The following is a 57,671-nucleotide window of genomic DNA, read 5'->3' as shown; positions in this document are numbered from 1 at the left end:
CTTCAAGCGATTATTACCGTGTTGCAGCATCATGTCGACCAGTTTCTCCACCGGCATATCAGCAATTTCATCAGGGGTGAGGTTGCCAACGACAGCCCGGGAGGCCTGCCCGAACAAATCGGAGAAGGGGCACTCCTTCTGGTATGTAGAGAACTTAAGGAATATCAGATTGAGGGCCCTGTTCTTCTCGCGGGTAAGGTTAGTGACCATATGATAGCGAAACCGGGTTAGCCGTTGCAACGGAGCATAGGTCATATCAGGAGGGGGGTGTTGGACGTACCCGTCCAAACCGCAAGCAATCAGCAATAACCCGGGCATCCAAGGCGTCGGTCTTAGCCATATCCGGGTAGATACGCTAAAAACATCGATTACCTTAGGGTTAATCACCGCTATTTCAGCATCAAAAGCCGAGAGTTCAGGAGCCTCATGCAGGGCCTGGGAAAGGTGCCACCAATACAGGTTAGTAGCTTCCATGCCAATCTTAACCTTATCAACATCAATAAGCTCAGCTTCAGCAATAACATTCCACAAGCCTTTCAGCCCCGGGGAGGTCGTTGGAGACGCTAAAACCGCAGACATCTTCGCCGGTATCATCAAGGATGCGCACCACATTGGTGTCAGAGCCTATATCGATACCGACAAAAAGGGTTTTACCCATAGCGAAAACACCTCCTTTCCCGGGAAAATAGCGAAGTAAAAATTGGGGTATCCCTGGGAACCCGGCGTAACAGCAACCTTGCTGATGAGCACCGACCCTTAAGAGACTGGTGCGCAGCTCCTTGCTGAAGGGAGAACCTCTAAAGGGCGTGCGACCCGCGTGTAAGCGGTTGCCGTCAGGCCCGGGGAGCAGTCTAAGTAAGCACTCAGTAGTAGTGCAGGAGAGAGTGAACTGCCCCGCCATCGGTTCTACCGTGATTGCCATAAAGTAAAGGATACCTCAAAGGTCAAACATTTTGCCCCCTCCTACCGGAGAAAAGCATTGCAGAAGAAACCGATGCCAACTGAAGGCGCTGCTCCCAAGGGCAGCGCCTGGTCGCCCATGTTACCCGCTTACTCGCCTTTTGCTGGAAGCTCCTGCATCGGCCGCGACATCTCTTCATAGCCCCGGTGAAAAGCTTCTTTAACCCTCTCCTCGCGGGCGAGGGGAGCAAACAAGGGTTTCAGGCGAAGAGGGTCGTGAGCAGGGGCTTTAAGCACCACCCCGCCGGATCCAAATTAGCCAAATTACTCCTTGACAAGAACTTGCTCTCCCTGTTATGCTAAAGGTGACAAGTGAAAAATGAGTTGAGTTGAGTACCTAGCTTAGATGAGGAGAGACGAGACTGGCCGGAGTGAAGGCAATAACAGCCTGGCGGTTTTCGTCAGGCTGTTTTTATTTATCCAGCCGTTCCGGGGCCGCAGCCCCGCCGGCAGTAATAATTCATTATCAAGGGGGACTTATCAATGGAAGAGGTCAAAGTAACCCGGGTGGAAAAGCAGGGGCTGCAGGCCATGGACGTGGTCGTGGTGGCCGTCCTGCTGGCAGCAGGCGCGGTACTCAGGATGATCACCCCGCCCTTCTTTGGCATCACACCCAACGTAGTCATCGGTATGTATGTCCTGGCCATCATGCTTTTGCGGCCCCGCCTGTCCCAGGTGCTGGGGATCGGCCTGGTGGCAGCCGCCGTCTGCCAGCTGACCACCAAATCTCTGCTGCCCTACCTGAATTTTGCCAGCGAACCGGTAGGAGCTATTGTTACCGCCCTTTTACTCTACCTGCCCTTTGATAAAAACAGCTTCTTCAGGGTAGTAAAACCCCTGGTAGTTACCTTCCTGGGTACCTTCGCCAGCGGTTTTACGTACATTACTATCTTTAAAGCCATAACTCTCTTTGCTACTTTACCCAAAAATCCCGCTTACACTTATCTTCTCATGGTAGTTATAGTTACCGGCATCTTTAACGCCGTCCTGGCCCAGGTACTCTATTTCCCCTTGAAGCAACTGCTGAAAAATGTTTAACCTGATAGAGCGCAGCAGCCCGGAGGCCGGTTCATGGAACCCATTATTAAAGTAGAGAATTTTACTTTTTACTATCCCGACAGCCAGGTGCCAGCCCTGGACGGAATAAACTTGACCGTCCAAGAGGGAGAATTTTTAGGCCTGACTGGCCCCGCCGGCGCCGGCAAGACCACCCTGGCCCTGGCCCTGAACGGCATCATCCCCAATTTTCAGGGAGGCCGTATGGGTGGCAGGGTAATGGTTGCCGGTTTAGACACGGCAAAAACCCCCTGCGCCCGGCTGGCCGGGGTTATCGGCAGCGTCTTCCAGGACCCGGAAGCCCAGCTGGTAGCGGAAGTAGTCGAGGATGAGCTGGCCTTCGGCCTGGAAAACCTGGCCGTCCCCCGGGAAGAAATGCGGCAGCGCATTGGCACCGCCCTGGAAATGGTGGGCATAGCCAGCCTGCGCCACCGTAGTTTACGGGAATTATCCGGCGGCCAGAAGCAAAAGGTGGCCATTGCCGCTGCCGTGGCTTTAAGGCCCAGGGTGCTGGTGCTGGATGAACCGACTTCCGAACTCGACCCCCGGGGGACTGTGGAAATCGTGGCCCTCCTGCAGCGGCTCAACCGGGACTATGGCATAACCATCCTCTTGATTGAACAAAAAATAAGTGTTCTCGCCCCCCGGGTCCCCCGTCTGATCTGTCTTAGCAAGGGCCGCATCGTGGCCGATGCCAGCCCGCGCCAGATCCTGGCCCAGGAGAAATTGACGACCGAACTGGGCCTGGAGGTACCCCCGGTGACAGCCCTGTTCCGGATGCTACGCCGGGCCGGCGTCTATCACGGCGACCTGCCCCTGGAGGTAGACGAAGGCCGGCGGGAACTGGGGCGCCTGCTTGGGAGCCGGGCGTCCAGGGCATAGCGGTACGCAGGTAAGTTATAAGATAGATGGTCCTGTTTCTTATGGAGACTCCACAGGGGTGAGCAGCTTCCCGGCCGCATTTATTTACAGCCAGGGATCTGGTACGGGCAGGGCAATACCATAGTGCAATCAGTAAATGCCTCATCTTATAACCGGCTAACCTTTGCGGGCGAGTTGAGGGCAACTGCTGTGCAGGGATCATGGGGAGAGAAAAACGCTGCCAGCCGGCGGTAAAAGATACCTGAAAGCTGTCGCCATCAGTACGGGGCGGCAACCTATATTTGGAGGCGCATAAAAATGATCCGGGCTGAAAATGTAGAGTTTACTTACCCCAACGGTTTCCAAGCCCTCAGGGACCTATCCTTTCATATTCGGTCCGGGGAATTCGTGGCCCTCATCGGCCAGAACGGCGCCGGGAAAACCACCCTCCTCAAGCTCCTGAACGGGCTTCTTAAACCCACAGTGGGCAGGATCCTGATCGGCGGCCTGGATACGGCCCGGGCACGGGTGGCTGAACTGGCCCGCAAGGTAGGCTTCCTTTTTCAAAACCCGGATCACCAGATCTTCCTGTCCACCGTCAGGGAAGAACTGGCCTTCGGTCCTAAGAATTTAGGTCTCAAAGGGGCGGCCCTGGAAGATAGGGTGGCGGAAGCGGCTGCTGCCGTAGGCCTCACCCCTTATCTGGATTTTAACCCCCGGCAGCTCAGCAAAGGCCAGCGCCAGCGGGTGGCCCTAGCCTCCGTCCTGGCCATGCAGCCGGAAGTCCTGGTCTTGGACGAACCCACCACCGGCCAGGATTACCGCGAAGCCCTGGAAATAATGAGGCTTGTCAAGAAGCTGCACCAGCAAGGCCACACAGTACTCCTCGTCAGCCACGATATGGAAATGGTGGCCCGCTTCGCCGGCCGGGCCCTGGTCCTGGGGGAAGGGCGGTTGCTCCTGGATGGGCCCGTGGCGACAGTTTTTGCCCGGGAAGATATCCTGAACGCCGCCGGCCTCGTACCTCCCCAGGCCATCCAGCTCGCCCGGCCTTACCAGGAACAGGGACTCCTGCGCCCCGTCCTGACGGTAGAAGAATTGTATGCCGAAATTATCGCCGCTTTAAGGGGTGAGGTAGATGCCCGGCAAGTCCTTCCTGCATAAACTCAACCCCCTTACCAAAGTCGTCTGGTCCCTGGCCGTTATTACCCTGGCCTTTGTCTACCAGCAACCCCTGCCGCTCCTTGGCCTCTGGGCCTCGGTCCTGGCCGTCGCCCTGATTGGTAAGGTGTTGCGGGAAATCTTGCCCGCCATCCGCGGGCTGATCATCTTTGCCGCCATCTTTTTCCTCTTTCAGGTCTTTTTAATCGACGAGGGCCAGGTTGTTTTTACCCTGGTACCAGGCACCGGCTTTGGCCGGATCACCGACGTGGGGCTCAAGGCCTGCACCATGCTCGCTTTAAGGATGCTGGCCATGACTTCCACCATTCCCGTTCTCCTGGCCACCACCCCGCCCAAGGATATGATTGTCGCCTTTGTGGAAAAACTCAAGGTACCCTATGTCTATGCCCTGATGCTGGTAACCTCTTTAAGGTTTATCCCTACCCTGCAGGAAGAATTGAGCCTGGTCATCCAGGCCCAGCGGGCCCGGGCCTACGACCTGGAAGGCCGCAATATTATCAAGCGCTTTCTGGCCCTCATCCCCCTGGCCCTCCCTCTCCTCCTCATGTCCGTCCAGCGGGCCCGGACCATGGCCATCTCCATGGAAACCCGCGCTTTTGGCACCGGCCCCCGTACCAGCCTGCACACCTCGACCTTCCAGTTACTGGACATAGGGGTAATCTCTTCGTGCCTGCTCCTGACGGCCGTCCTGGCGATTGTATCGCTGCGTTAAGATTATCCAGTCAGCCCACCGGCCCGCAACCGGCCAGAGGGAGGTGCTAAACTGGAGGTATAGTTACCTCTGGCCGGGGGCCAATCGGCCTGAAATCCGGTAATGCATTAGCCCCGGTATTGTAACCGGGGCTAATGTGTTTTTTTGCAACAGGTATCGGGCGAGTTTTAAAGTAAGGATATTGAGGATTCCTTGACTGGAGTTATTTTCAAGTATATACTTAAGGTAAACTTAAGTTTTAACTAATGCCTTCTTGGGGGGAAACGCATTGGAATTTGCCACCAGCAAGGAGCTACGTATTTATACTGGAAAGATATTAGAGAAGGTTAGGGCCGGGGAACGTTTTGCCATTACGCATCGGGGTAAGCCTGTGGCATGGCTAATACCCTTTGAAAATGACACTCCCGAATTTTCCCCTCTTCCCTATCATGAGGCGTGGGCAGATATTGAACGGGCCCTGGAAGCCAGCGAGCCATATTACCCTGACTGGCACGAAGCTCTCAAGGAAAGCAGGCGGCAAAAGTGATATTCGTAGATTCTGATGTATTACTAATCGACCTGCGCTATCGCCGTGACACTATGTATAAAGAAAACGCTGCTTTTTTAGCCGGGCTCAAGCATGGCAAGCAACAAGGTATTACATCGATCTTCAATGTTTTAGAGGTATGTGGTATCCTTTCCTATAACTTAAACGAGCAGCAGCTATTAAACCTTTATTATCATTTGCCGACCCATTATAACCTGCAAATTTACCCGCCCTCAAAGGAGTACCTGCCGCGCCTAACAATAAAAAGTATCCTGGCGATCATAAGTAAAAAGGCCAGCTTTGGCGATGCGCTGATTATCTATACGGTACGAAACATGGGTCCACTGGTATCGCACTATGTTAGCTGGAACGCCAGGCATTTCCTCCAGCAGTTGTCCATACCAGCTTTGACGCCAGCAGATGCCCTGAAAACTGGAATTTTAGGGGTATGATTCAAGCACCCTGAAAAAGCTTATATAGTTTAAAAAGCCATATACTCCCTGGTTCTGAGTACTTTTTTATGGGGGAGGGTTAACCACTTGGGTAGAGGTAAACGAACTAGCCTTGTGCTACTGGCAATTTTAACACTCACCCTGGCGTTGATAACCGGGTGCCAGCCCCGGGAGAAAGAAAAACTCCTTACAGCCAGCGGCACCATCGAAGCTACTGAGGTCAAGGTAATTGCCGAAGTTGGCGGGACGCTGCAGGAGCTGGCCGTCAAGGAGGGTGACACAGTCCCGGCCGGCAAGCTCATCGGCCGCCTGGACCAGGCGGCCTACCAGATCCAGGTGGCCCAGGCCGGGGCCGGTATAGCCGCAGCCCGGGCCGCTTTAGCCGAAGCCCGGGCAGGCGCCAGGTCCGAGGAAATTGCCGCCGCCGAACAGGAAGTAGCCCGCCTGGACGCCCAGGCAGCCATCGTGCAGGAGCAGGTAGCACTTCTGGAAGATAATCTGCGCCGGGCCCGGGAACTTTATCAGGCCGGGGCCCTGCCGGAACAGGAACTGCTAAACCGGGAAACCCAGTATAACCAGGCCCGGCACCAGTTAGAAGCAGCCCGGGCCCAGCTGGAAGAAGCCAAATCCCGGCTGTCCTTGCTCCGGGCCGGCAGCACACCGTACACCCTGGAGCGCCTGGAAGCCGGGGTGAAGCAGGGTGAAGCTAACCTGGCCTTAGCACAGTTAAATTTAAATAAAACTGCCCTGCGCTCCCCGGCTGCCGGCCTGGTAGCCAGCGTTAACTTTGAAAGGGGAGAACTGGTCCCCCCCGGGGCGGAAGTTGTGACCCTCCTGGACCTCAACAACCTGTGGCTCAATGTCTACATCCCAGAAAACAGGCTCGGGGAAGTGCAAATAGGCCAGCCGGTCCAGATCCAGGTGGACACCTATCCGGACCAGTCCTTCCCCGGCCAGGTAGAGTATATCGCTCCCCAGGCTGAATTTACCCCCCGCCAGGTCCAGACCAGGGAAGACCGGGTCAACCTGGTCTTCCGGGTAAAAATCCGGGTAACCGGGGGGCAGGATAAGTTGCGGCCGGGACTGCCTGCTGACGTTACCTTTATGCCCATCACCCCCTGAAAAGGAGACCAACCTATGAACCTTCGCTATCAGGTCGCCGGGCCAGGGACCGGAGACCAGCCCGGCACAGCCACGCCAGGTCACCAGGCTCTCCCGGCCATTGAGGTCACCAACTTAAGCAAAAATTTTGGTCCCATCCAGGCCGTGCGCCAGGTGAGCTTCCAGGTCCCCGCAGGTAGCATCTTTGGCCTCCTGGGTCCCAACGGTTCAGGCAAAAGCACCACCATCCGCATGCTGTGCGGCCTGATGCGGCCCAGCAGCGGCAGCGGCCAGGTCTTAGGCCTGGACATTATCACTCAGGCTGAAGCCATCAAGGCCAGCATCGGCTATATGTCGCAAAAATTCAACCTCTACGAGGACCTCACCGTCGCCGAAAACCTGCATTTTTTTGGCAGCATTTATGGCCTCTGTAGTACGGCCCTTACCCGGCGCTGCCGGGAACTCTACGAACACATGCGCCTGGGCGGACGCGAGAAACAAAGGGTAGGTACTTTGTCCGGTGGCTGGAAGCAGCGGGTGGCCCTGGCCTGCGCCTTTATCCACCGGCCGCGTTTGCTGGTCCTGGACGAACCTACCGCCGGCGTCGACCCCGTTTCCCGCCGCCTTTTCTGGGACCTCCTGGAGGGGCTGGCTGCCGAGGGCATTACCATCCTGGTTACTACCCACTATATGGACGAGGCGGAACGATGCCACCTTATAGCCCTCATGGACCGCGGCCGTCTCCATGCCTTTGGCCCCCCGGCGCGGCTCATGGCAGCGGCCGGCCTGCCGACCCTGGAAGACGTCTTTATCAACATGGCCGGTACAGAGGGTGATTAGGACAAACAGGCAGCCCTCCCGGCCACCTGCCGGCTTATTTTATACCATCGCAGGGAGTGATTACCACGAACAGGCAGCGGTTACGGGCCATTATCCGGAAAGAATTTATCCACATCCGTCGGGATCCCCCCAGCCTGGTAATGGTCTTTATTATGCCGGTGCTGATGCTGCTCCTTTTTGGCTATGCCGTGAACACCGATGTCAATCACATCCCCCTGGCCGTCTTTGACCAGGACTGGAGCCAGGACAGCCGCCTGCTTGTTGCCAGCTTGGTCAACACCGGCTACTTCGACCTGGCCTTCCAGGCAGGCAGCGAAGCGGAGTTGAAATCCCTCCTGGACAGCGGCCGCGTCCAGGCCGGCCTGGTCATCCCCGCCGGCTATACCCGGAGCTTAAAGCGGCAGGAAACGGCCACCGCCCAGCTTCTCATTGACGGTTCCGACCCTTTGGTGGCCCGTACCGCCCTTTCCATGGCGGAAATAGTTGCTCAGGCCAGAACCCAGGAATTACAGCTAACTGTTATGGAAAGGGAGGGCCTGGTCCTGCCTCCCGGCCCGGCCATTGACCTACGGGTGCGGGCCTGGTACAACCCCGGCCTGGAGAGCTTGAAATTCAACATTCCGGGGCTCATCGGGTTAATCATGCAAAATATAACCATGATGCTGACGGCCTTTGCCCTGGTGCGGGAACGAGAACGGGGCACCCTGGAGCAATTGATGGTAACCCCCATCCGCGGCCCGGAATTAATGCTCGGCAAGCTCATCCCCTACATTGTCGTTGCCTTTATCGACATGGGCCTCGCACTGGGGACAGCTACTCTGTGGTTTAAGGTGCCCATCGCCGGGAGCACTCTCCTGCTCCTGGGACTGACCGTCCTTTTTCTCGTCTTCGCCCTGGGATTGGGCATGTTTATCTCCACCGTTGCCCGTACCCAACTCCAAGCCATGCAGATGACCATGCTCTTCATCCTGCCCAGTGTCCTGTTGAGCGGTTTCATTTTTCCCCGCGCTTCCATGCCCCGGCCCATCCAGTACCTGGGCAACCTGCTACCCCTCACCTATTTTCTGGAAATCCTCCGGGGCATTATGCTTAAAGGTATAGGAATTAACTATCTATGGAAGGACGTCTGGGCCCTGACCGGCTTTGGTACCGGCATTATCACCCTGGCCGCCTTTCGTTTTCGCAAGCAGGTAGAGTAACGCTGAAAGTGGGAGTGATCGCCAAGTGGAAATCAGGGACAAAATTCTGGCCAACATGAAAAGGCTGGCCAGAGATAGAGGGTTCCACGCTGTTACCACCGATGAACTAGCTGCCGCCTGCGGGATAAGCAAGCGCACCCTGAATGAAAGAAGTTTGCCCCGGCCGTATAACTATACCCTTTCCGGTAAAGGTTAATTAAGGGGTGCCCTTGCTTGGAAGAAAAGGACCTTATCCGTAGCCTCAACTGGTTCTACAGCCTGGAAATCGAGCAGGTAGACCTCTATAAGAGCCAGGCCCGGGCAGCAACGGACATTTACCTGCGGCAGGCGCTGACCAGGGTAGCGGCTATGGAACAGGAACACGTAATCAACCTGGAAGCGGAAATCAGCCGCCGCGGCGCCACCCCGACCCGCCTGGGAGCCATCATTGCTCCCCTCCTGGGGGTGGCAACCGGGACCATCCTCAACTGGACCAATACCCGCACCCTCCTCTGGGCCAACATTACTTTAGAAGAAAAGGCCATGGCTGACTACAAACGGCTGATTCTTAAAGTTGCCGAAAAACCCCTTTTTAACCTCCTCTGGAGCCACCTCATTGATGAAGACCTGCATGCTGCCTGGTTCAGCAATAAGCTGAAAGAGCTGGACCGCCTGGCCCTGCATTAACAGGATGGTAATAGAAAAACTTGACAGGAAAAATAGGATGAGTTATTATTACTATAAACTATACCAAATGAATATACTTTAGACTGGATGTAGTTTTACATGCGCTTAAACCAGGCCACCGATTATGCCTTCCGCGCCGTCCTGTACCTGGCGAAACTGGAACCGGGCACCATCGCCGAAGCCCAGACGATTGCTTCCCGCGAAGATATCCCCATGCGCTTCTTGCTTAAAATCATGCGTTCCCTGGTGCAGGCCGGAATAGTGCAATCCTACCGCGGCGTCAGCGGCGGTTTTGCCCTGGCCCGGCCGGCGCGGGAAATTACCCTGCTGGATGTCGTCGAAGCAGTAGAAGGACCGGTTAGCGTTAACCGCTGCCTCCTGGACCCGGAGTACTGTAATAAACACGGCACCCCGTACTGCCCGGTACACCGGGCGCTGGAATCAGTCCAGGACGCCCTGCGCCGGGAACTGAAGCGTTACAACTTCGCCGAGCTGGCCGGGGAAAATTGAGTAAAGACTTGAAAGGAGGGATTATTTTCAAATAAACTATACTATCTTGGTATACTTTATATATTTTGAGGGGAGGAGAAAAGTTATGGATGCACTCTTGCTGGCCAGGTGGCAGTTCGGGATTACCTCGGTTTACCACTTCCTCTTCGTCCCCCTGACCCTGGGACTATCAGTCCTGGTGGCCATCATGGAAACTATCTACGTCCGCACTGGTGATGAAACTTACAAGAACATGGCCCGCTTCTGGGGCAGGCTCTTCCTCATCAACTTTGCCATGGGCGTTGTGACCGGTATCGTCCAGGAGTTTCATTTCGGCATGAACTGGTCCGAATACTCCCGTTTCGTCGGGGATATCTTCGGCGCCCCCCTGGCCGTAGAAGCCCTGGCCGCCTTTTTCCTGGAATCCACCTTTCTGGGCCTGTGGCTCTTTGGCTGGGATAAGCTGCCTAAAGCTCTCCACGCCGCCTGCATCTGGCTGGTGGCCATCGGCACCAATCTTTCCGCCTTCTGGATCCTGGTGGCCAACTCCTTTATGCAGGAGCCGGTGGGCTATGTCTTGCGTAACGGCCGGGCCGAGATGACGGATTTCTTTGCCCTGCTGACCAACCCCCATGTCCTCTATCAATTCCCCCACACCGTCCTGGCCGGCTTTGTGACGGCGGCCTTTTTCGTCATGGGGATCAGCGCCTACCACCTCCTGCGGCAAAGCCAATTAGAGCCTTTCCGCCGTTCCTTCCGGCTGGCTTTGATCACGGGCGTCATCAGCAGCCTGCTGGTGGCGGCCGTCGGCCACTTCCAGGGCCAGTACCTGGTCAATGCCCAGCCCATGAAGATGGCAGCCGCCGAAGCCTTGTGGGAGAGTGCCGATCCGGCCCCCCTGGCCCTGGTGACCCTGGTTGATGCAAAAGACCAGACCAATACCTTCGAGATTAAGATTCCCGCCCTGGCCAGTTTTCTTGCCTATAACAGCTTTCAGGGCGAGGTTAAAGGCCTGAAGGATCTTCAGGCCGCGGCAGAGGCCAGCTACGGCCCCGGCAATTATATCCCGCCGGTCGCCCCGGTCTTCTGGAGCTTCCGCCTGATGGTCGTCGCCGGGCTGTGGTTAATTTTACTGTCCCTTTACAGCCTGTACCTGTGGCGGCGGAGACGCCTGGAAGAAAAACCCCTGGTCCTCAAAGCCCTCCTCTGGAGCATTCCCGTGCCCTATCTCGCCAACACCGCTGGCTGGTTGATGGCTGAGATCGGTCGCTATCCCTGGATTGTCTACGGACTGCAGCGGGTCGAGGCGGCCGTCTCGCCCGGAGTATCCGCCGCCGCTATTTTTACGACCCTGGTGGCTTTTACCCTGCTGTACGGGGTCCTGGCGGTAGCCGACGTCTACCTCCTGGCTAAATACGCCCGGCAAGGTGTTGAGACAACTCCTGCCACCAGGATGTTAGATAATTCCGGGGAGGTATCCTTATGGATCTAACTGTCCTCTGGTTTATCCTGGTAGCCGTCCTTTTTGCCGGCTTCTTTTTCCTGGAAGGCTTTGACTACGGCGTCGGTATTCTCCTGCCCTTCCTTGGGAAAAGCGATGGAGAGCGCCGCGCCATCATCAACAGCATCGGCCCCTTCTGGGACGGCAACGAGGTGTGGATGCTCACCGCCGGCGGGGCCATGTTTGCCGCCTTCCCCCACTGGTACGCCACCCTTTTCAGCGGCTTTTACCTGGCGTTATTCCTTATCCTCGTCGCCCTGATCGTGCGCGGGGTAGCCTTTGAATTCCGCAGCAAGGATGACCGCCCGGCCTGGCGTAACTTCTGGGACTGGATGCTTTTCCTGGGGAGCCTCTTGCCGGCCCTCCTCTGGGGCGTGGCCATGGCCAACCTGATCCGGGGCGTACCCATTGACGCCCGGATGCAGTATGCCGGTACCTTTTTCGATCTCCTTTCCCCCTACACCCTGCTGGGGGGCTTGACCTCTCTGCTCCTTTTCACCCTGCAGGGGGCACTTTTCCTGGCCCTCAAAACCGGGGATGAACTGCCGGAGCGCGCCCGGCAGGCGGGGCTAAAGATAGGTACCGGCGCTGTGGCGGCCCTCCTCCTGCTGCTAATTATGAGTTACCGGGAAACCGACATCTTTACCCGGATGGTACCCGGAATCGCCGCCTGGGGCGCCCTGGTGGCTCTTCTCCTGGCCTGGTGGTCGCTCAGCTCCCGGAGCTACGGCGGGGCTTTTATCTTGAACGGTCTGACCATCCTCCTGGGCACTGCGGCTCTCTTTGGCGGCCTCTTTCCCCGGGTGATGGTTTCCAGCCTGAATCCCCGGTGGAGCCTGACCATTTACCAGGCCTCCTCCAGCCCCTATACCCTTAAAGTTATGACCATCGTCGCCCTCACCCTGGTACCCGTGGTCCTCCTTTACCAGGGCTGGACCTACTGGGTATTCCGCCAGCGGGTTAAGGCCAGGGACTTGGAATATTAGAGGTGAGAAGTGGGAGGCCTGCTGGAACTGGCTGCGGCAAGTACTTATAAGGGATATCCAGGACTCTCCAGCTGGGGGCAAAAGATATGATGCTCCATAAAGATTTAATGCGCGAGGCCGGGAGGGTACGCTTCCACCTGGCCCTTACGGTGGGGCTGGGAGTGGGAGCCGGTCTCCTGGCCATTTTACAGGCCAGCTACCTGGCCCGGGTGGTGAACGGGGTCTTCCTGGAAGGGCAGGACCTTCGGGGTATCTGGCACTGGCTCATGGCCCTCCTGGGCATCATTTTCCTCCGGGCGGGCCTGGCCTGGGGTGTGGAGGTGGCGGCCCACCGGGCCGCGGCCCGAATCAAATATGACCTGCGCCAGCGCCTGGTGGGCCACTTCCTGGCCGTAGGTCCATTACCTTTGAAGGATGAGCATACCGGGGAGCTGGTCAATGTCCTGGTGGAAGGAGTTGAGGACCTGGAGGCTTATTTTGCCCGCTATTTGCCCCAACTGGCCCTGGCGGCCCTGGTGCCCCTGATGGTCCTGGGTTTCGTCTTCCCCCTGGACCTGTTTTCCGGCCTGCTCCTCCTTTTCACTGCCCCCCTGATCCCCCTATTCATGCTCCTCATCGGCAGGCGGGCAGAAACCCTCAGCCAGCAGCAGTGGCAAACTTTAAGCGGCCTGAGCGCCCATTTCCTGGATGTCTTGCAGGGCCTCACCACCTTGAAAATTTTCGGCCGCAGCAAGGCCCAGGCCGAGGTCCTGACCCGTCTCAGTGACCGTTTCCGGTCCACCACCCTGGGAGTACTGCGGGTTGCCTTTCTCTCGGCCCTGGTGCTGGAACTCGTAGCTACCATCAGTACCGCCCTGGTGGCCGTCACCGTGGGGCTGCGCCTGGTTTATGCCCGGATACCCTTTAATGAAGCCCTCTTCCTTTTGCTGGTAGCCCCGGAATTCTACCTGCCCCTGCGGCTCCTGGGCAGCCAGTTCCATGCCGGCCTGGCCGGCGTCAGTGCCGCCCGGCGAATCTTCGCCGTTCTGGATATGGCAGGCCCTTGCACTACCCCGGCCCCGGCAGTAGCGGGCGTGATGGTCAAATCCCTGCCTCGAGGCGCGGGAACAGGAAATTTCCCGCCGGGCAGGGAAAGCCGCGTACAGCCGCCGGGTCTGCATATTGTCCTGGCAGGGGTTCATTACACTTACCCGGATAGGGAACGGCCGGCCCTGGAAGAGGTCTCCCTGGAACTCCGGCCGGGGGAAAAGGTGGCCCTGGTTGGTCCCAGCGGCGGGGGGAAAAGCACCATCGCCCACCTGCTCCTGCGTTTCCTGGAGCCCGACCGGGGGCTGATTACCGTCAACGGCCTTCCTTTAAACCAGATCCCCCTGGAGGAATGGCGCCGGCAGGTGGCTCTGGTTCCCCAGCATCCCTACCTTTTCAGCGGTACTATAGCTGACAATATCCTCCTGGGACGTCCGGATGCCTCGCGGGAGGAAATGGTGGCAGCGGCCCGCCTCGCCGGGGCCCACGAGTTCATTGCCGCCCTGCCCCGGGGCTATGATACGCCCATTGGTGAACGGGGGCTGCGCTTGAGCGGCGGCCAGGCCCGGCGCCTGGCCATTGCCAGGGCTTTCCTTAAAGATGCCCCCCTATTAATCCTGGACGAAGTTACCGCCGGCCTGGACCCTGGCGGTGACCAGGTAATCCAGGAAGCCCTGGAACGCCTGATGGAGGGCCGTACGGTGCTGATTATCGCCCACCGCCTCAGCACTGTCTACCGGGCGGACCGCATCGTGGTCCTGGCCTCCGGCCGGGTGGTGGAAACGGGGCGGCACGAGGACCTCATGGCGCAGCAGGGTGCCTATTACCGCTTAGTCACGGCCTTTCATTGCGCGTCCGGAAGGTCTGTTGCCCGGGATGAAGGGCCCGGAAGTACGCCTGCCCCTGACCCACAAAGCTGCGCCACCCTCTACCGGCGGATAAGCCCTACCTTTCTTAAGCGGAGAACTACCACCGCCGGTACCTTCATCCGCCTCCTGGGGTTAATTACGCCCTCCTGGCCTGCCGTCCTGGGGGCCACCCTGCTGGGCTTTTTCACCGTGGCAAGCAACGTCGGCCTCATGGCTACCGCTGCCTTTCTCATTGCCAGCGCCGCCCTCCACCCGCCGGTTTTAGACCTCATGCTCCCCATCGTCGGGGTGCGCTTTTTTGGTATCTCCCGTGCCGCCAGTCGCTACCTGGAACGTTATGTCAACCATAGCGTAACCTTGCACATCCTCAGCCGGCTGCGGGTTTCCTTTTACCAGGCCCTTGAACCCCTGGCCCCGGCCCGGTTACCGGACCACCACAGTGGCGACTTACTGAGCCGGGTCGTGGCCGATGTGGCGACCCTGGAAAACTTTTATCTCCGCGTCCTGGCCCCGCCCCTGGTGGCCCTGCTGGTAATGGTGGCGGTTTTCGTTTTCCTGGCCCATTTTGCTGTCAAGCCGGCCCTGGCCTGGCTGTTATTTTTCCTTGGGGCCGGCATCATTGCGCCCCTGGGCCTGAAGGCTGCTGGCCGGAGTGCAGGCCGTCAGCAGGGTGAGGTGCGGGCGGCCCTTAACGCCCTCCTGGTGGATACCGTTCAGGGCATGCCTGAAATCCTGGCCTTCGGCCGCGCCAGGCTGCAGCAGGAACGCATCGCCGCCTTGAGCCGGGAACTGCTGGTTCTCCAGGGCCACGAGGCCTGGAGAACCGGGCTGGCAGCCGCCCTGACAGGCCTGGCCATGAACCTGGCCCTGTGGTTCGTCCTGGTGCTGGCCATCCCCCTGGTGGACCGCGGCCAGCTGGACGGTATCTACCTGGCCATGCTGGCCCTGGGGGCGGCCGCTAGCTTTGAGGCCGTCCTGCCCCTGCCTATGATCTTTGAGCACCTGGAGGCAAGCCTGGCCGCAGCCCGGCGGCTCTTCGCCCTTACCGATACCCGGCCTGCCGTCCAGGACCCGCCCGGCCCCGCACCACAGCCAGCGGGATACCACCTGCAGATAAAAGGACTGCGCTTTCGCTACGCCCCGGGAGAACCCTGGGTCCTGGACGGCATCGACTTTACCCTGCCCGAGGGCGGCCGGCTGGCCATTGTCGGTCCCAGCGGGGCCGGAAAAAGCACATTAGTAAATCTGCTCCTGCGCTTTTGGGATTACGAGGAAGGGTCCATCTGCCTGGGGGGACACGAACTCAAGGCCTATCCCCAGGAAGAGCTACGGCGCCTGGTCGTTGTAGTTTCCCAACGCACCCATCTCTTCCATGCTACTATTGGCGAAAACCTCCTGCTGGCCAGGCCCGGCGCGAGCCAGGAGGAGATCCAGCAGGCCGCGCGGCAAGCCCGGCTGCACGAATTTATCCAGAGCCTGCCCCGGGGATACGGCACCTGTATCGGTGAAGAGGGACTAAAACTCTCCGGGGGCCAGCGCCAGCGCCTGGCCATTGCCCGCGCCCTTTTGAAAAACGCCCCCATCCTGGTGCTGGATGAGGCCACCACCGGCCTGGACCCGGTGACTGAGGAGGAAGTAATGCAGGCTATCTACCGTTTAATGGCCGGCCGGACCACCCTGGTCATAACCCACCGCCTGGCGGGCCTGGAGGCCATGGATGAGATCCTGGTCCTGGATAAGGGACGGGTAGTCCAGCGGGGACGGCATGAGGAACTTCTCCGGCAAGAGGGGCTTTACCGCCAGATGTGGGAGCTGCAGCACGAAGTATTACCTTAGAAAAAGCCCGGGGACTGCCTTGATATGTCGCTCCCCGGGTGAAAATAATCGGCCAGCTTAAGCTCTGGGCTGATTTTTTCAGCCTCTGCCGAGGCTGGACAGTTAGCCCTTACTTTTTAGTACCACTTTGGGAATATTGCTCTAAAATCCGGACCAGCTCTTTCCCGGCCCGCTCCAGGTCGTCGTTAACGATCACGTGCCGGTACCTATCGACATAGCCCATTTCCATGTCCACCCGTTCCATCCTTCTGGCTATCACCCCGGCGTCCTTTTCCCTCCCGGCCAGCCGCTGGCGCAATTCTTCCATACTTGGCGGGGCAATAAAAATCGGGACGACATTTTCAGGGAAGCGCTCCATGACCTCAACGCATCCCAGGACATCCATGTCGGTAATAATATCATAGCCGTTCTCCAGGGCATAAACAATTGTCGGTAAATGGGTACCGTAGTAGTCCCCGGAATGAATCTGCTTCCATTCCAGGAAGGCTCCCTGAGCGATCATTGCTTCAAAATAAGCTTTACTGATAAAAAAATACGGGAAGCCCTGGGCTTCCCCCGGTCGCATGGGGCGGGTGGTTATTGAGGGCAGGTAGTAAATACCCCGGACCCGCTCCAGGGCATAGTTCAACAGGGTATTCTTCCCCACCCCGGAAGGCCCGGAAACGACGAAAAAGAAACCCTTCCTGTTCCTTTTATCCTCAACTTGGAAGTTGACTACCAGATCCTTTATAAGTTCCCTTACCATGATGCCACCAGTCAAAGATATTTAACGCCTTCATTTTAACATACTGTCCTGGGGGAAGCAATGTCAGCTTTTCCGGTGGCAGCGGCTTAAATCGCGGACTGCCTGGACTATGGCCCGCAGGTTCTGGTTGGGTGTACGGAGAGGGACAGCGCACTCCGCCGTGACCAGCTTAATGCCCGCCTGCAACAGCCGCTCTGCTTCTTTCTTTACCTCAGCTACTTTACCATTGAGCAAGGTCTGGGGATTATTGATACCACCAATTAGTGTTAGCCGACCATTGGCCAGGGATAATAATTGTTCTGGCGGATTGCGAGAATCAAAATGAAAAGCAGTAAAACCAGCCCCGGCAAAATAGGTTATGCGGTCAGTAACCCGTCCACAGGTATGCAATATTACCGGGCAGTCCGTGGGTAGCTGCTTCATGGCTTGTTGGTGCAATGGTAAAAGAAAATCGCGATACGCCGCCGCACTCACCAGGTCATTGGTAGTATGGTCAGCCCAGGTGAGGACATCGGCCCCGGACTCTATTTCCGCTGTGGCCAGTTTTAAAGGGACGGTCAGGAGCCTCCCCAGGAGTTCCCGGACCGTCTCCGGTTCCAGGACCAGTCCCAGGAGGAAATTCTGCACCCCAAACAGGTGGTAGGCCAGGGTCCAGGGACCGATTACTTTGCCCACCACGGCCACCCGTTTACCGTAGCGCTTTTTCAGGAGGCCAATGGCCGCCAGGAGGGCCTTAACCGGTTGCCGGTCCAGGAAGTTGGCCGGCAGGCGCCAGTCATCCCATTTTTGCAGGGGGTTCTTTTTTATTACCGGCATAGCATCTACCTGGTTCCAGTCCACTTCGCAGCCCAGGGCCGCTGCCTCCAGCAGGATACTGAAGTAGGGAGCCACGGTATCAAAGCCCAGGAGTTCATGGCCGGTCGCCGCCAAGGCAGCCATTTTATAGGCGTCGGTATGGGCTTCCGGGAAATAAGTTCCGATGGCGGTCATGCTTTCCACAGTAGCTACCGAAGTAGGCGTGATCAGTGGTAAGCGATCAACTTCTTCTCCCCGTAGAGCCGCTATTACCCTCTCGCTGCCTGCCATTAGTTCTTTACCAGGCATTGGTAATCACCTTTTCCCCTGCATCAGCATTAACCGCCGGTATACCGCCAGCATCTTCAACCAGAAAAGGGCGCGAAAGCCCGTTCCCGGGTCCAGACCCGTTATTTGCTTGATTCTCTCCACCCGGTTGGTTACGGTATTGCGATGCAGATATAACTGCTCGGCTGTTTTCTTGATGTTCATATTGTTATTAATACAGGCTTCTACGGTTTCCAGTAACTGCACCCCTTCTTCGCCAGCTGCTTCTATCTTCTGGGACAATGGTTCTAGATACCTGCTGGTCAAGCGGCCCGGCAGGGCGCACACCATGGCTTCAAAAAGGATGGCCTCGGCGTCGATGAAGCCGCTGTTTTCGCCGCATAAACGCGCCAGGGTAATTAATTCCACTGCCTCCTGGTAGGACTGCCTTAAACCGGCAATTTCAGTTACAATACTACCATAGGCTACCTGAACGGCAAAAAGATGGTTGCCCTTGATAAGCTCATAAAGATGGTTGCCAATAACATCCAGGGCCTGGTAAAGGCGAGACAAATTCTCAATGTCTAAAAAGGCCTTACAAATGACCAGATAATCTTCGCCGTAAAAGGCTACCAGGTCCTGGGCGGTAAGATAAAGATCGCCTTTTATTTGCTCCAGGATTTCTCCCTTTAACTGTTCCCGCGTGACATCGTAACCAAGGTGTAAATTGATGTTAAAGTAACGGTTCTCTTTCGGCTCCAGCCGCAACACAATAACGGCCCGGGGCAGGTTGAAATCATAACCTGAATTCAGCCCCCGCAACTTTAATTCTTCTACCTGGGAAGCCGCCTCCCGGTCCAGGAGGGCGCTGAGGAGGGCTTCCTCTTCCCGGGCAGTATAGTAATGCTCGTCCCGCCGCCTGGCTGCCGCCATCACTCCTTGCAGGGCTGCTTGCAATAAACTTAAGGTTTCTTTGGGGGCTGGACCGTCCCAGCACAGCCAGGCGATCACCTGATCATTTATCATCAAAGGAAGGAAGTTATTCTTTCCGCCAGCCCCGTTTCCCATCTTGCCCGCCGCCAACAACCGTACTTCCGGCCGCTCTGAATTAACCCTGGCTGGCTCCGAGCTGGCCACCACAACCCCTTCAGGATTAACGATTTCAACTGTCGCCTGCCAGAGGGTCGCGGCCCGATCAAGCAGGGGCTGGATTAATTCCTGGTGGAACATAAATAAATCCTACCTCCCAGGGTTAAATGTCTCGTTTAAAACAATCCGCTTGATGGGGCCATTGTATACCAGCAATAAAACTGCTATCATAAAGAAAATTCGCGATAGTAACCTGTTCTCCTGCCGCTACAGAAAAAGCAAAACCCCCCGGTTCCATTCCGGGGGTCCTGCCAGTTCCTTACTCTAGCTCTAACTTCAATGGGCGCGGCAGTATTCTTCCACCGCAGCTACGATGGCCTTCAGGTTGGCATTGGGGGTCCGTAAGGGTATAGCGCACTCCGGGGAAATAATTTCGATGCCGGCCTCGCAGTTGGCAAATACTTCCTGGCGAACATCCTCCGGCGTGCCATTAAAAAGGGTAACCGGGTTGTTGATACTTCCCGTCAAGGAAATTCGGCCGTTGACAATTTCATGGGCCTTGCGTGGATTGACCTTGGAATCAAAGTGAAAACAATTAAACCCGGCCTGGGCAATATAGTCAAGACGGTCGGTAGTATTGCCGCAAATATGCAGGATGGTAGGACCGTTTATCTGTCTGGTCATTTCCTGATGGACCGGCAGGAGAAAATCGCGGTAGCAGGTACCGCTTACTAGATCACCGGTAGCGTGGTCGGCCACCGTCACTACATCGGCCCCGGCAGCAAATTGGGCGTTGGCAAACATTACCGAGAGGCTTTTGAGCTTATCCAGGAAGCGCCTCACTTTATCCGGCTCCAGGATGGTTTTAATCAGGAAGTTCTGGACGCCGTGGAGATGATAAGATAATGTCCAGGGACCCATAACTTTGCCTACCAGGCAAACGTGATCCCCGTATTCTTTTTTTAAGATACGCAGGGCATCTAGGACGGTACGGATAGAAGGCCGTTCTAAAAAGTCGGCCGGGATAACGATATCCTCGGGATCTTCAAAGGGGTTTTCCAGGACATCGGGCATAGAGTCGATGGTTCCCCAGTTCATTTTCAGGCCAAAGGCCGCGGCCTCCTGCTGGACGCTGAAATACGGGGCAATAGTATCAAACCCCAGTATCTCGTAGCCGGTGGCCGCCAGGGTGGCCATTTTCTCCGCATCCAGGTGGACGTCGGGGAAATAAGCGCCGCATGCCTCCATAGATTCAACGGTAGCCACCGAGGTGGGGTTACCGACAGGAATACGGTCCACCCACTGGCGGTTTAAGGCCCGCAACACCCTTTCCCTCGGGCTCATGGTAGCCATGATTAAAAATCCTCCTTAGTAACTCCAAATACTGGATAAAGCCTGCCCTCGCTAGTAAAAACCAGGGGCCGCGGTTTTTCCAGTACATGTAATTTTTTATTGCTATAAACTTCCGGCAGTAAGGCTTCAGAAACCTCCATTACCTTCAATTCCTGCACCATTTTTCCCCCTTGAGCTTCTGGTGGCGTTGATGGCGCTGTAGGAACTTGACTCATAGCAATCCCCCTCATTAAAATATTACCCTTACCTCAGCTTCTTTTTTGTTTTTTCCTCCTTCCTTAATTATTTTCTGGCTAAGTATTTTAAAAATTTATTTCTATTTTTTATTGAAAAGGCCTTTAGGGTTTATGCATATTTTTCATGCTAATAAGCCCTCTTCAATAGGCAAAAGTAATAGGTATACACTTTAATCCCGTTTTTTAAGAAAAATATAATATGGAGCCACACATTACATTTGAGCAGGCAAGTGCCAGCCGTCACGTCGACAAAACTGATCTCCAGGTGGGCGACCTGGTATTTTTCAATACCTACGGCCAGAGCATCAGCCATGTCGGCATTTACCTGGGCAACGGTAAATTTATCAGCGCCTCCAGTTCCCGGAGGGGTAGCTATCGATAATATTGATGATCCTTACTACTGGGGCCGCCGCTACCGCGGTGCCCGGCGGGTGATAAACGCAAGGTGAAAATAAAATGACGGCTTTTCGCCGCCTTAACTTGACAACTATTACTAGAGGTATGTATACTTGAAATAGGGATACGCAAAACTTAAGGCTGTGGGTGCCTCACGCAACCGAGGCTCAAAATTGACCTCTTACTTGTGCAGAAGTAAGAGGTCAATCTATTTCCTCAGGTTGACGATAGAGACAACCAGGGATATAAAGAGCACAACGGCAATTACCAGTTGAATCGCTTCTGCAATCCCGATCATCCCGCCTCACCCCCCTTCAGGAACAGAGTCCCCGGTTGGTGAGGCCAGCTCAGTCTTGCGTATCCTGTCCTATTTTAGCATATCTTGCCGCTTCCTGGCTAGTACCTTTTCTATTTTTCCCCAGGTCTAGTAAACACCACCTGAAGGAATTTACTTATTTTGCTGGCGGTAGGCCAGAATCATCTCCTGCAGGGCATCCTTAAGCATCTCTCTACATTCTTCCAGGGTTTCCCCTTCAGTTATTACCTCAGGCCACTCGACCAGTTGTCCCAGGTAACCTGAACTGATCTTTGTATAACGTGCCTATAGTTGCTGAGCATGAATAACCCCCCTTACCAGACCCTCATTATAAAGTATAACTCGCTGCTCCAGGCCTTAGCAATATTTCTACCTACTCCCACTCTATCGTCGCCGGCGGCTTGGAGGTGATGTCGTAAACCACCCGGTTGACGTGGCGCACCTCGTTGACGATGCGGGAAGAGATGCGCTCCAGCAAATCGTAGGGCAGCCGCGCCCAGTCGGCTGTCATGGCATCGTCGCTGGTGACGGCCCGGACGACAATGGGGTAGGCATAGGTGCGCTCGTCGCCCATAACACCCACGCTTTTCATGGAGGGCAACACGGCAAAGGACTGCCAGATTTCCCGGTAGAGCCCGGCCCGCCGGATTTCTTCGGTTACAATGGCATCCGCCTGGCGTAAGATCCCCAGCTTTTCTGGGGTAACCTCCCCCAGGATACGGATGGCCAGGCCAGGCCCGGGGAAGGGCTGGCGCCAGACTATTTCCTCGGGCAGGCCCAGTTCCTCCCCCACCCGGCGCACCTCGTCTTTGAATAAAAGCCGCAGCGGTTCGATTAGTTCCAGCTCCATGTCTTCCGGCAGGCCACCGACGTTATGGTGGCTTTTGATAACGGCTGCCGTCGCAGTGCCGCTTTCGATCACATCGGGGTACAGGGTGCCTTGGACCAGGAAATCCACTTTCCCCAGTTTCCTGGCCTCCTCTTCAAAGACGCGGATAAACTCGTGGCCGATAATCTTGCGCTTCTCTTCCGGGTCGGTCACTCCTGCCAGTTTAGTCAGGAAACGTTCGCTGGCGTCTACATAAACCAGGTTCACCTGCAGGGCCTGGCCAAAGGTCTTTTGCACCTGTTCCGCCTCGCCCTGGCGCAGTAGGCCATGATTGACAAAGACGCAGGTTAAACGGTCGCCCACGGCCCGGTGCACCAGGGCCGCGGCCACGGAAGAATCGACGCCGCCGCTCAGGGCGCAGAGGACGCGGCCGTCGCCCACCCGCTCCCGGATAGCCGCTACCTGCTCTTCAATGAAAGAGCTTACCGACCAGTCACCGCGGCAGCCGCACACCTGGAAGAGGAAGCGGCGGAGCATTTCCTGGCCCAGGGGCGTGTGCTTGACTTCCGGGTGAAACTGGACGCCATAAAGCCGGCGCCCCGGGTCGCTCATGGCCGCCACCGGTGTGTAAGCCGAACGGGCCGTTACCTGGAAGCCCGGCGGCGGGGCGCTGATATAGTCGCCGTGGCTCATCCAGCACTGCATGGTTCGGGGTAACCCGGTAAAAAGGATGTCGTCAGTCGTTACTTCAAGCTCGGTTTTGCCGTATTCCCTTCCCGCGGCTGCCTCCACCCGGCCCCCCAGGTCGTGGGCCATGAGCTGCATGCCATAGCATATGCCTAAAATGGGGATGCCGCTCTCATATAGGGCCCGGTCAATGCGGGGCGCCCCCGGGCTGTAAACGCTGGCCGGCCCGCCGGAAAAGACAATCCCTTTAGGCTGCCGGGCCAGGATTTCCTTCAGAGGTGTATTAAAGGGAATCATTTCCGAATAAACCCCGGCTTCGCGGATGCGCCGGGCAATCAACTGGTTGTACTGGCCGCCGAAGTCCAGCACCAGGACTATTTCCGCAGGTTGCTTGTTATTACTACTCATTTCACACCTAACCTCGCTAAAACACTGCAATTTTTTGAGGTCGTTCTCCCATCTCATCTCTACCGGGCGTAAACCTCCGGTTTTAAGACGCAGATGTCCGGCAAATGGCGGTATTTCTGGGCATAATCAAGGCCGTAACCAACGACAAAATGATCCGGGATGGAAAAACCGATGTAATCGACATGGACATCCACCAGCCGCCGCTCGGGCTTGTCCAAGATGGTGCAGGAACGCACACTTAAAGGTTTGCGGGCCTTTAAATTTTCCAGCAGGTATTTTAATGTTAGGCCGGTATCAACGATATCCTCCACAATCAGGAGGTGCTTATCTTCCACCGGCACTTCCAGGTCCTTCAAGATCCGCACTGCTCCCGAGGTGTTGGTCCCGGCGCCGTAACTGGAAACGGCCATAAAATCGAGCTGGAGGGGAATGGTAATCTCCCGCACCAGGTCAGCGAGGAAAATAATCGCCCCTTTGAGGATACCAACCACCAGCAGGTCCTTGCCGGCATAATCGCGGCTAATGGCCGCGCCCATTTCCTTTACCCGTTTTTTTATCTCAGCAGCGCCGACCAGAACTTCAGCAATATCATCCTGCAAAAAGAATTCCTCCCCCGAAATAGAAATACGATGTTTACAGAAGCTAACTATGCTTTTCCCCCTTAACCCTTCACTCCGGCAAATTTCCTCCCACCGGCCTCTATTAATATACCTCTTGACAGTTTACCATAACCTTGTTATCTTCGCTGTATAACGGCAAAATCCTTCTGGCCGGCCAAATTTGGCGGCCAAAGGGAGTGACCCACCAATGTCCCTTAGTACCAGTACATTAGAAAAAAGGGCGCGGCAGGTCCTGGGAGTTAGTCCTGAGGCCGGCGCCCCGGCAATAAAAAAGGCCTACCGCCGCCTGGCCAGGCAGTATCACCCCGATTGCCACCCGGATGATAAGCTAACTATTGAAAAATTTATGCTGATCACTGAGGCTTATGAATACCTCCTGCGCCATAAACTGCCCGGACGCAACTCCCTGTTAGCAGCCGGCCTTACCCTGGAAAGTGAGGACCCGGATGAACGGTACGCTCGCTGGTGGATGGAGCATTTCCGGGAGTTTTTTTAGCGCAACAGGCGCACCCTGAGTTATCCAACTTAAGTGGCAGGGTTAGCACTCGGTACTTGTCCTGGTGCCTTGTATATGCTATAAATTAAGGCATAAGGCAGAAGTTAATATGAGCTGAGCAGAGATGAGCAATATGAGTTAGAGGTTCCAGGCGAGACGAATCGGAGCTTTTGGGGTGAGGACCAGCTTGGTTAGAGCTGGTTTTTTTATTTATAGAGGAGGCCAGACCTGGATATGACTACCTCATTGCCCATTGTAACCGAAGTTAAGGCGCCCCCCGACCCGGAGGCCCTTTATGCAGCCCTCGCCGGCGGCCGGGAAAACAGTTTCCTGCTGGAAAGCGCCCAGTTTCACCCCCGCTGGGGCCGCTATTCCTTTTTAGGCAGCGAACCCTACCTGGTAGTCAAGACCCGGGGCTACCAGGCCCGGCTCTTCTGGCACGGCCAACCGGTGCAAACAGTTACCGGTAATCCCTGGGAAATCATCCGCTCCCTCCTGGCCCGCTACAATCTGCCCCGGCAAGAACACCCCATTCCTTTCACCGGTGGCATGGTCGGCTACCTGGCCTATGACCTGGGCCGTTACATCGAGAAACTGCCGTCCCGGGCTACCGCTGACCTGCCCTTCCCGGAAGGTTACTTGGCTTTCTATAGTACCATCGTGGCCATCGATCACCATGAAGAAAGGGTCTACGTGGCTGCCAGCGGTTTTCCGGCTACCGGTTATGCCGCCGTAAAGGAAGCCCTGGCCCAGGTAAAGGAAATAACCGCGTGCCTGCAAAAGGTAAGACCCCTGCCGCCCCCGGCGGGGGCCAACGGCACCAGAACACCCGTTAATTCCCTTTTTACTCCAGAATCTTATTGCCGGGCCGTTACCAGGGCAAGGGAATATATTGCCGCCGGGGATATTTTTGAAGTAAACTTATCCCAGCGCCTGCAAGCACAGCTTACTATAGAACCCTGGGAGCTTTACCGGCGCCTGCGGCAGGTCAACCCGGCTCCCTTTGCGGCCTACCTGCCCTTAAAAGAAGGCACCATCGCCAGCGCCTCGCCGGAAAGGTTCTTGCGGGTCAGCCAGGGCCAGGTGGAGACGCGGCCCATTAAAGGTACCCGGCCCCGGGGCCGGACCCCGGCGGAAGATGCCGCCTTACGCCAGGAGTTATGGAACAGTGCCAAGGACCGGGCCGAACTGGTGATGATCATCGACCTGGAAAGGAACGACCTGGGCCGGGTCTGCCAGGTAGGGTCTGTGCGGGTGCCGGAGCTTTTTGCCCTGGAAGAATACGCCACCGTTTTCCACCTGGTAAGTACCGTCACCGGCACCCTGCAGCCCGGTACGGATATGGTTGACCTATGGCGGGCCACCTTTCCCGGAGGTTCCATTACCGGGGCACCAAAAGTACGTTCCATGGAAATCATCGAAGAACTGGAGCCGGTAAGGCGCAGCGTCTATACCGGCGCCATCGGCTACCTGGGTTTTGACGGCGAAGCCGACTGGAATATCGTCATCCGCACCTTTCTCCTCACCGGCGACCGGGCCTATTTCCAGGTCGGCGGCGCCGTCACGGCCGACTCGGAGCCAGAGAGGGAGTACCAGGAAACCCTGGACAAAGCCCGGGGACTGATCCTGGCCCTGGGATTATGAAAGAGGGGAAACGGCGCCCGGAAGGAAACTGCCCCCGTTCTTTCCGTCCTACGGCCCGAGCATGTGGCCGCTCCGGCGAGGACCAGGGGGCGAGCGAAAAAAAGCTGGCCAGCGAATGCGTTGTTATCGGAGGAATACAACCATGCCTGAAGCAATCGTCTACCTTAACGGCTCCCTCCAGCCCCTGACAGAAACGGCAATTAACCCCGCCGATCCCGGTTTCCTGTACGGGGCGGGGTTATTTGAAACAATCCGTATCGAAAAGGGCAGGGCCCTTTTTCTCGCCGAACACCTTCAACGTCTTATCAGCAGTGCCCGGCGCCTGGGTTGGCCTGTACCCGAAACCTCCGGCCTCCCAGCAGCTATCCAGGCTACCATCGCCGCCAACCAGGTGACCACCGGCCGCGGCCGCCTGAACTTTTTCCAGGGCTGCCAGGGCTACAACCTGATGTTTACGGCCGAAAACGGCCTGCCCTATACACCGGAAGATTACCGCAAGGGCTGCCGGGCTGCCATAGTCACCATTCGCCGCAACCAGCACTCTCCCCTGGCCGGCCTCAAGACCATGAACTACCTGGAAAACCTCCTGGCCCTGGCCGAAGCCCGGAAGAAGGGTGCCCGGGAGGCCCTGCTTTTGAACCTTGACGGTAACCTGGCCGAAGGCAGCCGCAGCAACCTCTTTCTTATCCAGCAGGATACCCTTTATACTCCCGACCTGGCCAGCGGCCCCCTGCCCGGTCTGGCCCGGACCCGGGTGCTGAAGCTCGCCGCCGGCCTGGGCCTGGCGGTGAAGGAAGAACCCTTAAAGCCCGAGGCTCTCCTGGCTGCCGGGGAGGCCTTTCTCACCAACAGCCTGATGGAGATCCTTCCCCTGACATGGGTGGACGGCCGGCCCGTCGGCAACGGCCGGCCCGGCCCGGTAACAGCATTGCTCCAGGCCAGGTACAGGGAAGAAAAATTTAGAAAGCATTGTTAGCAGCAACCTGGCGCGAAAACTGTAAAAGCTTTATTTCAACGGCTCCTGGTTATGTGTATTGGTCTACCGGCAGCAACAAGGGCGGCTTCGCGCAGAGTTTCAGCTATGGTAGGATGGGCGTGAATGGTAGATATTAATTCTTCAATTGTTAGTTCGTTGTGGATGGCTAAAGTCGCCTCGGCAATAAGCTCGGTGGCATGGCTGCCCAGGATACTTATTCTCAGGATTTCACCATAGGTTTTTTCCTGGATAACTTTGACCAGCCCTAGCTTTTCGCCTTCGATTAGCGCCTTGCCATTGGCCATTAAAGGAAATTCGCCGATACTGATAGCCGCGTTTTCTTTTTCCGCTTCATCCTGGCTGACACCAACCTGGGCCAGTTCCGGGTAAGTATAGACACACATGGGCACACCGCGGTAATCTATCTCGCAATTTTCCCCGCAGGCATTACGTGCGGCTACTTCCCCTTCGGCAAAAGCGACATGGGCCAGCTGGTAACCGCCAATTACGTCCCCGGCTGCATAGATGCCAGGGATATTTGTTTCCATACGCGAATTTACTTTAATATTTTTCCCTTCCATTGCTATGCCTATCTTCTCCAGGCCCAGGCCATCAGTACAGGCTACCCGGCCGGCAGCCACCAGAACCTTTTCGGCCTTTAAGACATGCTGTTGGGTTCCCTGCTGGCAAAAAACAGTTACTTCATTATCCCGGGACTCAATGCTGGCTACCCTGGTTTCAAGGAAAAATTTTATCCCCTGGCGTTGCATATCTTTTTGCAATAGAGTTACCAGTGAGGCATCCATGCCATTCAACAAGCGGGGTAGAACTTCGATAACTGTCACCCGGGTCCCTAGAGACTGGAATATACTGGCAAACTCCATTCCTATTACGCCGCCGCCAATAATAATCAAGCTGGCGGGCAGCTTTTCTAAACCCAGTATGCCGGTGCTGCTCAAAATATTTTTCTCGTCTACTGCCCAACCCGGTACCCGCGCTGCAACTGAACCAGTGGCAATAATAATCTTATTAGCGTTAATTTCATTTATTTCTCCGCCAGGGTGCTTCACTTGAACAGTTGTTGGGGAAACCAAGGTGGCTTCCCCTTGAACAACCTTGACGCCATTGCTTTTTAAAAGTTCGGTGACACCCTGCCGGAGGGACTTGATTATACTCTCTTTCCGTTGTTGTACTTTGCTCCACTCAATTGCAGGCGTACCGACACTGATTCCAAATTCGTTTAACCTTTGCGCCGTGGTATAGAGGGCCGCCGTCTTGGCCATAGTTTTGGTGGGTATGCAACCTACATTGAGGCAGGTTCCTCCCAAAGCACCCTTTTCAACCAACACAACCTCATGCTGGTGCTGGGCAGCAACAATAGCCGCCACATAACCCGCCGGCCCGCCACCAATGACAACTATCTTCCCTCTAGCAACAACCATCTTCTCTTCCCTTCAATCCTCTAGAGTAAAAGCCCGTAGGGATCTTCCAAACGTTCTTTGATTAGCTGAAGAAATCTAGCTGCTGTCGCCCCATCAACCGCCCGGTGGTCAACCGTAAGACCCATGGTAAAACACTGGCTAACCTGCACCGTGCCCCCAGCTAAGTAAAGCTTATCCCTTAACCTGCCAACGGCCAGAATGGCTGCTTCCGGGGGGTTGATAATAGCGATAAATTCTTCCACCTCATACATGCCCAAATTGGATATGGTAAATGTACCCCCACTAATTTCCGCCAGGCTCAGTTCACCTTGCCTGGCCTTCCTGATAAGGGCTACTCGTTCCTTGGCTATCTGGTATAAAGATTTGCCATCAGCGTTTTTAATTACTGGTACGACAAGGCCGGCCTCGATTGCGGTTGCTATGCCAACATTTATATCCTGGTGATAGATAATTCCTTCGTTGCTATAAGAAACATTCAATTCCGGGTAATCCCTTAAAGCCAGGGAACTCGCTTTGACAAGAAAGTCTGTCAGGGTAATCTTTACATCCGTTCCCTTCTTGCTCAATCTCTCATTAAGTTCCTGGCGCCACAGATTTAACCGGGCGGCCTCGACTTCCATTTTCAGGTAGAAAGGTGGTATCTCCCGGTGGCTCTGGAGCATGCGCTGGGCTATAATTCTACGCATATTGGATAAAGGTACTATCTTCCTCTGTTCTTCCGGAACGGTTTCCTTACTTATAAAGGTCGTGCCAACTTCCCCTGGCGGAATTACCTTTTGATCTGCCGGAGCTCCCTGGCATGCTCTCTGTCCCAGATAGGCTTCGATATCCCTTTTAATAATACTTTTATCCGGCCCGCTCCCTTTGATGCTTTGTAACTCAGCATCACTTATACCGTGGGCAGCGGCGATTTTACGTGCCAGGGGTGAGATCTTTATTCTTTTACCTTTCTGGTTGAGCCATTTTTGCTCCTCGTGTTTTTCATGTTTGATCTCTTCCCCATTGCCGACAGCTGTAATAGTTGTTATTTCGGCCGCACCCAAAAAAGGTCCTATATCTTCATCAGGGTCACCGATAATCGCCACCGTAGAAGTTACCGGAGCCATTTTTCCTGCCGGAACAATAATCTTACGTACAATCCCGTCGGCGGTTGCTTCGACATCAGTGGTAACTTTATCTGTTTCGATGCTGAAGAGCGGCTCACCTTTTTTAACATATTCCCCTTCCTGTTTATACCATTCACCGATTAGTCCTTCGGTAGTTGTAATCCCTACCTGGGGCATTACCACTCTCGTGGCCATAGTCTACTGTTCCCCCCTAACCAGGCGCCGGACCGCAGCTGCAATAGCATTGACATTGGGTACGACGGCATCTTCGAGAATGGGGCTAAAGGGTATCGGGGCCTCTAAACCGGCTACCCTGGCAATAGGCGCATCCAGTTCAAAAAAGGCCTTCTCCACGACTTGAGCAGCTATTTCCGCCCCCACACCGCAAAAACCATTGGCTTCGTGGACGATAACCAGCCGGTGGGTTTTACTCACCGACGTACAGATTGTTTCTATATCCAGCGGCCTGATGGTCCTGGGGTCGACAATTTCAATGCTGATGCCTTCACCCGCCAGGATATCTGCTGCTTCCAGGGCCCTTTTTACCATCAGGGAGGTGGCAACGACAGTACAATCATCGCCCTCGCGTTTGATGTCGGCCTTGCCCAGGGGGATTAAATACTCTTCTTCAGGTACTTCTCCCTTTTCGTTGTAAAGCATTTTATGCTCAATGAAAACCACCGGGTTATTGTCCCGGACGGCGCTCTTCAATAAGCCTTTGGCATCATATGGTGTTGACGGCATGACGACTTTTAAGCCCGGGACATGGGCGTGCCAGGCTTCCAGGCTCTGGGAGTGTTGGGCTGCCGTCCGACGGCCGGTACCGGTAGCCGTGCGCAACACCATTGGCACCTTAATGCGCCCGCCTGACATATAATGCCATTTAGCCGCCTGGTTTACCAGCTGGTCCATGGCTATAGTCGTAAAATCGATAAACATGATCTCCGCCACGGGTCGCATTCCCGTCATGGCAGCACCGGTTGCTATACCGGCAATAGCGGCTTCAGATATGGGCGTATCCTTCACCCGTGCCTCACCAAATTCCTCCAAAAAACCGGCCGTTACGCCAAAGATACCGCCATATACGCCTACATCTTCTCCCATGACAAAAACACGTTCATCTTTAAGCATTTCTTCCCTTAGAGCTTCCCTGAGGGCATCCCTGTAAGTTTTAAGCGCCATGGTTGTTTACCTCCCAACTCGTCAGTCAGCGTACACCTGGGATACTGCCTCTTCTACAGCCGGGAAAGGACTGTTGTTGGCGTATTCCACCGCATCTTCTATTTCTTTTTTAACCTGCTTTTGTATTTCTTCCAGCCGGTCCGGGCTTGCACCCCGTGCCAGCAATTTAGTCTCATAATTTTTAATAGGGCAACGTTCTTCCCAGGCAGCCATTTCCTCGCGAGTGCGGTAGCGGCTACCGCGATTGGGATCGCCTTCATGATGGCCCCGCCAGCGATAAGTTTTGCACTCCAGCAGCGTCGGACCCTCCCCTCGACGCGCCCGGGCAACCGCTTCCCGGGTTGCCTCGTAAACGGCTTCCACGTCATTGCCGTCAACTACAACGCCGGGCATGCCGTAAGCTCCCGCCCTGACGGCAATATCTTTAATAGCCTGGTGTCTCTCCTGGGAAACAGATATGCCATAACCATTATTTTCGCAAATGTAAACTACTGGTAAGCGCCAGACTGCAGCCAGGTTAAGGGATTCATGGAATACTCCCTGGTTGGAGGCCCCATCGCCAAAAAAGCAGGCCACTACCTGGCCGGAGTTGCGCAACTGAGCTGAAAGAGCCGCCCCGGTGGCCAGGGGTATACCGCCCCCGACAACGCCGTTGGCACCGACGATGCCCAGTTCAATATCGCTAATGTGCATTGAACCGCCCTTGCCGTAACAGTAACCTGTACTCTTGCCAAACATCTCGGCCATCATGCGCTTGACATCGCCGCCCTTGGCAATACAATGGCCATGGCCGCGGTGGGTGCTGGTGATCAAGTCTTCCGGCCTTAAGGCGGCACATACTCCCACGGCAACTGCTTCTTCGCCGATATATAGATGAGCGAGGCCCGGCATAAGCCCCTGGGCATAAACTTCAACAATTTTTTCTTCAAAATAACGAATTCTGAGCATTAAACGGTACATTTCAAGGCTCTCTTCCAGTTTTATATCCACCGCTATTTCCTCCCCCTTATTCCAGGCAAGGTAAAACCGCCCCTGCCTGGGGAATTAGCAATACTTTAGCCTCCGCTCCCAGTTCCCTTAAAGCCGCATGATAGGCTTGCGTTAAATTGCTAAAGGGTTCCAGGAAAATTTGCCGCGCGACCTGTACTGGTAAAGAAGACACCAGGTAAATCCGTATATCCTGCAAAACCATGGCAATGGCAGCAGCTTTGTGGCCGCCCAGCTCGAAATTGGTATGCACGCGCTCGATCATGTCTTCGGGTTTCTGCGCCGCAGCGACCCAGGCGGCAAAGGTGGCGTCCCCCAAACCTTCCGGGCATGCGGCCACCAGGATCAGGATCCCGCCAGGCCTGACCGCCCGCCGGGCGTTATCGATGGCCTTCTGGGCCTGGTAAAGGTTGATGTCTTTAGGGAAACCTCCGGCCGAGGCAATGACTATATCTGCTGGTTCAGCAATATTTACCTTATAAATTCCATCTAGATACCTGGCAGCCTGTCGATGGGCCGCAATAGGGTGACCGGCGAAGGCAGCGAGGACATCCTTATGCTCATCCAGGACGACGTTGACAATAAAGTCGACAGACAGGAAGTTCAATACCTCTTCGATGTCCTGCCGGACGGGATTGTTTTCTATTTCACCCGCGTGGGCCCCTGGTTCGACCATCATGCGGTGGTTGGCCTGGATGGCGCGTGGGGTTGAGCACCCAGGCATAATGGCCTTCACCCCGCCGCTGTAACCGGCAAAGTAGTGGTATTCAACATTGCCCACCAGGATCCGCCGGTCGGCTTCTACTACCGGGCGGAATATCTCTACCGGAGTGCCACGCCTGGTTTCTCCCAGGTAGACTGCATCTTTAGCATCGGCATCAAGGCAGCGGTAGCGGGCATAGATTTCTTCTCCTACCAGTCTTTGCTTTTCGGCTTCCGTGTGCTGCCGGTGGTTGCCGGTAGCCATGATAATGGTGATATCCTGATCTTTTACTCCGGCCAGCTCCAGTTCTTTTAAGACTGGCGGCAGAAGCTGGTGGCTGGGACAGGGCCGGGTGATGTCGCTGGTAACCAGGGCTATCTTTTCGCCGGGCTTTACAATCTCCCTCAGGGGCGGCGACGCTACCGGCCGGGCGAGGGCCGCAGCCAGGTCGTTTTGACCTGGCTGCAGGCTAACCTCATGGTGCGCTAAAGTACCCAGATAATTTTTCTCGGCGATGGCTATTTCCTGGTATTGACCGCGGCCATAAGGTAATCTAAACTGCCCGGCCACCCTAATCACCCTGCTTTCCTGGCGGGGGGAATTTCTGCGCCGCTTTTCTCAAGGCCTTGACCACCGGCAATTCTTCCCCGGTCAGGAAGCGCACCAGGCCGCCGCCGGCGGTACAGACGTAGGAGAACTTATCCAGGATGCCGAATTTATTGGCTGCCGTCAGGCTGTCCCCACCGCCGATGACGCTGAAAGCGGGTGCTGCCGCAACTCCCTGCCAGATGGCCCTGGTCCCGTAGGCGGAAGCATCGTCCTCAAAGACGCCCAAAGGCCCGTTGATAAAGATGGTCCCGGCCGTGTTTATTTTTTCCAGGTAACTGGCTACTGTCCTGGTTCCGATATCCACCAGCAGGCCCTCGACGGGTAGCGAGGTGACTGCCACTTCCTGCCGCCCGTTGTCTGCTACCCAGGCCAGGTCTTCGGGTAAGTAAATTTTGTCGCGGTAGTTGGCGAGGATTTCCCCGGCTACCGGGATATATTCGGCCAGGTTATGTTTGTAAATAAATTCTTTTGACTTTTGACCAAGGTCCACGCCTGCTGCCAGGAACATGATATTGGCTACCAGGCCGCCGGTTAAAATACCGTCCGCCACCCCGTCCTTGAGCACCGAGGTCATCATGATAAAGGCATCTTCAATCTTGGCCCCGCCCAGGATGAAGTAGCAGGGCCGGGCCGGATTTTCCCTTAAAGTACTTAAAACCGACAGCTCTTCTTCAAATAATCGTCCCATGGCTGAGGGCAGGACTTCTTCCATACCTACCAGGGTGGGCTGGGAGCGGTGTGCGGCGGCAAAAGCGTCGCAGACATAGATGTCGGCCAATGGTGCCAGTTTCTGGACGATTATGGTCTTGCTCTGCTCTTCCGGACTTAATTTCAGCCTATTCTCGAAGAGGGTAAGCTCTTCACCCATATAGCGCACGTTATCCAGGACGAGGATATCCCCTGGTTTCAGGTTTTTAATCTTTTCTCTTGCTGCAGGTCCGCAGACGTCGTCGATAAATTCAACCGGCCGCCCCAATAATTCGCCCATTACTTGCGCATGGGGGGCGGTGGAGCCGAAATTTTTATACTCCAGGTCGCCACCCTGGTGGGCCAGGATTACCACTTTCGCTCCTTTTTCCGCCAGTTCTTTGACGGTGGGCAGACAGCCTTTAATCCGGGTAATGTCCCTCAAACCGGATTTATCCGGTTTGAGGGGGGAATTGATATCTACCCGGCAGAGGACGGTTTTGTTGTAGAAGTCAAAGTCGTCCAGGGTATAGATGCCGTATTTCATTGGCCAGCCACCCCTATTTTAACCCCAGGTATTTATTGGTCATGGCCACGGCCTCCTCGCGGGTGGCCTGCATCATAAGACTGGCGCGGATGGCGTCCATGGTTTCCGGGGTGACTACGGCTTCCTGGGGGACGCTGATGGTGAAGAAGATATTGTTGCCGCTAAAGGTGATGGTTTCTTCGAATACGGCTATTTCATACATATCGCCCCGCGGGTTGCCTAAATCGCGGGCATAGCGGAACAGGGCGGTATTGGAGTTGAAGCCGTCGGTGATCCTGACTACCCGGATGCGGGGGTGCGCGTTGAAGGCGGCCAGGACTTCTTCCTTGCTGATGCTCTTTTTAGGGGTGGCCAGGATGCTGATAATATGGCCGTGGGTGGTCGGGACATGGACCAGCAGGCCGGTGGCTTCGATATGGGGCATGATGAGCATCAGGTCTTTGGCCTGGTGGTTGGGCACCGGTTCCACCAGGGCCAGGTCGACGACGCCGCGGTGGGTGTCGCCGGGGTCGGCGGAGCGGCGGACGATGGTGACCACGACCCGCTCAATACCCACCAGGCGGTCCAGGCAGTCTACCGCCCGGATCAGGCCGGTGGTATTGCACGATGTCAGCTTTAAGTAGTCCTTACCCAGGCCTTTTTCATAGTTGGCATAGCCGTGGAAGAAAACGTCGGCGACGTCGTTCTTTTCCCCGCCCTGGAAAACGGCTTTCAGGCCGCGCTTCTGGTAGATCTCTTTATTCTTCCTGCCAACGCCGGCGCTGGTGGCGTCCAGAACGATGTCTACCTGGTCTAACAGGTCGTCTGCCGTTCCTGTTACCGGGATGCCAGCAGCTTCCATTTGGGGTATGTTATCGGGGTTGGCACAGTAGAGTTTATAGGGCATACCCTTTTCGGCCAGGGCCCGCAGGGCCAGGGTCGGCGCTACGTCGGCGATACCCACCAATTCCATATCGCCCTGGCGGACCACGCCGTCGGCCAGGCGCTGGCCGATGACGCCGTAACCTACTACGCCTACTTTAACTTTGCTCATATTCGGTTCCTCCTCTCTGAAAATGGTTCGGAAAATAGTTGCCTTAACTTTAGTCCTCAATTATAGCCACGGCTCGAACCGGCGAACCGGTCATATTCTTCCATTTAATCGGGAATACGGCTACTTTAAATCCTGCCGGCACCGGAACGGCATCCAGGTTGGCCAGGTTTTCCAGGTGGTAATACTCTTTTTCCATCATCACCCGGTGGGCTTCCCAAAACTTCTTGATTTCAAACATAGTCTTTACCGGTGGGTCAAAGGTGGGGGCATCGGTACCCATTACTTTAATCCCCTGTTCGATAAGCCATAAAGTTGCTTCAGCTGACATGCCGCAGTGATCGGTAAGATATCTGTCTTGGTCGTTGTAACGGGAAGCACCTGTTTTAATCAGGACGATATCCAGGGGTTTGAGTTCATAATTAATTTTCTTTAAGGCTGCCTGGATATCGGCAGCCGTTATAACATAACCTACCGGTTTGTCACTGAAGTCTAATATCACACCGTCACCATAGCAGTATTCTAAAGGTATGCCCTCCGCCCCGGGTGCATCCTTGCGCATATGGCGCAGGGAATCAATGTGCGTCCCTACATGATCACCCAAGACAACCACGCAGTGGGCAGTTAAATGGTTGACCCCGAATTTAGCAGCACCAATATTGCGGGCATAATCTTCGTGGCTCTCTAACTGCACCATTATCGGCCGTGCTACCCGTGGGAAAACCACCATATCAGGAGATACTTCCATGCTAAGGTCGATAATCTTTCTTGTCATTTTCCTGTCCTCCCCAAAATTATTTGGCTTTTTACTGCGTACAGGTGACGCCACCATCTACATAAAGAATCTGGCCGGTAATAAAATCTGAAGCCCGCGAAGCAAAGAACAAGGTTGCTCCCACCAGGTCTGCCGGTACTCCCAGACGGTGCAGGGGAATCCTGTTGACCAGCTTGTTATAAGTTTCCTGATCGGCCAGCATGTCGGCCACCAAAGGTGTTTCGATAAAAGTCGGCGCAATGGCATTAACATTGATGTTATACTTGGCCCATTCGGCCGCCAGGCATTTCGTGTAAAGGTTGAGCCCTCCCTTACTGGCGCAATAGGCGGTATAATTTTCCGGGAAACCGAGCTTCCCCCGCACAGAAGATATGCTGATAATCTTTCCTTTGCGCTGCCGGATCATCAAGCGGCCAACTTCGCGGCAGGTGAGAAAAACGCCTTTCAGGTTGACGTCCAAAACCCTATCCCAGTTCTCCTCGCTGTATTCTTCCGCTTTCTGCCAGATATTGGTACCAGCGGTATTCACCAGGATATCTAAGCGGCCAAAAGTAGCATCGATTTTATCGACCATGGCCCGTAGCTCACCGGCATTCAAAATATCGACCGCGAAAGCCAAATATTTCCTGCCAAGGCTTTCTATTTCCTGCTGCAAATCTGTTGCTGCTCCGGCCTTGCGGCTTGCCACTACAATATCGGCCCCGTACTGGGCCAGGGCCAGTGTCATGGCCCGGCCAATGCCACCCGTTCCTCCCACCACCAGGGCCACTTGACCATTTAAATCAAAAAGGTTGCGGTAATCACTGGTCATATCCTTTTAGCCCTCCATCCTGTTCAGTATCTCATCTAATTGATCGATTACTACCTGCGGGTTGGCTCCCCGGATGTAGTAATATGGCCTTTTAGTAAATTGTTCGATAAAGTTCGCCCTTTGTACCCTTAATTGCTGGTCATCTAACAGTGGCATTGGTAAGCCTGGTGCCAGGAGAATATGCATGCCGAGATAGTCGCAGAGACAGTGGAAGGTTTGATACTGCCTTTCATAAGGAGCCATCTCCCCGGCCAGGGGAGCATAATTGCCATCAATATCTGGTAAAATCACCAAATCTAAAACTGCCGGCCCTTCATAAATGGTAAATTCCGGCGGGCGGGAGAAAAATTTGGCCACGCCCTCGTCTTGATTGGGCTTATCTATTCTTTCGGTACCTTTGGCTCGCTGCCTTAAGAATACATTTTTGGAACCCATAACAACCCGGCCGCTGGCGTCAGTGACAATAGTTTCCGTAGAGATGATGGCGCCGCCACGGCGGCAGGCTTCAATTTGCGCCATGGTCTTACCCGAATTGCTTTCACCGCCTATAAAAGCAATGTTTTTACCGCGATAATGAACGGCTGAAGCATGGAAGAGGTATAACCCCGCCTTAAACATCTTCCTTGCCAGCAAGGATACTAAAAGCCGCTGGATCTCACCCTCATACCATTGCCCGTACAAAATCACCTGCTTGCCGTCGTATTCCATCCTTTTACCCGGAGCATCGGGATACCACGTCAGATCGGCTTCCGCCAGGGTATAATCCAAATAACGCCGTACCCCGGCCAGGCGGTAATTGAGAAATTCTTCATCCTGCAGCACGCGCTCATATTGTCGTTCACTAACGACATCAACCCGCAAAGGTACACCTGCCGCTGCAATCTCTTCGATATGCTGGGCCACATTAGTTACCTCCTTTGACCAGGGCCTGGGGGTAACAGTACTCCAGGCAACTGCCATAGCTCTTAAGTATAAAGGGAAACATCCGGGTAGGGGACAACACAGTATGGCCTTTTCCCATACCAGACTTGCGCCTTCCGTAGCCGCCGTATCTAAACCCCGGATTAGTTCTGACTAACGAATTCAACATAATCAGACTTAAGTACTTAAATTGTTGTTATCGGTCGACTTTGAAGTAAATAAATATTATCGCCTTCAATGGCCCATTCAACGTCCTGGGGTACCCCAAAATATCGCTCTACCTGGTCTCCCAGTTTAACTAAAGCCTGTAGTTCGGCCTCCGTTAAAACCCGGGCTGTAACTTTTTCTGCTGGAACCTGCACCTCGCATAGCTTACCAGGTTCCTGCCCTGCTACCAGCATTATTTCTTTAGTCGCAATATACTCGGATATCACCTTCATTTCGGAGCGATTGAGTATATAGTTATCCGGGGTTATCAACCCCGACACTATGCCTTCTCCCTGGCCCCATACTGCTTCAATTATTAACTCATCGCGATTTTTATTAATAGGATTAACTGTAAACATTACTCCCGATTTTTCGGAAGCGACCATTTTTTGCACTACTACAGCTATAGCGACTTCCTCTTCCGCCACACCCTTGGCCCGCCGGTAAACAATAGCCCGCGGGTTATACAGCGAAGCCCAGCATTCCTTAACTTTAGCCAGCAACTGTTCTTCTCCAGTTACAAAAAGGAAAGTTTCATGTTGACCGGCAAAGCTGGCTGTTTCAGAATCTTCCAGCGTCGCACTGGAACGGACGGCTACCGCCTGACCCCCCCTGGCAACTATATGCCGGTAAGCGTTGGCAATATCCTCCAAGATCTCTACCGGTAGCGGCGTAGACTTGATTAAATTCTGAATCTCTGAAGATACCTTGTTTAATTCTTCTTGTTGTTCAGTACTTAAGGAGGCAAGTTTTTTAATTACTACCGGTCGCAAATCGGCTTTATCCATAAAGTAACGAAAAGCGCTCGCTTTAATAGTAAAGCCGGGCGGCACAGGTATTTGTTGGGCGATCATATGGCTCAGGCTGGCACCTTTACCCCCGAGCTCAGATGCTACCGCATGCTCTATTTCTCCAAACCAGGAGATCCACATCTTTGTACCTCCAACACGTCCATATGTTATCAAGGCAATTGGCTTAACCCGCAACTCTCCTAACTCTTGCAGTTTCGTTTCGCTCCTGTCAGCCGGTATTCCACCTCCTTCCTTTCCCAACTTTTTTTAACTGGCAAGCTTATCTAACCAATTTACCCTTGACATACTTTACTTTTTGCTACATAAAGAAAACTATCGATTAAATATTATCGATAATCTACTGGTACAATTCTAGCTTATCTACCCGGAGATGTCAACGCCTAAATTCTAATTTCTTTTTTGTATTGCGACCTCTAGCACGAGCAGTTTACAGCAATTTACCCTCAAAAAATAAATCCCTTAGCTTTTACCTATCGGCGTAGCTAAGGGTTTCCAAGCTCGCATGCTAGCGGTAAAGCAAACCCTGTATATATGGACGGCACATAGGGATGATAAATAGCGGCAATGCCCTATTTACCGGATAATTTCTACTACACCCGTATTGCCATTGACCCTTACCCTATCGCCAGTCTTTATCTTCTGGGTGGCGTTGGAAGTGCCGACTACTGCGGGAATGCCAAATTCCCGTGACACAACAGCCGGATGCGCAAGCACGCCGCCGGCATCAGTTACCAGCCCGGCAATTTTGGTAAATACCGCTACCCAGGCCGGATTGGTCATCTTACAAATTAAAATTTCTCCTTTTTGCACCTGATCAAATTCTGTCGGGGATACGACATACCTGGCAATACCTTCAACTACACCCGGCGAGGCAGGTAACCCCTTAATAATATCTACCACTTCTTCGGCTTTAGCTGCTGCCTTTTCAAACTTCTCGGGGAACCCCCATAAGGTTTTGTATGGTTCCTCATACAAAGACCAGCGGGTTACTGTGCCTACCCAATCTGGCGGATGGATTTTAAAAGCAGCCTCTCTTTCAGCACGCCGGTTCCGTACTAGAGTTTTGACGTCAAAAGCCTGAGGGGTTATAGCTATCTGGCGAAGTTCGTCGTAAGTTAAAAAGATGATATCATCTGCTTTCTCTAATATCCCCGCTTTGACCAGGGCTTTGCCAATATTAATCAAAACCAATCGCATGCGCGCATAGGTGCCCTGGTCAATGTAAAAATGATGGTCCGGTGTCAAGGGCGCCATACGTAAAGCTAAGTCTAGAGCCTTTTGGAGCCTCAACCTGGCTTGTTCGTCTTGAACCCTGGCGAACATGTCTTTGATAGCTTGTTCACGTTCCTGGCAGCATTTATTATAGACAGCATTAAAATCATAGTCTGTTTCCAGATAATTGATTAGCATTTCAATAATTGGTGTTGGGTCTTCGATCCAGGTAGGATAAATATACTCATGGGTATAAATGGCTTTATAGCCATATTCTTTCTGATAAGCCGCCAGATCCTTTAAAAATTCCTGACCGGCTTTAACCTCTTTAAGGGCAGTCATGATTTTATTTGGTTCCTTGAGGTCAAAGAGCTTCTTTAAGTCCGGATTGCTTTTAATCTTTTCCTTCAATTTCCATAACTCTTTAATTGAATCCCAGTTGCGGTCATTGTCAGAAACCAGTATCTTGCCGATGTTATCGGGATCTTCTGCTCCTAATACTTCTTTATAAACAGCTCGAAATTCTAAAAACGCCTGAAACTGGGCTAGATTTAAAATCCAGTGTATTTTGAAATGGCGTTCTTGAATATCCAGTGCTTCTTCCAGGTGAATTAACAACTCAGGGATAGTAGCCTTATCATAGGGATAATTATCCAGGTATTCATTATTTCTCATAATCTCTGGTAAGTAACGTTCTTGCCACCAGTCTAAAAACTTTTCTGCATAGACAGGCATGACCGCGCTATAGTAAGGTGCTATTTTTTGTGCCTCTTCCGATTCCCGTGGTAATACAGCTGTATAAACATAATTATTTATTTTTTTGGCAATCCAGCCTTTTCCAAAAGGTGCACCGAAACGGCGATACATATAAGCGCAAGTGTCACCCCACCAACCGCCAATATCAAAATACATTGGTGAGATCGGATTGGGGCAATGCAAGTCGTCGTAGAACCAATGCAGTTGCTTTTCTGCTTCGTTTTCCCAGGTTATGGGAAACTTCTCGTCACCGAAGTAGGTTCCTAATACTTCTGACATCTGAGTCCCCCCATTTATGCTTTTTTATGAAAGATGCTTTTGCTTCATACCCGATCCTTCGGATTTTAATCCTCTACTTCGTTAAGAATCTCTTCGCTCAATTCTTCAATATGCAGGCGAGCCAAATATTCGGCTTTAGCAGCATCTTTCGCCTCCAGGCTGGCTAAAATAGTGCTGTGGCGATTGGCCAGGTCATATAAGCTGCGTTTGGAAAGTTTAGTAGTGATAACTGTATAACTACTTAGCCGTACTGATTGCCATAGTTTGTACAAGAGTTCGTTACCAGCAATTTGAAATATGGTTTCATGAAATTCAATATCCTTTTCTATGAACCCCTGGACATCCCCCTCTTTCGCCGCTATTAGCATCTCATTTACCAATTCTTTAAGGTGCTCTACCTCCTCTGCTGTTATTTTATTTGCCGCGTCTTTAGCAGCAGCGGCCTCCATCATCCCTCTTACTGCATATGCTTCTAAAAGGTTTTTCCGGGTTAATTTCTTTACAAAGGCCCCTTGAAAAGGGGAAGTCTCTATTAAACCCATCTGTTCTAATTCCCGGATAGCTTCCCGAACAGGAGCCTGGCTTACCCCCAATTCTTTAGCAATCCTGATCTCAACCACCCGTTCTCCGGGTTGCAAACTACCATTTAGGATAAGATTGATTAGGTATTGCTTTATATCTTCCCTTAAAACTCTGCGGCTTAAAATTTTAGAAGATACATTGGTAGTACTTGCTGTCTTTTTCAACTTCGCTCCATCCTTAAGCCTGTAATTATTCGTTTATTAGTTGCTATCGATTAAATATTATCGATAATGCCTATATATAGTATAGCTTCCTGCCGGTACACTGTCAATGGACAATTTTAAGTTTTTTAGGCAGTTTGCCAAAACGTATCCACTCAGCCGTCCTTTCTGAAAGCCCGGCTGCCAGCACCTGTCTGGCGGCCTGATGCCAGTCATAGGCCACCTTGATAAACTCTACCACCACTTGTTCCCTGACATCAAAACAACATAAACAGCATGGGGATCGCCATGTTTAGGCTTACCAACACTGCCGGCATTAATTTATACCATCAATTCATGTAATTCTTGAGCCATTTTTTCAGCTACTGCAGGAGAGTTGATATTGCCAGGCATAATTACTACTTTAATCTCGGGATTTAAAGAAGAAAGTAAAGCATCTATGAGAGCCCGGTCTTCATCAGGCCCATAAAAAGGCTCACCCGGCATATCCATCAGGGAAAACCCTCCCTGGGGTATTACCAAAGTTACGGGCCCGCGGGCACGGTTTATTTTCTCCGCCAGTACCTGACCAATTTTCTTGTTTTCTTCAATATTAGTCCGCATCAATAAAATGGCGGGGTTATGGAGGTGCAACCTGCGGTCTTTGTATTTATCCGGTAACATTTCCGGCGGGCCGAAAGTTACCATGTCCTGTGCTCCCAAGGATATTACCTGGGGTATACCTTTCTTGCCAGCCGCCTCCAATCTATCGGGGCCGGCCGTAAAAGTGCCGTGGAAAAGTTCGTTGGCAATTTCGGTAGTGGTAACATCCAAAACGGCATTAATCACTCCATCCGTTACCAGCTCCTCCAAGGACCTACCCCCGGCGCCGTTAGCATGAAAAACCAGCATTTCGTAACCCCGGGTTTCTAAAATGGCTTTGGCTTGCATAACGCAAGGAGTAGTTACGCCAAACATTGTGGCCCCTATCTTGACCCTGGCGCTGGAAGTGTTAGTAAAATCTATTTCTTTTCCTTTAACCATACCGCATAGTGCCAGGGCTGCATTATATAAAATCTGGCGGGAAAGGGTGTTTAAGCCAGCAATGTCAACTATGGAAGGAAACATAATAATGTCTTTGGAGCCAACATAGGGCCTAGTATTGCCCGAAGCTAAGGTAGATACCATTACTTTAGGTACCCCTAAAGGCAGGGTTTTCATAGCTGTAGTGGCAATACTCGTCCCTCCCGAGCCGCCCAGGCCAATTACTCCCTGGATTTTACCTTCTGAATATAGTTTCTCTAAAATACGCGCGCACCCTAAACCCATAACAGTTACCGCCCGACCGCGATCATTCCAGGATATAATCTGTTGTATGCTTTGCCCGGCAGCCCGGGCTATTTCACAACAGGTGATATCTGCCTCAAACGCGGGCTCCCCTTTAATGCCAGTATCTATAACTACCGGTTTTATACCCTGTTCAGCTATAATGCTTTTGATATATAATGCTTCTTCACCTTTAGTATCCAAGGTTGCAATGATGGCCACGGCAAACATCCTTTATCAACCCTTTCATTTACTAATGTAATTAATGTAATTTGTCATAAATATGTGGGCATTGTTGATCAGGGATGAATTCCCTAGATTTTTCGGGTCCCCCATACTTGACAATTGCAAGAAAAGGGTTTATCTTTATGATAATAAATTATCGATTAACTTTTATCGAAAGTCAAGGGTAAAATTTTTAACCATCAACATTATGCCGGTAAGAAGGAGAGGGATAATGAAGCCGTTCAAAGTAGTTGGTAAGTCTATTATCAGAAAAGATGCCCTCGAAAAAGTTACCGGAAGGGCAATTTATGGTGCCGATATCCAGTTCCCCCACCAGCTTTATGGGGCCGTTTATCGCAGTCCTTTACCCCATGCCCGTATATTAAACATCGATACTACCAAGGCCAGCGCCCTGCCCGGTGTAAGAGCCATAGTCACGGGAAATGATTTCCATAATCGCTTTGGCCAGTTTATTGAAGACCAGCCCTTCTTGGCTTATCAAAAGGTACGTTACGCCGGAGAGCCAGTAGTTGCTATTGCAGCGGAACACCCGGAAATAGCCGCCGAAGCCGTCCAGCTGGTCAAGGTAGATTTTGAACCCCTACCGGCGGTTTTAGATCCCTTCCAGGCTATGGAACCAGGTTCTCCCTTAGTTCACGAAAACTGGAATGAATATAATATTTTGGGTCAGGCCAGACCGGTGCCGGGAACAAACATATGTGATCATTTTACCCTTAGAAAAGGTGATGTTGAGACAGGTTGGAAAGAGTCAGATGTAATCATCGAGAATGAATTTAACTGTTCCATGCTTCAGCATGTAACCCTGGAGACCCATTGTGCCGTTGCCCGCGTTGATGCAGGGGGCTATTTAACTATCTGGACTCCGGCCCAATCACCCTTTATGCTGCGCGAACAATTGGCACGGGCCTTAAATATGTCCATGAACAACATTCGGATTATTTGTACCTGGATAGGAGGCGGTTTTGGCTCTAAATATGAGCTGCGGGCTGAACCAATAGCCGTAACCCTGGCCTTTAAAGCGCAAGGACGGCCAGTAAAGGTAGTTTTCAGTCGCCAGGAAGATTTCGTAAGCAGTGTCGTCCGCGGCCCGGCTCACTTTAAGATCAAGACCGGGGCCAAAAAGGATGGAACCCTGGTAGCGCAAGAAGTTAAAGCTTACTGGGATACGGGCGCTTATGTCACTGTTGGGCCAAGGGTGAATTATAATGCCGGTTTTGCCGCCGCCGGTCCTTACAAAATTCCCCATATAAAAATAGATGGCTATTGTATTTGCACCAATAAACCCGTCGGCAGCGCTTACCGGGGTTTTGGGGTGCCGGAAATAGCCTGGGCCCATGAGAGCCAGATGGATGCCCTGGCGCGGGAATTGAACCTTGACCCACTAGAACTAAGGCTACATAATGCCTTAGAAGAAGGCAGTATCTCCGCTACTGGTGAGCGCCTGTTCAGTGTTGGCCTTAAACCGGCTTTAGAAGCAGCCGGACACCAAATTGACTGGTACAGTAAACCTTTGCGGACAGTTACCCCGGAAGGTAAACTACGTGGTAAAGGAATTGCTTGCTTTTGTAAACTAACAGGTACCCCTTCTACTTCCTCAGCTATAATCAGGTTAAATGAAGACGGGTCAGTAACAGTTTTGCAGGGTGGGATGGAGTTAGGCCAGGGGGTTAATACCGTCATCGCCCAGATCGTTGCCGAAGAACTCGGCATCTCTGTTAATAAAGTTTCACTGGCCCCTGTAGATACGGCCTTTACCCCCTATGATAAAACTACTACTTCCAGCCGTTTGACCTTCCACATCGGTAACGCTGTTTTACTAGCAGCACGCGATATCAAAGAGCAATTAAAAGTTCTTGCTGCCAGAGCCTGGCATGTTCCTCCCGAAAGAGTTGTCATCAAGGATGGTTTAATCCTTGAACAAACGACAAATGGCACAGGCCGGGTAATTTCCCTGGAACAAATTAGTAAAAGTGGAATTTTAAAAGAACAACCACCGGTAATAGGCCATGGCTCTTATTCGACCTCGGATATCTTCGATCCCCCGGATGTTGAAACACGGCAATCCAGCCGGCCAACCGTTTTCTGGATGTACGGGGCCCAAGCTGCCGAAGTAGAAATCGATCCGGAAACGGGCAAGGTTAAAGTCCTGAAGATATCCGCGGCCCATGATGTCGGCCGGGCCATTAACCCCGATGCCTGCCGGCAACAAATTGAAGGAGCCATTATTATGGGTCTGGGCCATGCGCTATTAGAAGAAATGATCCTAGAACAAGGGATAGTAAAAAACGCGAGCATGGTAGATTACAAAATACCGACGGCAGCAGATGCTACCGTGGAAACAGCTGTCTCACTGATAGAGTCCAATCATCCGGAAGGGCCCTTTGGCGCTAAAGGTATTGGTGAGCCCGGTCTAGCCCCGACGGCAGCTGCCATCGGTAATGCCGTCAATAACGCCCTCGGGGCCCGTCTTAACAGCCTGCCTCTTAAACCCGAAAATATTCTGGCGGCTCTTAAAAGTAAGGGTCGTATGGGGGTGGAAAGGTAGATGTTACCCCAGTTTGAGCTTTTAAAACCGACCAGCCTGGAGGAAGCATGCCAGCTCGGTTATAATCTCGGCAATCGGGCGCGATTCTACGCTGGCGGTACCGATGTCCTTGTCGAGATGCACAAAGGGCAAAGTAAACCTGGATATCTTATTGATATTAAAGGTTTGGATGAATTGAAAGGAATCCATTACTCGCCGGAAAAAGGGTTAAAAATAGGAGCCCTGACCACCCATCATGAGTTAGAAGTAATGCCCTTGATTAAAGAAAAATACCCCGTCCTTTTAGATGGTATAAGCCGCATTGGCTCGGTACAAATTCGCCAGCGCGGTACCATTGGTGGCAATATTTGTACGGCTCTGCCTTCAGCAGATAGCGTGGCTCCCCTGCTGGTTTTAGATGCCAGAGTAACAATCAGGGGTCTGGCAGGCCAGCGAGAAGTGCCATTAGAAAATTTTTTTGAAGCTCCCAGACAAACCGTCCTGGCACAGGGTGAACTCCTCTCCTATATCCTGGTGCCGCCAGCTACCAGGTACAGCGGTGCTGCCTATCTAAAATTTACCCGGCGCAAAGCCATGGACCTGGCGCTGCTGGGAGTAGCTGTTTATCTGGAATGCGAACCAGATCTCGTTAGGTGTCAGCAGGTCCGCATCGCTTTGACTACGGCAGGACCTACGCCCCTACGGGCCAGGCAGGCAGAAAGCTATCTTAAAGGTAAAGATATAACTGATAGCGTTTTGCAGCAAGCAGGGGTAATTGCTGCGGCAGAAGCAAAACCGCGTACGAGCTGGCGTTCAACAGCCGAATACCGGCAGGAGCTTTTAAAGGTTTTGCTTCACCGGGCAGCGCAAATAGCTTATGCCAGGTTAAAAAGTGAGGGGTAATAACTAATGAAGGAAAGTACCATATCCTTAAAAGTCAATGGTGACAGTTATACCCTCCGAGTTCCCGTTAATCGGACCCTGTTGCAGGTCATCAGAGAAGATCTGGGCCTTACGGGCACTAAAGAGGGTTGTTGTGAAGGAGAATGCGGGGCCTGCACTATCCTCCTTGATGGACGTCCGGTTAATTCCTGCCTGGTCCTGGCTGTAGAAGCAGATGGTCATGAAATAACTACAGTGGAAGGATTGAGTAGCGAGGGAGTCTTACATCCCTTACAGCAAGTCTTTATTGAGGAGGGGGCGATACAATGCGGTTTTTGTACACCGGGAATGCTTATGGCTGCCTTAGGGCTGTTAAATGAAAATCCGTCCCCTACAGAAGAAGAGATTCTTAAGGGTATAGAGGGTAATTTATGTCGCTGTACCGGGTATACACGTATCATCAAAGCAATAAAGAAGGCATCAGAAATAGTGGCCCAGGAGAAGCAATAGCATCGGGCCAGGCAAGTACCTGTCACCAGGGTACAGCGTTATTAGCCCGTGCGTTAAATTTTCAGTGCTTGAATGATAAAACCGCCCTACTGGGGCGGTTTAATGTTGATGCGCTTGTTAAAATCGTAGAAGTCAACCGTCATGGTCAGTTTGTCCTGGGGGCGCTGGCGGTGGGCGGCTTCGAGGGAAACTTTGCGGATGTAGTTACTGCCCCGTTCCACCCAGAACTGGTAGTAAAGATCCTGCCAGTAGCTGTTGAGGAACTGGTTGTTGACCTGCGGCCGGCAGGTGAGGAGGTAGGGCCTCCCCGGCACCTTTTTCTGGCGGCCCAAAAACTTCAAATCATCCACCCCGGTAATTTTTAAAATGGATAGGGGATTGATTTCAGCCATATACTTTTCCTGCTCCAGGGGGTTGTTGCCAGGGGTGACCATCCAGCGTTTGGAGGTCGGGTCGCGAAAATAAGTGGTATCTTTGACCTGGTAGATTTCCACCGGCTGGCCGGTCATTTGGCCCTTTAAATACAGGCTGCCGTCACCGGCCCGCTCCCCGTCCAGGCTGCTTAAGCCTATTTTATTTCCCCCGGTAATCAGGCTGGCCTCGACGTGGAAACGGTAGCTGGTTGCCTGGTTGGTAGTATCAAGGGCCTGGACGATAAGTTCCTGGGGTTCGACCTTTATCTCCCGCAGGTAATAAGAATAAAACCAGCCGCCAGCCAGGGCCAGCACTAGCGCTACGGGTAAAATAACCTGCCAGCGTAAAAATCTACAGGCCAAGCAAACCACCTCTCCCGCCAGGTTCTACCTTCAAGTTGTACGAGGGTAGGGCCACCCTTTCGCCATCCGGGTTAGTGCCTGCCCGGATCCTTATTTAATGGTATGCCGGGCGGGAAAAAATATGCCAGGCCTTCTGGTAAAGGGTGCAAAATATAGGGTAAATTTAATAAGCACCATATTTGGCTACCGCCTGGTAAAGGGCCAGGACATTCCGGGGTGGCAGGTCAGCGCCCAAGATACCGCTGGAGGTGGAAAAGATATACCCACCGCCGGGCGCCGCCGCTAGCAGGAGCTGCTCTACTGCCGCCGTAATGGTTTCTGGCGTACCTGTAGCCAGGAGGTTTAAGTCGAAATTGCCCATTAAGCACAGGCACCCGCCGTATTTCTTCTTAATGGCGCCAATGTCCATGCCGGCGGCCGGTTCCAGGCACTGGATGCCGTCCAGGGGTAAAGCTGCCAGGTCAGGTAAAATGGCCTGCAAGTTACCGTCGGAGTGGTAAAGGACCGGAACGCCCATGGCTTTAATGGCCTCTACCTGGCGGCGCAAAAGGGGCAAAAAGATTTCCCGCCACAGGTCGGGGTGAATGTAGGTCCCCCGCTCATAGGCAATGTCGTCGCCGATGAGCAGGCCATGGGCCCCGGCCTGGACGCAGAGGCGGGCCAGCTCCAGGTTAAAGTCGACTACAGCCGCGGCCAGGTCGCTGATGGCTCCCTCCCGGCCGGCCACCGCCAGGAGAAAATCCGTAAAATCAAAAAGCTTATTGGTTCCCTGGAAAGGGCCGTCTACAAAGGCAAAAATGAAGAAATCCGTTTCCTCCCGCCAGCGCCGTAAGGAACGCAGGTCGAAGGCGCTCGCATCAGGCAGGCGGTAACTGGCTGCTTCCTTGACGGCGGGGATGGCCGGGGCCTGGACGGTAGTCAGGCCCCTCTGCCGCCGCAGCCGCCGGCCCCAGATATCCTGGTAGCAGTCATTTCCCTCTTCTTTTAATGGCGCCTGGGGAGTAACAGCCAGGAGGTCCATCCCCAGGAGTTCCCGGGCAGCCACTTCCTCAGCAAAACCCGCCGGTCCTTCCCGGCCCAGCAGGGCCGCCACCAGCCCCGGTTCCAGCTCAAATTCTCCCGCCGGCACCCGGTCGGGCCGGCCCCGGGCCAGGGCCACCTGCACCCGTTCAACATGGTTCACGATCCTTCGCCTCCTACGGCAACATCAGGGAATTAACAAACACATTCTGAAAGGACGGCCGGGTCATGAGTTCGATATAGCCCACCTGGCGGGCTATTGTTTCTCCCCGCTGCCTTTCGTCCATGGAAAGGAGGGCCAGCCGCGCCCCGGTGCCGGCAGCGTTGCCCACCTGGCGGAAGGCGGCCAGGGGAAGTTTGGGGAACATGCCGATGGTAATGGCGCTTTCCAGCTTCAGGTGGGTACCAAAGGCCCCGGCGACCACAACTTCTTCCAGGTCGGCCACCGTGAGGCCCGCTGCCTCCAGGAGGAGTAGGGTACCGCTGGCGATGGCTGCTTTGGCCAGCTGGATCTCGCTGATGTCCTTCTGGGTTACTACCAGGTCGCTGTCAATGCCGGTTTCCTCAGCCGGTACCAGCAGGAATTCCGCTGGGCCACCCCCGGCAGGTCGCCTTACCCGGGGATGATTTAAATCTAACCGGCCGCTGGCGTTGAGGACGCCGGTACGGTAAAGCTCGGCCACGGCGTCGAGGATGCCGGAACCGCAGATACCCAGAGGTGGTACACCGCCAATGCTCTCCCAGTAGACCTCCCGGCCGTCGTCACTGAGCCGGACGGCGGCGATGGCCCCGGTAATGGCGCGCATCCCCTGGGCGATGTGGGCGCCTTCAAAGGCCGGCCCCGAAGCGCAGGAGCAGGAAAGCATTTTACCACCATAACTTAAAACAATTTCCGTATTGGTACCGATATCCAGGCCCAGGGTGACTTTGCGGGCCTCGTCAAGGCGGCTGCCCAGGATCATGGCCACATGGTCGCCGCCGACAAAGCCGGCAATTACCGGCTGGAGGTAGACATAGGCTCCCGGGCTGAAGTTTAAACCCAGGCGCCGGGCTTTTACCTCCACCGGTGTAGTCAGAGCCGGGACGTAGGGGGCCCGGGCCAGCTGGGCCACCGGCAGGTGCAACAACAGGTGGTGCATGGCGGTGTTGCCCACGATGACGGCTTCTTCAATGTCTGTCGTAGTTACGCCGGCCTTCTCAGCCAGGGTGGCGGCCAGGCGGTTCAGCCCCTCGATTGCTACTTCCTGGAGGCGCCGGTATTCGGCTTCTCCCTCCAGGGCATAGCCCAGGCGGGCCATGACATCTTCGCCGTAGGCGATCTGGGGGTTCATGATCCCATCGGCAGACAGGGTAGCCCCCGTTTCCAGATTTATCAGGAAACCGGCCACCTTGGTGGTCCCCAGGTCGACGGCCAGGCCCACCGGCGGCGGCGCCGGCCGGCCGGCATAAATGTTGATCACCTCTGAACCGCGTACCGTAACCACGCCGGTGCCGTCGGCCGCCAGGGGCTCTGTCGCTAAAGCCAGGTTAAAATCTACTTCCGGGCGGTCCAGGCCGTAAGTGGCCTCCAGTTCGCCAGCCACCTGCTGCCAGAGGGGCCGGGGGTTCTCAATGGTCGTCCTGGTTAAAGGCAGGTTATACCTTTTAACCGGCGCTTCCGGGACTACTGCGACGTCCAGCCCTTCCACCTGAAGTTTCTGAACGCCGAGCATGGATTCCGGGGGGATTTCCACTTTCAGCGGTCCCTGGATGACTGCCTGGCAGGCCAGGCGATAACCCTGTTCCAGTTGCTCCTGCTTCAAGAAACGCCTTTCCGCCGGCGTCGGCTCCCCGGCGTCGCCGGCGGCTACCCGCACCCGGCAACGGCCGCACAGGCCCCTGCCGCCGCAAGGTGCCGTCAAGCCCCCCGCTCCCAGGGCCAGCCCTAGTTGCTGGGCCGCGGCTAAAATAGTCTGGCCAGCTGCAACCTGAGCGCGCCGGCCCACCGGCTGGAAATCAACTAGCACTTCCTTCAAACTTAGCACCCCCTATTTTGCGGAACACGCTGGGCGTGTACCCTTCCTGCTTTTTAAATACCTGGCTGAAATAACGGGCGTCGTGATAACCGACCCGTTCGGCTATTGCCGCCACCGGCAGGTTGGTATTCAGCAGCAATTCCTTAGCTGCTCTAAGGCGTACCCTGGTCAGGTAATCAATGAAGTTCTGGCCCTTAACCTGCTTAAAGAGGCGGCTGAAATAACAGGGACTTAAATATACCTGCTGGGCGACTTCTTCCAGGGTGAGATCCTGGCTGAAGTTGGCTTCGATAAACTTGCTGGCCCGGTCAATAAGGGAAGAATTGCGTTGTTCCCGGCTGGCTGCTACCTGATCTGCCAGGTCCATCAGGCGCGCCAGGATGCGCTCCCGCATAGCCGCCAGGTTATCCAGGTTTAAAAATTCGCTGCTACCGGCCAGGGTGAGGTTGGAAACGGCCTCCGGGTCGGCTCCGCCTTCCAGGGCGGCATTGGCTGCCAGGGCCACCAGTTCCAGGAGTTTCATCTTTAACAGGGCCGGGCGCCTTTCCTGTTCCTCCTGCACCGGCAGGGAGCGGCCTGCCCTGGACCGGGTGGTTACGTCGTCAGCATGGATAACCTGGTCGCCGCCATAAAGCAGGCGGAATTCAGCTGCCGCCGCCGCTTCGGCATAGGAGCGGGCCAGGTCGGTAACCCGTTCAGCCAGGCGGCCAATACCCACCGTCACGGTCACTTCCGTGTCCTGGCGCACCTGGCGGCAGATGGCCTCGCCCAGCTGGATGGCGGCCCGGCGGGGGTCACGTTCCTTTCCCAGGTGATCGAGGGGCAGGAGAACGGCAAATTCGTCCCTGGTGACAGGTGCTACCAGGGTTCCCGGCCAGCCGGCCGTTGCTTTTTCAATACTCTCCTTTACCCGCTGCTTTAAAAGCTGCCGTTCGATTTCCGTCCCTTCCCGGGCAATGTTAGCAAAATTATCAATATCTACCAACAGGGCCAACCGCGGCAGGGAGGTGATCCCCAGGAAAAGGGCGCGGCTCTCGGCCTCGGCTCCTGCTATATTCCCATTGATCAGGTCCATAATAAAGCCCAGGCGGATCAGGGGCTTCATTTCTTCCAGGGCCTCTTTGAGCCGGGCCGTTTCCTGCTGGCGCCGGCGGGTTGCAGAAATATCGGCAGCCAGTTCATCCAGGAGCTTGATCATTTCTTCCCCGTCTACCGGCTTTAATAAATATTTCGAGGCGCCCAGGGAGACTGCTTCGCGGGCGTAATCAAATTCGCCATAGGCGGAGACAAAGATAAGCCTGGTTTCGGGAAGAAGTGACCGTATCTCCCGCCCGGCAGTGAGGCCGTCCATGACGGGCATCTTAATGTCAAGGAAGACAATATCCGGCCGCAAAGTTGCTGCCAGGTTTACAGCCTCCATACCATTACCTGCTTCAGCAGCCACCTGGTAGTGGGGCCGTTCCCTGGCCAGCAAAAAACGCATGGCCTGCCGCTCCAGGGGTTCGTCGTCAACAAGCAGGATCTTGATTTCCGTGGACAAAACCGGATATAGCCCCCTTCATAAATACTACGTTACTCTTTAGTATAGGGAAAAGTGAGCTGAATGCAAGTCCCTTTTCCCGGCGTGCTGGTCACATCCAGGGCACAGTTGCTGCCAAATTGATGCTGCAGGCGCCGGTAAACATTGACAATCCCCAGCCCGCTGACCTGGCCCTTGCTGCCACCCCGTACTTGGAGGTCAAAAATGGCCTTCTGGACCTCAGGTGGGATGCCAATGCCGTCATCCTTTATTTCTATATGCACCTGGTCCCCCACCCGGCGGCCGGAAACGGTAATTCTCCCGCCCTCCTCCCTGGGCTCCAGGCCGTGGATGACAGCGTTTTCTACCAGGGGCTGCAGGACCATGCAGGGTACGCGAGCATCTAGCACAGCTTCCTCTACCAGTACCTGGCTCCGGACCCGGTCTGGAAAACGCGTCTCCTGGATATAGAGGTAGTCGCGCACGGCAGCTATCTCCTCGGCTAGGGTCACAGTTTCTTTGACCTGGTAGAGGCTGTAGCGCATGAGACGGGCCAGGGCGCGCACCATTTTTTCGGTAGTTGCCGCTCCCTCAAAGAGGGCCAGGCGGGCGATGGTATTTAAAGAGTTAAACAAGAAATGGGGATTGACCTGGGACTGGAGGACTTTGAGTTCGGCATCTTTCAGGGCCTGCTCCAGCTGGTGCTGCCTTTTCAGGAAGTGGATAAAGCTCGCGCGCTGCTCCTCCAGTTCTTTATTGACCAGTAAAACGGCGTTGAGCTGCATGATCTGCCCGGACACAAAGGAGAGGAGGCCGCAGACGGCTTCCAAATCCTTTATGGACAGCACCGGTACGGCCGCCTGCAATTGCGCCGGGGCGGGATCGCCCTCTAAAAGGCAGTGGCCGCAGAGGACGGCTCCCACCGTACCGTCTTCACCCGCCAGGGGATAGGATATTTCCACCAGGCCGGCATGGCAGCGGTAAATAAACGCCTCTTTAAAATTACCCGCCAGGGTGGTAACATCAATGTCTTTTGCCGGGTTGCCCTGGAGTAAATGGCAATGCCGGGAGCATTCCAGGAAGCCTCCCAGGGGGGTCAAAGGATTACCGGCGGCATCCACCATGACCAGGTGCAGCCCGGTCATACGGGTAAAGGCCAGCTGCAGGTCTTCCAGGGAACCTTCCCCAAAGAATAAATCCAGGGTAGCCGGGGCCAGGACCGCCTGGCGTTTCTGGCCGGCGCCAATCAGGTCTTTAATCAGCTGGACGGCGGCGGTGGCATCGGGCGCGTAGCCATCAGCCCCCATTTTGGCAGCAATAGTCTCATTCAGCGGCGTACCGCCCACCACCACTTTAACCTTGCCACGCCAGCCGGCTTCTTGCAGGGCGGCAATGGTTTCGCCCATGGCTCCCCGGGTAGAGGAAAGGAGGGCTGACAGGCACAGGACGTCAGGACGGTATTTAATTACCGCCTCGACAAAGGTACTGGGAGCGACATTGACGCCCAGGTCAATTACCTCAAAACCCGAGGCTTCGAGCATTATCCCCAGTAAATTTTTACCGATATCATGGATGTCTCCCTGAACGGTACCGATTATGGCCCGCCCCACCGGTTGAACCTGGCCGGCCAGCATAAAAGGCTTGATCTCCTTCAAACCGGTGTGCATGGCCCGGGCGGTAATAATCAGGTCGGTGACGTAAATCTCATTGCGTTCAAACCTTTCCCCCACCACATCCATGGCTGCCACAAAGCCGTCGGTAATAATTCGGGCAGGATCTACCCCGGCGGCCAGGGCCTTCTTAACTTCTTCCCGTACTTGGACGGCATTGCCGTTGATTACAGCCTGGATTAAATTTTCCAGGAAAAAAGGCATATTTTTCCTCCTAATGAAAACGGCCGCAGCAGGGAACCTCCCTGCCTGCGGCCGGATTTACTCTAAGCTTAAGCTTTAATTTTCCCGGCGCGGGCGGCGGCAATATACTCCAGGCAGTATTCATCCTGGCCGGCCAGGGCTGTAGCCGCTCGCAAAAGGCCCATCAGGGGCATATCCAGGGGGTCAAGGATAAAGGCATCCATCCCCCGGGTCAGGCACATGACCATAAAGGCCCGGTTTAACAGCCGGCGCTCTGGTAAGCCATAAGAAACATTGGATAGGCCGCAGATAGTATGAACTTTGGGGTACTTTTCCTTTAAAGCCGCCACCGATTCTAAAGCTTCGACGCCGTACTGGCTGTTAACCCCCAGGGGCTTAATCAGGGGATCCAGGTAAATATCATCTTCTGGTATCCCAGCTTCCACCAGCCCCGGTACCAGCCTGCCGGCTACCCGCAAGCGGTCCGCCACCGACTCCGGCATGCCGCCGTCGTCCATGCAGAGGGCAATGACCTTAGCTTTATATTTCTGCACCAGGGGCAAAACTTCCTCCCAGCGCTGCTTCTCCGCAGTGATGGAATTGATCATGGCCTGGCCTTTATGGGCCGCCAGGCCGGCGGCCAGGGCTTCGGCGCTGGGACTATCGATACACAAGGGCACGTCAACGACTTCCTGGACGATATGCACCAGCCATTCCATGACCTTATCTTCTTCGCCGATGCTTGTCCCGCAGTTGACGTCAATAATATGCGCGCCGGCCTCAACTTGCTTTCTGGCCAGGTCCTGGATATATTCCTTATCGCGTTCGGCTATGGCCCGGGCAATGGCCTTGCGGCTGGAATTTATCAGCTCACCGACTACCAGCATCCCCCGGCCTCCCTACGAAGCCAGCAGCTGGCGGGCGAGATCTACGGCTGAGGCAGCATCGGGAGCATAGCCGTCGGCACCGATTTCATCGGCAAATTTCTGGGTAACCGGGGCGCCGCCGACCATGATCTTGATTTTATCGCGGTAAGCTGCCAGGCCCTCGACAGTTTTCTTCATCTGCATCATGGTGGAGGTCAACAGGGCCGAAATGCCGACCAGCTGGGGCTTGTGCTCTTCTACCGCCTGGACAAATTTTTCTACCGGTACGTCAATACCCAGGTCAATTACCTTGAAGCCGGCTCCTTCCATCATCATAATGACCAGGTTCTTGCCGATGTCGTGGAGGTCGCCTTTGACGGTGCCAATGACTAGGGTGCCCTTATCCTCCATGGCGCCACCGGCCAGCAGGGGCTTGACCACATCCATGCCAGCATGCATGGCCCGGGCCGCCACCAGGACCTCAGGTACGTAAACTTCATTGTTCTTAAACTTGACGCCAATGATATTCATAGCTGCAATCAGGCCGTCGTTAATAATGGTGGTGGGGGCGATGCCCTCATCCAGGGCCTTCTGGGTCAGCTCCTTGACCTTGTTGGCATTGCCGGCCATCAAGGCTTCTTTAATTTCCTCCAGGACTGCCACTTTACCTTGCCTCCTTGAAATATTAATGTTAGTTCATTTTTAAGTCTATTTTAAGATTACTTGCGCTGCAAGGCTAAATTCTTGCCAAAGGTTTGTTTTCTTGCCCTTGGAGGAAATTACCTGAATGCCTTTCCCGGTCGGGAGCAGCCTGGATTTCTGCAGTCCCTTTCCCGCGCCCTTAAGGCGAAACCTCCCGGCGATACTTTGCGCAGCCGCAAAACCCTGGAGGCAGCCTTAGAAAAGTTGGAAAAACGTTTTGGCCTGCGCCGGGTGATTATCGTCGCCGACCGGGGGATCAACAGCAAGCTCAATTTAAAGCGCATAGTGGAACGGGGCTACAGCTACATCTTTGCCGCCCGCATCAAGAGCATGAAGAAAGAGATTACCGATGTGATATTAGACGAAAACGGTTACCAGGAAATAACTAATGGCCAAGAAGTTATCTGCTACAAAGTTATCGAGTACATAAACGAATTCACCGCTGAAGGGAAAAAGTACCAGTTACCTGAGAAACTAATCATCACCTATTCCAGCCGGCGGGCGGAAAAAGATTGGGCCGACCGGGAAAGGTTAATTGAAAAAGCCCAAACCCTTTTAGAAAGCAAGGGCCAAAATCCAAGCCAGCAACAAACGCGGCGGTAAGAAATACCTCAAAGAAGTAGATTGTACTGGGACATGGGTACTGGACGAAGAAGTCATTGCCAGGGCCAAACAGTTTGACGGTTATTACGGCATCCAGACTAGCGAGAAAGAAATGAGTGCCAAGGAGATTCTGGATGCTTACCAGCGAAGATCACCTGGCTTTGGAGCCATGGTTGGTAGCCCATTACCTGGAGGACGGGCGTGCTGAACCACTACGGGCCCAGTTTAGCCTCACGGTGGTTTTTTGGTATACCGTTCTGGCCTTAGCCTGGTCCCTTGCCTGGGGGTCACCATCGTCGGAGTGATCGTTTTTGTCCTCCGTTTTTGTTATAGCTTCCAGCTCTTTCTTCAGTTGTTTTACCGGGTGCTGCTATTGCGCTATTACTGTGTCCCCACCTCGGCCATGATGCGCATCACCGGTCACAGCCAAAGCTTGCTGGAGGAGCACCTGGCCCTGGTGGAAAAGCACTTCCCTGACGAGGAGCCACTGGTCAGTTACATCAGTAACAGGGGTATCAAGCTGAAAAAGAGCAGTTAAGGATTAATGGGGTTATCTCATCTTGCTTTTTGAGACCTTCAAGAACGGGAAATCGCTCTTCGCTTTGACCTGACTAATGAGTCCTGGCTCGCCAAAACCCACTTACGAAAGCGTGGTGTGCAGATGCCTGCTAATGTATCAGATAGCGGTTGACAAGGAAAAAGAAAATTTGCTTTTGTTTGGAACGAACGAGCTTCTACGAAGCAGCTAAATTACCCACTACTTAACCTGTCGCGAGCGAGGTTTATGCTTTACCAAAGGAACAGGCCGGGTAGCGGCAGTCGGGGCAGCCCTGGCAGAGGCCACCGGCTGCCAGCCCGGCTATATCTTTACGCTGCAACCGTTCTCCCGTTAAAACCCGTGGCAGGACCAGGTCAAAAATGG

Annotated in this window: 54 protein-coding genes and 3 pseudogenes (1 of these 57 running past the window's edge); 25 read left to right on the top strand and 32 right to left on the bottom strand. The window is 54.2% G+C overall.

Annotated elements, in window-relative coordinates:
- Both MOST_RS17860 and MOST_RS17590 read right to left on the bottom strand, forming a co-directional pair.
- Positions 1–531 carry the 5' portion of a hypothetical protein gene (locus MOST_RS17860; RefSeq protein ID WP_244267237.1) on the bottom strand. 249 nt of this gene lie to the left of the window's left edge, so the window shows 531 of its 780 coding nt (coding positions 1–531); the start codon lies at positions 529–531; its stop codon lies beyond the left edge, outside the window.
- A complete protein-coding gene (locus tag MOST_RS17590; protein WP_208974873.1) occupies positions 512–658 on the bottom strand; it encodes a hypothetical protein in 147 nt (48 codons plus the stop codon). The genes MOST_RS17860 and MOST_RS17590 overlap by 20 nt, the downstream gene beginning before the upstream one ends.
- A gap of 785 nt (positions 659–1,443) precedes the next feature.
- On the opposite strand from MOST_RS17590, the gene MOST_RS05195 reads away from it, so the two are divergent.
- The 15 genes from MOST_RS05195 (at position 1,444) to cydD (ending at position 16,262) form a co-directional block, all read left to right on the top strand.
- Positions 1,444–1,998 (top strand): tryptophan transporter, encoded by a 555-nt coding sequence (locus MOST_RS05195; protein ID WP_054937996.1) that lies wholly within the window; start codon positions 1,444–1,446, stop codon positions 1,996–1,998.
- A 33-nt stretch (positions 1,999–2,031) separates the two neighbouring features.
- Positions 2,032–2,898 (top strand): ATP-binding cassette domain-containing protein, encoded by an 867-nt coding sequence (locus MOST_RS05190; RefSeq protein ID WP_054937997.1) that lies wholly within the window; start codon positions 2,032–2,034, stop codon positions 2,896–2,898.
- A 297-nt stretch (positions 2,899–3,195) separates the two neighbouring features.
- On the top strand, positions 3,196–4,041 hold the full coding sequence (locus MOST_RS05185) for an energy-coupling factor ABC transporter ATP-binding protein (RefSeq protein WP_054937998.1): 846 nt from the start codon (positions 3,196–3,198) through the stop codon (positions 4,039–4,041).
- Positions 4,016–4,771: an energy-coupling factor transporter transmembrane component T family protein gene (locus tag MOST_RS05180; protein ID WP_054937999.1), complete on the top strand. Its 756-nt coding sequence runs from the start codon at positions 4,016–4,018 to the stop codon at positions 4,769–4,771. The genes MOST_RS05185 and MOST_RS05180 overlap by 26 nt, the downstream gene beginning before the upstream one ends.
- A gap of 268 nt (positions 4,772–5,039) precedes the next feature.
- Positions 5,040–5,297, top strand: coding sequence for a type II toxin-antitoxin system Phd/YefM family antitoxin (locus MOST_RS05175; RefSeq protein WP_054938000.1), 258 nt, complete (start codon positions 5,040–5,042; stop codon positions 5,295–5,297).
- A complete protein-coding gene (locus MOST_RS05170; RefSeq protein WP_054938001.1) occupies positions 5,294–5,749 on the top strand; it encodes a hypothetical protein in 456 nt (151 codons plus the stop codon). The genes MOST_RS05175 and MOST_RS05170 overlap by 4 nt, the downstream gene beginning before the upstream one ends.
- 87 nt (positions 5,750–5,836) lie before the next feature.
- Entirely contained in the window at positions 5,837–6,871 is a 1,035-nt protein-coding gene (locus MOST_RS05165) for an HlyD family secretion protein (RefSeq protein ID WP_054938002.1), read from the top strand.
- Between the two features lie 15 nt (positions 6,872–6,886).
- On the top strand, positions 6,887–7,690 hold the full coding sequence (locus MOST_RS05160) for an ABC transporter ATP-binding protein (RefSeq protein ID WP_083476810.1): 804 nt from the start codon (positions 6,887–6,889) through the stop codon (positions 7,688–7,690).
- Positions 7,691–7,746: 56 nt separating this feature from the next.
- A complete protein-coding gene (locus MOST_RS05155) occupies positions 7,747–8,889 on the top strand; it encodes an ABC transporter permease (RefSeq protein ID WP_054938003.1) in 1,143 nt (380 codons plus the stop codon).
- Positions 8,890–8,914: 25 nt separating this feature from the next.
- Entirely contained in the window at positions 8,915–9,085 is a 171-nt protein-coding gene (locus MOST_RS05150) for a TetR/AcrR family transcriptional regulator (protein ID WP_083476811.1), read from the top strand.
- Positions 9,086–9,102: 17 nt separating this feature from the next.
- The gene (locus tag MOST_RS05145) at positions 9,103–9,555 is read left to right on the top strand and encodes a ferritin-like domain-containing protein (protein WP_054938004.1); all 453 of its coding nucleotides are present in this window, start codon (positions 9,103–9,105) and stop codon (positions 9,553–9,555) included.
- A gap of 99 nt (positions 9,556–9,654) precedes the next feature.
- The gene (locus tag MOST_RS05140; protein WP_054938005.1) at positions 9,655–10,065 is read left to right on the top strand and encodes an RrF2 family transcriptional regulator; all 411 of its coding nucleotides are present in this window, start codon (positions 9,655–9,657) and stop codon (positions 10,063–10,065) included.
- A gap of 85 nt (positions 10,066–10,150) precedes the next feature.
- Positions 10,151–11,536 (top strand): cytochrome ubiquinol oxidase subunit I, encoded by a 1,386-nt coding sequence (locus tag MOST_RS05135; protein ID WP_054938006.1) that lies wholly within the window; start codon positions 10,151–10,153, stop codon positions 11,534–11,536.
- Complete coding sequence (gene cydB / locus MOST_RS05130; protein WP_054938007.1) at positions 11,527–12,531, top strand: cytochrome d ubiquinol oxidase subunit II; 1,005 nt, start codon at positions 11,527–11,529, stop codon at positions 12,529–12,531. Before MOST_RS05135 ends, cydB begins: the two co-directional genes overlap by 10 nt.
- A gap of 86 nt (positions 12,532–12,617) precedes the next feature.
- Positions 12,618–16,262, top strand: a complete 3,645-nt coding sequence (gene cydD / locus MOST_RS17855; RefSeq protein WP_083476812.1) for a thiol reductant ABC exporter subunit CydD — start codon at positions 12,618–12,620, stop codon at positions 16,260–16,262.
- Between the two features lie 109 nt (positions 16,263–16,371).
- On the opposite strand, the gene gmk is transcribed toward cydD, so the two are convergent.
- From gmk to MOST_RS16950, 5 genes are all read right to left on the bottom strand, one after another.
- Positions 16,372–17,022, bottom strand: a complete 651-nt coding sequence (gene gmk / locus MOST_RS05120; RefSeq protein ID WP_161952800.1) for a guanylate kinase — start codon at positions 17,020–17,022, stop codon at positions 16,372–16,374.
- A gap of 48 nt (positions 17,023–17,070) precedes the next feature.
- On the bottom strand, positions 17,071–18,111 hold the full coding sequence (locus MOST_RS05115) for an MtaA/CmuA family methyltransferase (RefSeq protein WP_083476813.1): 1,041 nt from the start codon (positions 18,109–18,111) through the stop codon (positions 17,071–17,073).
- Between the two features lie 6 nt (positions 18,112–18,117).
- Positions 18,118–19,299: a PucR family transcriptional regulator gene (locus tag MOST_RS05110; RefSeq protein ID WP_054938009.1), complete on the bottom strand. Its 1,182-nt coding sequence runs from the start codon at positions 19,297–19,299 to the stop codon at positions 18,118–18,120.
- Between the two features lie 195 nt (positions 19,300–19,494).
- On the bottom strand, positions 19,495–20,511 hold the full coding sequence (locus MOST_RS05105) for an MtaA/CmuA family methyltransferase (protein ID WP_054938010.1): 1,017 nt from the start codon (positions 20,509–20,511) through the stop codon (positions 19,495–19,497).
- Between the two features lie 2 nt (positions 20,512–20,513).
- A complete protein-coding gene (locus tag MOST_RS16950) occupies positions 20,514–20,726 on the bottom strand; it encodes a hypothetical protein (RefSeq protein WP_129588660.1) in 213 nt (70 codons plus the stop codon).
- Between the two features lie 220 nt (positions 20,727–20,946).
- Here MOST_RS16950 and MOST_RS18175 point away from each other — a divergent pair, with 220 nt between their 5' ends.
- Positions 20,947–21,129, top strand: coding sequence for a C40 family peptidase (locus MOST_RS18175; RefSeq protein ID WP_277995731.1), 183 nt, complete (start codon positions 20,947–20,949; stop codon positions 21,127–21,129).
- A 462-nt stretch (positions 21,130–21,591) separates the two neighbouring features.
- Here the strand turns inward: MOST_RS18175 and MOST_RS18455 are convergent.
- From MOST_RS18455 to hpt, 3 genes and pseudogenes are all read right to left on the bottom strand, one after another.
- A pseudogene (locus MOST_RS18455) lies at positions 21,592–21,744 on the bottom strand (type II toxin-antitoxin system HicB family antitoxin); the annotation flags it as partial.
- Positions 21,745–21,832: 88 nt separating this feature from the next.
- Positions 21,833–23,383, bottom strand: a complete 1,551-nt coding sequence (gene guaA, locus MOST_RS05095; protein ID WP_054938202.1) for a glutamine-hydrolyzing GMP synthase — start codon at positions 23,381–23,383, stop codon at positions 21,833–21,835.
- 59 nt (positions 23,384–23,442) lie between these two features.
- Positions 23,443–23,982, bottom strand: a complete 540-nt coding sequence (gene hpt, locus MOST_RS05090; RefSeq protein WP_054938012.1) for a hypoxanthine phosphoribosyltransferase — start codon at positions 23,980–23,982, stop codon at positions 23,443–23,445.
- 208 nt (positions 23,983–24,190) lie between these two features.
- Between hpt and MOST_RS18450 the strand changes: the two are divergent.
- From MOST_RS18450 to MOST_RS05075, 3 genes and pseudogenes are all read left to right on the top strand, one after another.
- Positions 24,191–24,379: pseudogene (locus MOST_RS18450) on the top strand (J domain-containing protein); the annotation flags it as partial.
- A gap of 354 nt (positions 24,380–24,733) precedes the next feature.
- A complete protein-coding gene (pabB, locus tag MOST_RS05080) occupies positions 24,734–26,143 on the top strand; it encodes an aminodeoxychorismate synthase component I (protein WP_054938013.1) in 1,410 nt (469 codons plus the stop codon).
- Positions 26,144–26,285: 142 nt separating this feature from the next.
- Complete coding sequence (locus MOST_RS05075) at positions 26,286–27,119, top strand: aminotransferase class IV (RefSeq protein WP_054938014.1); 834 nt, start codon at positions 26,286–26,288, stop codon at positions 27,117–27,119.
- 35 nt (positions 27,120–27,154) lie between these two features.
- On the opposite strand, the gene lpdA is transcribed toward MOST_RS05075, so the two are convergent.
- From lpdA to MOST_RS05005, 15 genes are all read right to left on the bottom strand, one after another.
- Positions 27,155–28,561, bottom strand: coding sequence for a dihydrolipoyl dehydrogenase (gene lpdA / locus MOST_RS05070; protein ID WP_054938015.1), 1,407 nt, complete (start codon positions 28,559–28,561; stop codon positions 27,155–27,157).
- Between the two features lie 20 nt (positions 28,562–28,581).
- Positions 28,582–29,862, bottom strand: a complete 1,281-nt coding sequence (locus MOST_RS05065; RefSeq protein WP_054938016.1) for a dihydrolipoamide acetyltransferase family protein — start codon at positions 29,860–29,862, stop codon at positions 28,582–28,584.
- Between the two features lie 3 nt (positions 29,863–29,865).
- Positions 29,866–30,849, bottom strand: a complete 984-nt coding sequence (locus MOST_RS05060; protein WP_054938017.1) for an alpha-ketoacid dehydrogenase subunit beta — start codon at positions 30,847–30,849, stop codon at positions 29,866–29,868.
- Between the two features lie 21 nt (positions 30,850–30,870).
- Positions 30,871–31,839 carry a thiamine pyrophosphate-dependent dehydrogenase E1 component subunit alpha gene (locus MOST_RS05055; RefSeq protein WP_054938018.1) on the bottom strand — a complete coding sequence of 323 codons (969 nt, stop codon included), beginning with the start codon at positions 31,837–31,839 and terminating at the stop codon, positions 30,871–30,873.
- A gap of 16 nt (positions 31,840–31,855) precedes the next feature.
- On the bottom strand, positions 31,856–33,109 hold the full coding sequence (gene larAH6 / locus MOST_RS05050; RefSeq protein WP_054938019.1) for a nickel-dependent malate racemase, LarAH6 family: 1,254 nt from the start codon (positions 33,107–33,109) through the stop codon (positions 31,856–31,858).
- Between the two features lies 1 nt (position 33,110).
- Complete coding sequence (locus tag MOST_RS05045) at positions 33,111–34,382, bottom strand: phosphoglycerate kinase (protein WP_054938020.1); 1,272 nt, start codon at positions 34,380–34,382, stop codon at positions 33,111–33,113.
- 13 nt (positions 34,383–34,395) lie between these two features.
- Positions 34,396–35,415, bottom strand: a complete 1,020-nt coding sequence (locus MOST_RS05040; protein WP_054938021.1) for a type II glyceraldehyde-3-phosphate dehydrogenase — start codon at positions 35,413–35,415, stop codon at positions 34,396–34,398.
- A 49-nt stretch (positions 35,416–35,464) separates the two neighbouring features.
- Complete coding sequence (locus MOST_RS05035) at positions 35,465–36,187, bottom strand: cyclase family protein (protein WP_054938022.1); 723 nt, start codon at positions 36,185–36,187, stop codon at positions 35,465–35,467.
- Positions 36,188–36,218: 31 nt separating this feature from the next.
- Complete coding sequence (locus tag MOST_RS05030; RefSeq protein ID WP_054938023.1) at positions 36,219–36,998, bottom strand: SDR family NAD(P)-dependent oxidoreductase; 780 nt, start codon at positions 36,996–36,998, stop codon at positions 36,219–36,221.
- 6 nt (positions 36,999–37,004) lie between these two features.
- Positions 37,005–37,901, bottom strand: a complete 897-nt coding sequence (locus tag MOST_RS05025; RefSeq protein ID WP_054938024.1) for a hypothetical protein — start codon at positions 37,899–37,901, stop codon at positions 37,005–37,007.
- A gap of 203 nt (positions 37,902–38,104) precedes the next feature.
- A complete protein-coding gene (locus MOST_RS05020; RefSeq protein WP_054938025.1) occupies positions 38,105–39,058 on the bottom strand; it encodes a PEP/pyruvate-binding domain-containing protein in 954 nt (317 codons plus the stop codon).
- A gap of 453 nt (positions 39,059–39,511) precedes the next feature.
- Entirely contained in the window at positions 39,512–41,185 is a 1,674-nt protein-coding gene (locus MOST_RS05015; protein WP_054938026.1) for a PEP-utilizing enzyme, read from the bottom strand.
- Positions 41,186–41,250: 65 nt separating this feature from the next.
- The gene (locus tag MOST_RS05010) at positions 41,251–41,931 is read right to left on the bottom strand and encodes a GntR family transcriptional regulator (protein WP_054938027.1); all 681 of its coding nucleotides are present in this window, start codon (positions 41,929–41,931) and stop codon (positions 41,251–41,253) included.
- A 103-nt stretch (positions 41,932–42,034) separates the two neighbouring features.
- Positions 42,035–42,172, bottom strand: a complete 138-nt coding sequence (locus MOST_RS17180; RefSeq protein WP_157049510.1) for a hypothetical protein — start codon at positions 42,170–42,172, stop codon at positions 42,035–42,037.
- 77 nt (positions 42,173–42,249) lie between these two features.
- Positions 42,250–43,464 carry a Tm-1-like ATP-binding domain-containing protein gene (locus tag MOST_RS05005; protein WP_054938028.1) on the bottom strand — a complete coding sequence of 405 codons (1,215 nt, stop codon included), beginning with the start codon at positions 43,462–43,464 and terminating at the stop codon, positions 42,250–42,252.
- 226 nt (positions 43,465–43,690) lie between these two features.
- On the opposite strand from MOST_RS05005, the gene MOST_RS05000 reads away from it, so the two are divergent.
- From MOST_RS05000 to MOST_RS04990, 3 genes are read left to right on the top strand one after another with little or no spacing between them, the layout of a single operon-like run.
- On the top strand, positions 43,691–46,024 hold the full coding sequence (locus MOST_RS05000) for a xanthine dehydrogenase family protein molybdopterin-binding subunit (protein ID WP_054938029.1): 2,334 nt from the start codon (positions 43,691–43,693) through the stop codon (positions 46,022–46,024).
- Positions 46,025–46,906, top strand: a complete 882-nt coding sequence (locus MOST_RS04995) for an FAD binding domain-containing protein (protein ID WP_054938030.1) — start codon at positions 46,025–46,027, stop codon at positions 46,904–46,906.
- Between the two features lie 6 nt (positions 46,907–46,912).
- Positions 46,913–47,395 (top strand): (2Fe-2S)-binding protein, encoded by a 483-nt coding sequence (locus tag MOST_RS04990; RefSeq protein WP_054938031.1) that lies wholly within the window; start codon positions 46,913–46,915, stop codon positions 47,393–47,395.
- Positions 47,396–47,481: 86 nt separating this feature from the next.
- Here the strand turns inward: MOST_RS04990 and MOST_RS04985 are convergent, their stop codons facing one another.
- From MOST_RS04985 to MOST_RS04955, 7 genes are all read right to left on the bottom strand, one after another.
- Positions 47,482–48,171, bottom strand: coding sequence for a hypothetical protein (locus MOST_RS04985; RefSeq protein WP_054938032.1), 690 nt, complete (start codon positions 48,169–48,171; stop codon positions 47,482–47,484).
- Positions 48,172–48,334: 163 nt separating this feature from the next.
- Complete coding sequence (locus tag MOST_RS04980) at positions 48,335–49,354, bottom strand: uroporphyrinogen decarboxylase family protein (protein ID WP_054938033.1); 1,020 nt, start codon at positions 49,352–49,354, stop codon at positions 48,335–48,337.
- 13 nt (positions 49,355–49,367) lie between these two features.
- Positions 49,368–51,197, bottom strand: coding sequence for an ASKHA domain-containing protein (locus MOST_RS04975; RefSeq protein ID WP_244267263.1), 1,830 nt, complete (start codon positions 51,195–51,197; stop codon positions 49,368–49,370).
- Positions 51,187–52,746: a response regulator gene (locus MOST_RS04970; RefSeq protein ID WP_106007049.1), complete on the bottom strand. Its 1,560-nt coding sequence runs from the start codon at positions 52,744–52,746 to the stop codon at positions 51,187–51,189. The genes MOST_RS04975 and MOST_RS04970 overlap by 11 nt, the downstream gene beginning before the upstream one ends.
- A gap of 32 nt (positions 52,747–52,778) precedes the next feature.
- Positions 52,779–54,599 (bottom strand): histidine kinase, encoded by a 1,821-nt coding sequence (locus MOST_RS04965; RefSeq protein ID WP_083476817.1) that lies wholly within the window; start codon positions 54,597–54,599, stop codon positions 52,779–52,781.
- Between the two features lie 68 nt (positions 54,600–54,667).
- Positions 54,668–55,465, bottom strand: a complete 798-nt coding sequence (locus MOST_RS04960) for a methyltetrahydrofolate cobalamin methyltransferase (RefSeq protein WP_054938036.1) — start codon at positions 55,463–55,465, stop codon at positions 54,668–54,670.
- A gap of 12 nt (positions 55,466–55,477) precedes the next feature.
- Positions 55,478–56,107, bottom strand: a complete 630-nt coding sequence (locus tag MOST_RS04955; RefSeq protein ID WP_054938037.1) for a cobalamin B12-binding domain-containing protein — start codon at positions 56,105–56,107, stop codon at positions 55,478–55,480.
- Positions 56,108–56,317: 210 nt separating this feature from the next.
- Between MOST_RS04955 and MOST_RS04950 the strand changes: the two are divergent.
- The 3 genes and pseudogenes from MOST_RS04950 to MOST_RS04945 form a co-directional block, all read left to right on the top strand.
- A pseudogene (locus MOST_RS04950) lies at positions 56,318–56,891 on the top strand (IS1634 family transposase); the annotation flags it as partial.
- Positions 56,884–57,054 (top strand): hypothetical protein, encoded by a 171-nt coding sequence (locus MOST_RS17485; RefSeq protein ID WP_170067049.1) that lies wholly within the window; start codon positions 56,884–56,886, stop codon positions 57,052–57,054. The pseudogene MOST_RS04950 and the gene MOST_RS17485, both read left to right, overlap by 8 nt.
- Entirely contained in the window at positions 57,051–57,287 is a 237-nt protein-coding gene (locus MOST_RS04945) for a hypothetical protein (protein WP_054938039.1), read from the top strand. The genes MOST_RS17485 and MOST_RS04945 overlap by 4 nt, the downstream gene beginning before the upstream one ends.
- Positions 57,288–57,671: the final 384 nt, after the last annotated feature.

The sequence above is a fragment of the Neomoorella stamsii genome, assembly GCF_002995805.1.
Taxonomy (GTDB): Bacteria; Bacillota; DSM-521; order Neomoorellales; family Neomoorellaceae; genus Neomoorella; species Neomoorella stamsii.
The sequence above is the reverse complement of the archived record's forward strand: the minus strand, read 5'-3'. Positions and strand labels throughout refer to the sequence as shown.

Bases quoted from the DNA above. Each gene is read 5' to 3' on its own strand.
- MOST_RS17590 (WP_208974873.1), bottom strand. From the start codon at position 658: ATGGGTAAAACCCTTTTTGTCGGTATCGATATAGGCTCTGACACCAAT.
- MOST_RS05195 (WP_054937996.1), top strand. From the start codon at position 1,444: ATGGAAGAGGTCAAAGTAACCCGGGTGGAAAAGCAGGGGCTGCAGGCC.
- MOST_RS05190 (WP_054937997.1), top strand. From the start codon at position 2,032: ATGGAACCCATTATTAAAGTAGAGAATTTTACTTTTTACTATCCCGAC.
- MOST_RS05185 (WP_054937998.1), top strand. From the start codon at position 3,196: ATGATCCGGGCTGAAAATGTAGAGTTTACTTACCCCAACGGTTTCCAA.
- MOST_RS05180 (WP_054937999.1), top strand. From the start codon at position 4,016: ATGCCCGGCAAGTCCTTCCTGCATAAACTCAACCCCCTTACCAAAGTC.
- MOST_RS05160 (WP_083476810.1), top strand. From the start codon at position 6,887: ATGAACCTTCGCTATCAGGTCGCCGGGCCAGGGACCGGAGACCAGCCC.
- MOST_RS05140 (WP_054938005.1), top strand. From the start codon at position 9,655: ATGCGCTTAAACCAGGCCACCGATTATGCCTTCCGCGCCGTCCTGTAC.
- MOST_RS05135 (WP_054938006.1), top strand. From the start codon at position 10,151: ATGGATGCACTCTTGCTGGCCAGGTGGCAGTTCGGGATTACCTCGGTT.
- cydB (WP_054938007.1), top strand. From the start codon at position 11,527: ATGGATCTAACTGTCCTCTGGTTTATCCTGGTAGCCGTCCTTTTTGCC.
- cydD (WP_083476812.1), top strand. From the start codon at position 12,618: ATGATGCTCCATAAAGATTTAATGCGCGAGGCCGGGAGGGTACGCTTC.
- MOST_RS05115 (WP_083476813.1), bottom strand. From the start codon at position 18,111: ATGCCTGGTAAAGAACTAATGGCAGGCAGCGAGAGGGTAATAGCGGCT.
- MOST_RS05110 (WP_054938009.1), bottom strand. From the start codon at position 19,299: ATGTTCCACCAGGAATTAATCCAGCCCCTGCTTGATCGGGCCGCGACC.
- MOST_RS05105 (WP_054938010.1), bottom strand. From the start codon at position 20,511: ATGGCTACCATGAGCCCGAGGGAAAGGGTGTTGCGGGCCTTAAACCGC.
- MOST_RS16950 (WP_129588660.1), bottom strand. From the start codon at position 20,726: ATGAGTCAAGTTCCTACAGCGCCATCAACGCCACCAGAAGCTCAAGGG.
- MOST_RS18175 (WP_277995731.1), top strand. From the start codon at position 20,947: ATGGAGCCACACATTACATTTGAGCAGGCAAGTGCCAGCCGTCACGTC.
- guaA (WP_054938202.1), bottom strand. From the start codon at position 23,383: ATGAGTAGTAATAACAAGCAACCTGCGGAAATAGTCCTGGTGCTGGAC.
- pabB (WP_054938013.1), top strand. From the start codon at position 24,734: ATGACTACCTCATTGCCCATTGTAACCGAAGTTAAGGCGCCCCCCGAC.
- MOST_RS05075 (WP_054938014.1), top strand. From the start codon at position 26,286: ATGCCTGAAGCAATCGTCTACCTTAACGGCTCCCTCCAGCCCCTGACA.
- lpdA (WP_054938015.1), bottom strand. From the start codon at position 28,561: ATGGTTGTTGCTAGAGGGAAGATAGTTGTCATTGGTGGCGGGCCGGCG.
- MOST_RS05065 (WP_054938016.1), bottom strand. From the start codon at position 29,862: ATGGCCACGAGAGTGGTAATGCCCCAGGTAGGGATTACAACTACCGAA.
- MOST_RS05060 (WP_054938017.1), bottom strand. From the start codon at position 30,849: ATGGCGCTTAAAACTTACAGGGATGCCCTCAGGGAAGCTCTAAGGGAA.
- MOST_RS05045 (WP_054938020.1), bottom strand. From the start codon at position 34,382: ATGAAATACGGCATCTATACCCTGGACGACTTTGACTTCTACAACAAA.
- MOST_RS05040 (WP_054938021.1), bottom strand. From the start codon at position 35,415: ATGAGCAAAGTTAAAGTAGGCGTAGTAGGTTACGGCGTCATCGGCCAG.
- MOST_RS05035 (WP_054938022.1), bottom strand. From the start codon at position 36,187: ATGACAAGAAAGATTATCGACCTTAGCATGGAAGTATCTCCTGATATG.
- MOST_RS05030 (WP_054938023.1), bottom strand. From the start codon at position 36,998: ATGACCAGTGATTACCGCAACCTTTTTGATTTAAATGGTCAAGTGGCC.
- MOST_RS05020 (WP_054938025.1), bottom strand. From the start codon at position 39,058: ATGTGGATCTCCTGGTTTGGAGAAATAGAGCATGCGGTAGCATCTGAG.
- MOST_RS05015 (WP_054938026.1), bottom strand. From the start codon at position 41,185: ATGTCAGAAGTATTAGGAACCTACTTCGGTGACGAGAAGTTTCCCATA.
- MOST_RS05005 (WP_054938028.1), bottom strand. From the start codon at position 43,464: ATGTTTGCCGTGGCCATCATTGCAACCTTGGATACTAAAGGTGAAGAA.
- MOST_RS05000 (WP_054938029.1), top strand. From the start codon at position 43,691: ATGAAGCCGTTCAAAGTAGTTGGTAAGTCTATTATCAGAAAAGATGCC.
- MOST_RS04995 (WP_054938030.1), top strand. From the start codon at position 46,025: ATGTTACCCCAGTTTGAGCTTTTAAAACCGACCAGCCTGGAGGAAGCA.
- MOST_RS04990 (WP_054938031.1), top strand. From the start codon at position 46,913: ATGAAGGAAAGTACCATATCCTTAAAAGTCAATGGTGACAGTTATACC.
- MOST_RS04965 (WP_083476817.1), bottom strand. From the start codon at position 54,599: ATGCCTTTTTTCCTGGAAAATTTAATCCAGGCTGTAATCAACGGCAAT.
- MOST_RS04960 (WP_054938036.1), bottom strand. From the start codon at position 55,465: ATGCTGGTAGTCGGTGAGCTGATAAATTCCAGCCGCAAGGCCATTGCC.
- MOST_RS17485 (WP_170067049.1), top strand. From the start codon at position 56,884: ATGCTTACCAGCGAAGATCACCTGGCTTTGGAGCCATGGTTGGTAGCC.